Origin of the sequence: Polaromonas eurypsychrophila, from assembly GCF_014641715.1 — a bacterium.
GTDB classification, from domain to species: Bacteria; Pseudomonadota; Gammaproteobacteria; order Burkholderiales; family Burkholderiaceae_C; genus Polaromonas; species Polaromonas eurypsychrophila.
Genome location: NZ_BMIG01000003.1, coordinates 1 through 56,417, shown reverse-complemented (window position 1 = coordinate 56,417; position 56,417 = coordinate 1). Strand labels below are relative to the sequence as shown.

The 56,417-nt window shown below is 61.5% G+C and carries 55 protein-coding genes, 1 tRNA gene and 1 pseudogene (1 of these 57 running past the window's edge); 39 read left to right on the top strand and 18 right to left on the bottom strand.

Annotated elements, in window-relative coordinates; all coding sequences use genetic code 11:
• The 7 genes from IEX16_RS05165 to IEX16_RS05135 form a co-directional block, all read left to right on the top strand.
• Positions 1-830: the 3' portion of a dipeptide ABC transporter ATP-binding protein gene (locus tag IEX16_RS05165; protein ID WP_188707288.1), read on the top strand. It extends 823 nt beyond the left edge of the window; only the last 830 of its 1,653 coding nucleotides appear in the window; its start codon lies off the left edge, out of view; the stop codon is at positions 828-830.
• Positions 827-2,326 (top strand): M81 family metallopeptidase, encoded by a 1,500-nt coding sequence (locus IEX16_RS05160; protein ID WP_188707287.1) that lies wholly within the window; start codon positions 827-829, stop codon positions 2,324-2,326. The genes IEX16_RS05165 and IEX16_RS05160 overlap by 4 nt, the downstream gene beginning before the upstream one ends.
• Before the next feature lie 29 nt (positions 2,327-2,355).
• Positions 2,356-3,798, top strand: a complete 1,443-nt coding sequence (locus tag IEX16_RS05155) for an amidase (RefSeq protein ID WP_188707286.1) — start codon at positions 2,356-2,358, stop codon at positions 3,796-3,798.
• Between the two features lie 79 nt (positions 3,799-3,877).
• Positions 3,878-4,651 (top strand): type III pantothenate kinase, encoded by a 774-nt coding sequence (locus IEX16_RS05150; RefSeq protein WP_188707285.1) that lies wholly within the window; start codon positions 3,878-3,880, stop codon positions 4,649-4,651.
• 122 nt (positions 4,652-4,773) lie between these two features.
• Positions 4,774-5,076, top strand: a complete 303-nt coding sequence (locus tag IEX16_RS05145) for an ElaB/YgaM/YqjD family protein (RefSeq protein ID WP_188707284.1) — start codon at positions 4,774-4,776, stop codon at positions 5,074-5,076.
• A 27-nt stretch (positions 5,077-5,103) separates the two neighbouring features.
• On the top strand, positions 5,104-5,532 hold the full coding sequence (locus IEX16_RS05140; protein WP_188707283.1) for a phage holin family protein: 429 nt from the start codon (positions 5,104-5,106) through the stop codon (positions 5,530-5,532).
• A gap of 19 nt (positions 5,533-5,551) precedes the next feature.
• A complete protein-coding gene (locus IEX16_RS05135) occupies positions 5,552-5,920 on the top strand; it encodes a hypothetical protein (RefSeq protein ID WP_188707282.1) in 369 nt (122 codons plus the stop codon).
• Between the two features lie 67 nt (positions 5,921-5,987).
• Here the strand turns inward: IEX16_RS05135 and panC are convergent, their stop codons facing one another.
• The 12 genes from panC to IEX16_RS05075 form a co-directional block, all read right to left on the bottom strand.
• Complete coding sequence (gene panC, locus IEX16_RS05130; protein ID WP_188707281.1) at positions 5,988-6,836, bottom strand: pantoate--beta-alanine ligase; 849 nt, start codon at positions 6,834-6,836, stop codon at positions 5,988-5,990.
• 165 nt (positions 6,837-7,001) lie between these two features.
• Positions 7,002-7,874, bottom strand: coding sequence for a 3-methyl-2-oxobutanoate hydroxymethyltransferase (gene panB, locus IEX16_RS05125; protein WP_188707279.1), 873 nt, complete (start codon positions 7,872-7,874; stop codon positions 7,002-7,004).
• A 12-nt stretch (positions 7,875-7,886) separates the two neighbouring features.
• The gene (locus tag IEX16_RS05120) at positions 7,887-9,080 is read right to left on the bottom strand and encodes a thiamine phosphate synthase (RefSeq protein WP_188707277.1); all 1,194 of its coding nucleotides are present in this window, start codon (positions 9,078-9,080) and stop codon (positions 7,887-7,889) included.
• Positions 9,081-9,088: 8 nt separating this feature from the next.
• A complete protein-coding gene (locus IEX16_RS05115; protein ID WP_229676197.1) occupies positions 9,089-9,931 on the bottom strand; it encodes a thiazole synthase in 843 nt (280 codons plus the stop codon).
• A gap of 3 nt (positions 9,932-9,934) precedes the next feature.
• Positions 9,935-10,144: a sulfur carrier protein ThiS gene (thiS, locus tag IEX16_RS05110; protein ID WP_188707276.1), complete on the bottom strand. Its 210-nt coding sequence runs from the start codon at positions 10,142-10,144 to the stop codon at positions 9,935-9,937.
• On the bottom strand, positions 10,141-11,205 hold the full coding sequence (gene thiO, locus IEX16_RS05105; RefSeq protein WP_188707274.1) for a glycine oxidase ThiO: 1,065 nt from the start codon (positions 11,203-11,205) through the stop codon (positions 10,141-10,143). Before thiO ends, thiS begins: the two co-directional genes overlap by 4 nt.
• A gap of 28 nt (positions 11,206-11,233) precedes the next feature.
• Positions 11,234-13,219 (bottom strand): phosphomethylpyrimidine synthase ThiC, encoded by a 1,986-nt coding sequence (gene thiC, locus IEX16_RS05100; protein WP_188707272.1) that lies wholly within the window; start codon positions 13,217-13,219, stop codon positions 11,234-11,236.
• A gap of 261 nt (positions 13,220-13,480) precedes the next feature.
• Positions 13,481-14,026, bottom strand: a complete 546-nt coding sequence (locus tag IEX16_RS05095) for a hypothetical protein (RefSeq protein WP_188707270.1) — start codon at positions 14,024-14,026, stop codon at positions 13,481-13,483.
• 436 nt (positions 14,027-14,462) lie between these two features.
• Entirely contained in the window at positions 14,463-17,294 is a 2,832-nt protein-coding gene (locus IEX16_RS05090; protein ID WP_188707268.1) for a two-partner secretion domain-containing protein, read from the bottom strand.
• A gap of 52 nt (positions 17,295-17,346) precedes the next feature.
• On the bottom strand, positions 17,347-19,110 hold the full coding sequence (locus IEX16_RS05085; RefSeq protein ID WP_229676196.1) for a ShlB/FhaC/HecB family hemolysin secretion/activation protein: 1,764 nt from the start codon (positions 19,108-19,110) through the stop codon (positions 17,347-17,349).
• 379 nt (positions 19,111-19,489) lie between these two features.
• Positions 19,490-20,362: a segregation and condensation protein A gene (locus tag IEX16_RS05080; RefSeq protein WP_373288278.1), complete on the bottom strand. Its 873-nt coding sequence runs from the start codon at positions 20,360-20,362 to the stop codon at positions 19,490-19,492.
• 93 nt (positions 20,363-20,455) lie between these two features.
• Positions 20,456-20,674 carry a DUF3460 family protein gene (locus IEX16_RS05075; protein WP_188707267.1) on the bottom strand — a complete coding sequence of 73 codons (219 nt, stop codon included), beginning with the start codon at positions 20,672-20,674 and terminating at the stop codon, positions 20,456-20,458.
• A gap of 125 nt (positions 20,675-20,799) precedes the next feature.
• Here IEX16_RS05075 and bamE point away from each other — a divergent pair, with 125 nt between their 5' ends.
• Positions 20,800-21,324 carry an outer membrane protein assembly factor BamE domain-containing protein gene (gene bamE, locus IEX16_RS05070; RefSeq protein WP_188707265.1) on the top strand — a complete coding sequence of 175 codons (525 nt, stop codon included), beginning with the start codon at positions 20,800-20,802 and terminating at the stop codon, positions 21,322-21,324.
• Positions 21,325-21,398: 74 nt separating this feature from the next.
• Here bamE and IEX16_RS05065 read toward each other — a convergent pair whose 3' ends face one another.
• Positions 21,399-23,069, bottom strand: coding sequence for a SulP family inorganic anion transporter (locus IEX16_RS05065; protein WP_188707263.1), 1,671 nt, complete (start codon positions 23,067-23,069; stop codon positions 21,399-21,401).
• Between the two features lie 146 nt (positions 23,070-23,215).
• Between IEX16_RS05065 and IEX16_RS05060 the strand changes: the two genes are divergently transcribed.
• Positions 23,216-24,973 carry a sensor domain-containing diguanylate cyclase gene (locus IEX16_RS05060; protein ID WP_188707261.1) on the top strand — a complete coding sequence of 586 codons (1,758 nt, stop codon included), beginning with the start codon at positions 23,216-23,218 and terminating at the stop codon, positions 24,971-24,973.
• Positions 24,974-24,980: 7 nt separating this feature from the next.
• On the opposite strand, the gene metG is transcribed toward IEX16_RS05060, so the two are convergent.
• Positions 24,981-27,062, bottom strand: a complete 2,082-nt coding sequence (gene metG, locus IEX16_RS05055; RefSeq protein ID WP_188707259.1) for a methionine--tRNA ligase — start codon at positions 27,060-27,062, stop codon at positions 24,981-24,983.
• A 166-nt stretch (positions 27,063-27,228) separates the two neighbouring features.
• Here metG and apbC point away from each other — a divergent pair, with 166 nt between their 5' ends.
• From apbC to IEX16_RS04990, 13 genes are all read left to right on the top strand, one after another.
• On the top strand, positions 27,229-28,320 hold the full coding sequence (apbC, locus tag IEX16_RS05050; RefSeq protein WP_188707257.1) for an iron-sulfur cluster carrier protein ApbC: 1,092 nt from the start codon (positions 27,229-27,231) through the stop codon (positions 28,318-28,320).
• Positions 28,321-28,516: 196 nt separating this feature from the next.
• Positions 28,517-29,029: a DUF3305 domain-containing protein gene (locus tag IEX16_RS05045; protein WP_373288291.1), complete on the top strand. Its 513-nt coding sequence runs from the start codon at positions 28,517-28,519 to the stop codon at positions 29,027-29,029.
• Complete coding sequence (locus IEX16_RS05040) at positions 29,022-29,723, top strand: DUF3306 domain-containing protein (RefSeq protein ID WP_188707253.1); 702 nt, start codon at positions 29,022-29,024, stop codon at positions 29,721-29,723. The genes IEX16_RS05045 and IEX16_RS05040 overlap by 8 nt, the downstream gene beginning before the upstream one ends.
• The gene (locus IEX16_RS05035; protein WP_188707251.1) at positions 29,653-31,794 is read left to right on the top strand and encodes a 4Fe-4S binding protein; all 2,142 of its coding nucleotides are present in this window, start codon (positions 29,653-29,655) and stop codon (positions 31,792-31,794) included. Before IEX16_RS05040 ends, IEX16_RS05035 begins: the two co-directional genes overlap by 71 nt.
• 280 nt (positions 31,795-32,074) lie before the next feature.
• Complete coding sequence (locus IEX16_RS05030; protein ID WP_188707249.1) at positions 32,075-32,695, top strand: TorD/DmsD family molecular chaperone; 621 nt, start codon at positions 32,075-32,077, stop codon at positions 32,693-32,695.
• 197 nt (positions 32,696-32,892) lie between these two features.
• Positions 32,893-33,099 (top strand): formate dehydrogenase, encoded by a 207-nt coding sequence (locus IEX16_RS05025; protein ID WP_188707247.1) that lies wholly within the window; start codon positions 32,893-32,895, stop codon positions 33,097-33,099.
• A gap of 39 nt (positions 33,100-33,138) precedes the next feature.
• Positions 33,139-36,114, top strand: coding sequence for a formate dehydrogenase subunit alpha (locus tag IEX16_RS05020; RefSeq protein ID WP_188707245.1), 2,976 nt, complete (start codon positions 33,139-33,141; stop codon positions 36,112-36,114).
• A gap of 94 nt (positions 36,115-36,208) precedes the next feature.
• Positions 36,209-36,832, top strand: coding sequence for a formate dehydrogenase FDH3 subunit beta (gene fdh3B / locus IEX16_RS05015; protein ID WP_188707243.1), 624 nt, complete (start codon positions 36,209-36,211; stop codon positions 36,830-36,832).
• Complete coding sequence (locus IEX16_RS05010; RefSeq protein ID WP_188707241.1) at positions 36,829-37,059, top strand: hypothetical protein; 231 nt, start codon at positions 36,829-36,831, stop codon at positions 37,057-37,059. The genes fdh3B and IEX16_RS05010 overlap by 4 nt, the downstream gene beginning before the upstream one ends.
• A 10-nt stretch (positions 37,060-37,069) precedes the next feature.
• Positions 37,070-38,251, top strand: coding sequence for a formate dehydrogenase subunit gamma (locus IEX16_RS05005; RefSeq protein WP_188707239.1), 1,182 nt, complete (start codon positions 37,070-37,072; stop codon positions 38,249-38,251).
• A gap of 21 nt (positions 38,252-38,272) precedes the next feature.
• Positions 38,273-38,662: a hypothetical protein gene (locus tag IEX16_RS05000; RefSeq protein ID WP_373288290.1), complete on the top strand. Its 390-nt coding sequence runs from the start codon at positions 38,273-38,275 to the stop codon at positions 38,660-38,662.
• A gap of 85 nt (positions 38,663-38,747) precedes the next feature.
• A complete protein-coding gene (locus IEX16_RS04995) occupies positions 38,748-39,734 on the top strand; it encodes a formate dehydrogenase accessory sulfurtransferase FdhD (RefSeq protein ID WP_229676195.1) in 987 nt (328 codons plus the stop codon).
• Between the two features lie 33 nt (positions 39,735-39,767).
• A complete protein-coding gene (locus tag IEX16_RS04990; protein WP_188707234.1) occupies positions 39,768-41,258 on the top strand; it encodes a C13 family peptidase in 1,491 nt (496 codons plus the stop codon).
• Between the two features lie 28 nt (positions 41,259-41,286).
• Here the strand turns inward: IEX16_RS04990 and IEX16_RS20340 are convergent, their stop codons facing one another.
• Positions 41,287-41,553 (bottom strand): hypothetical protein, encoded by a 267-nt coding sequence (locus IEX16_RS20340; RefSeq protein WP_373288295.1) that lies wholly within the window; start codon positions 41,551-41,553, stop codon positions 41,287-41,289.
• Here IEX16_RS20340 and IEX16_RS19915 point away from each other — a divergent pair.
• The 4 genes from IEX16_RS19915 (at position 41,437) to IEX16_RS04975 (ending at position 45,046) form a co-directional block, all read left to right on the top strand.
• Positions 41,437-41,679, top strand: a complete 243-nt coding sequence (locus IEX16_RS19915) for an MBL fold metallo-hydrolase (protein ID WP_373288289.1) — start codon at positions 41,437-41,439, stop codon at positions 41,677-41,679. The two genes, IEX16_RS20340 and IEX16_RS19915, sit on opposite strands and share 117 nt — an antisense overlap.
• Positions 41,679-41,999, top strand: a complete 321-nt coding sequence (locus tag IEX16_RS19910) for a hypothetical protein (RefSeq protein ID WP_229676193.1) — start codon at positions 41,679-41,681, stop codon at positions 41,997-41,999. The genes IEX16_RS19915 and IEX16_RS19910 overlap by 1 nt, the downstream gene beginning before the upstream one ends.
• Positions 41,953-44,499, top strand: coding sequence for an ABC transporter permease (locus IEX16_RS04980; protein WP_188707232.1), 2,547 nt, complete (start codon positions 41,953-41,955; stop codon positions 44,497-44,499). The genes IEX16_RS19910 and IEX16_RS04980 overlap by 47 nt, the downstream gene beginning before the upstream one ends.
• A gap of 130 nt (positions 44,500-44,629) precedes the next feature.
• Positions 44,630-45,046 (top strand): group II truncated hemoglobin, encoded by a 417-nt coding sequence (locus IEX16_RS04975; RefSeq protein ID WP_188707230.1) that lies wholly within the window; start codon positions 44,630-44,632, stop codon positions 45,044-45,046.
• A gap of 206 nt (positions 45,047-45,252) precedes the next feature.
• Here the strand turns inward: IEX16_RS04975 and IEX16_RS04970 are convergent, their stop codons facing one another.
• Together IEX16_RS04970 and radC are read right to left on the bottom strand one after the other, a co-directional pair.
• Positions 45,253-45,915 carry a Smr/MutS family protein gene (locus tag IEX16_RS04970; RefSeq protein ID WP_188707228.1) on the bottom strand — a complete coding sequence of 221 codons (663 nt, stop codon included), beginning with the start codon at positions 45,913-45,915 and terminating at the stop codon, positions 45,253-45,255.
• Between the two features lie 4 nt (positions 45,916-45,919).
• Complete coding sequence (radC, locus tag IEX16_RS04965) at positions 45,920-46,594, bottom strand: RadC family protein (protein WP_188707226.1); 675 nt, start codon at positions 46,592-46,594, stop codon at positions 45,920-45,922.
• A gap of 137 nt (positions 46,595-46,731) precedes the next feature.
• Between radC and IEX16_RS04960 the strand changes: the two genes are divergently transcribed.
• The 10 genes from IEX16_RS04960 (at position 46,732) to IEX16_RS04915 (ending at position 53,380) form a co-directional block, all read left to right on the top strand.
• Positions 46,732-47,205, top strand: coding sequence for an FKBP-type peptidyl-prolyl cis-trans isomerase (locus IEX16_RS04960; RefSeq protein WP_188707224.1), 474 nt, complete (start codon positions 46,732-46,734; stop codon positions 47,203-47,205).
• A gap of 101 nt (positions 47,206-47,306) precedes the next feature.
• Positions 47,307-48,290, top strand: a complete 984-nt coding sequence (gene ispH, locus IEX16_RS04955) for a 4-hydroxy-3-methylbut-2-enyl diphosphate reductase (RefSeq protein ID WP_188707222.1) — start codon at positions 47,307-47,309, stop codon at positions 48,288-48,290.
• Positions 48,291-48,416: 126 nt separating this feature from the next.
• Positions 48,417-49,745: a serine--tRNA ligase gene (gene serS, locus IEX16_RS04950; RefSeq protein ID WP_188707220.1), complete on the top strand. Its 1,329-nt coding sequence runs from the start codon at positions 48,417-48,419 to the stop codon at positions 49,743-49,745.
• Positions 49,746-49,878: 133 nt separating this feature from the next.
• Positions 49,879-49,966, top strand: a tRNA-Ser gene (locus IEX16_RS04945).
• Between the two features lie 186 nt (positions 49,967-50,152).
• Positions 50,153-51,367, top strand: coding sequence for a tyrosine-type recombinase/integrase (locus IEX16_RS04940; protein ID WP_188707218.1), 1,215 nt, complete (start codon positions 50,153-50,155; stop codon positions 51,365-51,367).
• A gap of 93 nt (positions 51,368-51,460) precedes the next feature.
• The gene (locus IEX16_RS04935; protein ID WP_188707216.1) at positions 51,461-52,129 is read left to right on the top strand and encodes a hypothetical protein; all 669 of its coding nucleotides are present in this window, start codon (positions 51,461-51,463) and stop codon (positions 52,127-52,129) included.
• 73 nt (positions 52,130-52,202) lie between these two features.
• Positions 52,203-52,418, top strand: coding sequence for a helix-turn-helix transcriptional regulator (locus tag IEX16_RS19905; protein ID WP_229676192.1), 216 nt, complete (start codon positions 52,203-52,205; stop codon positions 52,416-52,418).
• An 11-nt stretch (positions 52,419-52,429) separates the two neighbouring features.
• Positions 52,430-52,723, top strand: a complete 294-nt coding sequence (locus tag IEX16_RS04925) for a helix-turn-helix domain-containing protein (protein ID WP_188707214.1) — start codon at positions 52,430-52,432, stop codon at positions 52,721-52,723.
• On the top strand, positions 52,720-52,980 hold the full coding sequence (locus tag IEX16_RS04920; protein ID WP_188707213.1) for a hypothetical protein: 261 nt from the start codon (positions 52,720-52,722) through the stop codon (positions 52,978-52,980). The genes IEX16_RS04925 and IEX16_RS04920 overlap by 4 nt, the downstream gene beginning before the upstream one ends.
• Positions 52,955-53,380, top strand: a complete 426-nt coding sequence (locus IEX16_RS04915; protein WP_188707211.1) for a hypothetical protein — start codon at positions 52,955-52,957, stop codon at positions 53,378-53,380. Before IEX16_RS04920 ends, IEX16_RS04915 begins: the two co-directional genes overlap by 26 nt.
• 848 nt (positions 53,381-54,228) lie before the next feature.
• On the opposite strand, the gene IEX16_RS19900 is transcribed toward IEX16_RS04915, so the two are convergent.
• Positions 54,229-54,615, bottom strand: coding sequence for an SOS response-associated peptidase family protein (locus IEX16_RS19900; RefSeq protein ID WP_229676214.1), 387 nt, complete (start codon positions 54,613-54,615; stop codon positions 54,229-54,231).
• A gap of 427 nt (positions 54,616-55,042) precedes the next feature.
• Between IEX16_RS19900 and IEX16_RS04905 the strand changes: the two genes are divergently transcribed.
• The 3 genes and pseudogenes from IEX16_RS04905 to IEX16_RS04895 form a co-directional block, all read left to right on the top strand.
• Positions 55,043-55,258, top strand: coding sequence for a hypothetical protein (locus IEX16_RS04905; protein WP_188707209.1), 216 nt, complete (start codon positions 55,043-55,045; stop codon positions 55,256-55,258).
• A 22-nt stretch (positions 55,259-55,280) separates the two neighbouring features.
• Positions 55,281-55,595 (top strand): S24 family peptidase, encoded by a 315-nt coding sequence (locus tag IEX16_RS19895; RefSeq protein WP_229676191.1) that lies wholly within the window; start codon positions 55,281-55,283, stop codon positions 55,593-55,595.
• A gap of 127 nt (positions 55,596-55,722) precedes the next feature.
• Positions 55,723-56,000 (top strand): annotated as a pseudogene (locus tag IEX16_RS04895) (Y-family DNA polymerase); the annotation flags it as partial.
• Between the last annotated feature and the right edge of the window lie 417 nt (positions 56,001-56,417).

Sequence of the window (56,417 nt, the reverse complement as noted above, 5' to 3'; positions counted from 1 at the left end):
CGGCGCGACCGGCGCCGCAGGGCCTGCCGCTGCTGCGCGGGCGGGACGTCAGCAAGACCTATGTTGCCCGCGACTGGCTGGGCCGCCAGCGTCTCACCCATGCGTTGCAAGCCGCCTCAGTCGCAGTCTCTGCCGGCGAAACTGTTGGCGTGGTCGGCGAGTCCGGGTCCGGAAAATCCACGCTGGCGCGCTGCCTGATCCGCCTGATCGATCCGACCGGCGGCCAAGTGCTGTGGAGCCAGCCAGACCAGGGCGCGGACAGCGCGTTGATTGATGTGGCCAGCTTCAAGGAAGGCCAGCTCCGGCCCTTGCGCAGCCAGGTGCAGGTGGTGTTCCAGGACCCGAACCGTTCGCTCAACCCGCGCCGCAAGGTCGGCGACTCCATCATCGAAGGCGCTATCAATTTCGGAGCTACCCGCGCAGAAGCGACAGTACTCGCCGCCCTTTTGATGGACAAAGTCCGGCTGCCTGCCGAGGGTCTGCAGCGTTACCCCAGCCAGTTTTCGGGCGGCCAGCGCCAGCGCATCGCGATTGCGCGCGCGTTGGCCTGCCGGCCCCGCGTGCTGGTCGCCGACGAAGCCGTCAGCGCGCTTGATGTCAGCGTGCAGGCGCAGATCCTGAGCCTGCTGCGCGAAATCCAGGCCGAACTCGGTCTCGGCCTGCTGTTCATCACCCATGACCTGCGTGTGGCCGCCCAGTTGTGTGACCGGGTCATCGTGATGTACCAGGGGAAAATTGTGGAAGAAGGGCCGACGGCCGAGCTGTTTGCCCACCCCCAACATGACTACACGCGCCGGCTGCTGGCCGCCGCGCCCGGAGCCGCCTTTTGAAAATCCTTGTTGCCGGCTACCAGCACGAAACCAATACCTTCGCCCCCTCCAAGGCCGACTGGGCGGCCTTCAACCGTGGCGATGATTTTCCTGCTTTTATCCATGGCCGGGCCATGCTCGACAAGCTCACCGGCGTCAATCTGCCGATGGGCGGCTTCATTGATGCCGCAAAAATCCGAGGCTGGCAGCTTGTGCCCAGTAGCTGGTGTGGCGCATCACCGTCGTCCTATGTAACGCAAGATGCGTTTGAGCGCATGAGCGCGTCCGTCATGGCAGACGTGAACAAGGGCGGCTTTGATGCGGTCTACCTGGACCTGCATGGCGCCGGCGTGGCAGAGCATCTGGACGACACCGAGGGCGAACTGATCACGCGCATCCGCCAGGTGGTGGGCAAGGACATTCCCATTGTGGCCAGCCTGGACCTGCATGCCAACGTGACACAACGCATGTTGCAGCAAGCCGATGCGCTGGTGTCTTACCGGACCTACCCTCACATCGATATGGCTGGGACCGGTGAGCTGGCGGCGCAATTGCTGGCACGACGCATTAAAGTGGGCCGCAAGGAGCCGCTGCGCTACCGGCGCCTGCCGTTTCTGATTCCGCTGAATGCACAGAGCACCTGGATGCAGCCTGCCGCAGCTCTCTACGACGCCTTGCCGGAGCTGGACAAACATTTCGGCACCTGTCTGAGTTTCTGCATGGCTTTTCCGGCGTCCGATTTTGATGAGTGCGGGCCCATGGTCTGGGCGCATGGTGAGCATGCGTTAGAGGCGGTAGACCGTCTGTTTGCCCTGGTGGCTGAGCCGACGCAGTGGAAACTCGAATTCCTGTCTGCCCACGATGCGGTGGCGCAATCGCTGGCGCGGGCCTCCCAGGCGCACAAGCCGCTGGTCATTGCCGATACGCAGGACAATCCGGGTGCGGGCGGGGACAGCAACACCACTGGCCTGCTGCATGCGCTGTTGCAGCAGGACGCGGGAAAAAAATTCCCCGACCAGATTGCCCTGGGGTTGATGTTCGATCCGCAAGCCGCACGGGCCGCTGCCGCCGCAGGGGTGGGGGCGACCATTTCGATCACGCTGGGGACGGCCGTGCCCACATTCACCGGCCAGCACAGCGATCCGCCAGTGACAGGCGAGTTCAGGGTACGTGCGCTCAGCGACGGCCAGGTGACGATTAAAGGGCCGATGATGACCGGGATGGCGGTCACGCTCGGGCCTTGTGCCTGCCTGGAACTTGACGGCGTGCAGGTGGCCGTGGTCAGCGGGCAGATGCAGATGCTTGACCGCGAACTGTTTCGCATGGTCGGCATTCATCCTGAAGCCCTGAAGATCATCGTGGTCAAAAGTTCCAACCACTTCCGCGCCGACTTCACACCGCTGGTAGCCGACGCCCAGACCGACATCATCGTGGCCAAGGCCGCAGGGCCGATGGCCGCCGATCCGGCCGACCTGCCGTGGAAAAATTTGCCTGCTTCAATGCGGCGCAAGCCCTGATTTGAAGTTCCAGGTTTTTGGAGTATCCGATGACGCTTTCCGGCCCCCGCACCGATCTTGCCGACTGCACCGCCACCGAGCTGCTGCAGCTTTACCAAACCGGTCAGGCCTCACCCTTGGATGCCGCCCGCGCCGTGCTGGCCAGGATTGACGCACAGAATCCACAGCTCAATGCGTTTTGCCTGGTGGCGCACGAATCAGCGCTTCAGGCCGCTCGGGACAGCGAAAAACGCTGGCAGCAACTTCGCCAGGGCGGCGCGCCCTGTGGCGATCTCGACGGCGTGCCAGTCTCGATCAAGGACATCATCCTGACGCGCGGCATGCCGACCCTTCGCGGCAGCCGGACGGTCGATGCCGACCAGCCCTGGGACGTGGATGCGCCGGCCACGGCCCGGCTGCGCGAAGCCGGCGCAGTGATTGTTGGCAAGACCAACACCCCGGAGTTCGGCTGCAAGGGCGAGACCAATTCACCGCGCACCGGCATCACGCGCAACCCCTGGGACCTGTCGAAAACGCCAGGTGGCTCCTCGGGTGGGGCGGCAGCCGCCGTGGCTTCCGGCATGGGCCCGCTGGCCCTCGGCACCGACGGCGCCGGCTCGGTACGCATCCCGGCAGCCTTCTGCGGCAACGTCGGTCTCAAGCCCAGTTTCGGCCGCGTGCCTGCCTATCCCTTGTCGCCTTTTGGGTCGGTGGCGCATCTGGGGCCGCACAGCCGCAGTGTGTCTGATGCGGCGCTGATGATGAATGTGCTGAAAAAGCCCGACGCGCGCGACTGGACCTCGCTGCCGTCAGACGGTAGCGACTACCTGAACGGGCTTGAGGATGGCATTCGCGGCTTGCGCATCGCCTGGTCGCCGACACTGGGGTACGCCAAAAATGTATATCCCGAGGTCGCCCGTTCGGTGGCGCAGGCCGTCGCGCAACTGTCTGAGCTGGGCGCCCATGTTGAACAGATCGACCCTGGCTTCGAGGATCCGCTGGAGATCAGCACCGGGCTGTGGTTTGCGGGTGCCTGGACGGTCTGGAACACGCTGTCGCCGGCGCAGCAGGCGCTGACCGATCCGGACTTCCGCGACCAGGCGCTGCTGGGCGAAAAACTCAGCCTGCTCGACATCCAGCGCCTGCATTTGCAGCGCGGTGCGCTCGGCTCGCTGATGCGGCAGTTCATGCAGCGTTTCGACCTGCTGGTCACACCCAGCGTCGCGGTGCCAGCCTTCAGGGCGCGGCCGGCCGGGCACACGCCCATGGACCCGGTGGCCATGCTGGGCTGGACGCCGTTTTCCTACCCATTCAACTTGACCCAGCAGCCTGCCAGCACCGTGCCCTGCGGGCTGACCTCCGATGGTTTGCCAATCGGCCTGCAATTTGTCGGGCCGATGTTCGGCGATGCGCTGGTGCTGCGCGCCTCGCGGGCCTACGAAGCGGCGCGGACGGGCACGGTGGACTTTACGCGGCCAGTGACGCCGCGCTGAGTGCCTACACCGGCCTGTTCCGGCCTTTAAGGGAATCCTCCCCGCGGCGGGTGTCAGAACCTGTTCATAATCCTGTCACATGACTTTTTTAGCACTCGACGTGGGCAACACCCGCCTGAAGTGGGCCCAGTACGAGGCCCCGGTCGCGGGCTCACGGCTGTTGGCCCATGGCGCTGTGTTTCTTGAAAACATTGACAAGCTTGCCGACGAGGAGTGGGACGAACTGCCTGCGCCCTCGCGCATTCTTGGCTGTATCGTGGCCGGCGACGCGGTCAAGCGCCGCGTGATCGAACAGATGGAACTTTGGGACGTCGCTCCGCGCTGGGTGATCCCGAGCGCCCAGGAAGCCGGCGTGACCAATGGTTATGACCATCCGGCGCGCCTGGGTGCCGACCGCTGGGTCGCGATGATAGGGGCGCGGCACCGGCTGCTGGCCCGGGGCATCCAAAAGCCCTGCGTCGTGGTGATGGTGGGCACGGCAGTCACCGTAGAGGCTATAGACGCCTCCGGAAAGTTTCTTGGCGGCATCATCTTGCCGGGCCACGGCATCATGCTGCGTGCGCTGGAGTCCGGCACCGCCGGCCTGCATGTCCCGACCGGTGACGTCAGGGATTTCCCCACCAACACCAGCGACGCGCTGACCAGCGGCGGCACCTTCGCCATTGCCGGCGCCGTTCAGCGCATGGTGGAGAACACCACGCGGCATTGCGGCGAGGCGCCTGAATGCATCATGACTGGCGGCGCGGGCTGGAAGATGGGGCCAAGCATGTCGGTGAAGTTCGAATTGGTTGAGGGCTTGATTTTTGATGGCTTGCTGGAGATTGCTTCGCGGCGGTTTCCGGTCGAGCTTTGATGTTTGTGCCTGCATGTTGCGACTTGCGCTGCGGCCTGGTTGGTGGGATAAACTGGTTTTGTAGCTGGGCGTCACGCCCGGCCTGATTGCAACCCGTTTTCAACCTGTTTTGGGAGCCCGCCATGGACAACACCAGCAAAGACAAACTGATCACCGACATGAAGCTCGTTCTTGCCGATGTGGAGGACCTGCTCAGGGCCGCCACCGCCGCCACAGGCGAGACGGCCGCCGCACTGCGTGAGAAAGCGGCAGGCAAACTCAAACTCGCGACCGAAAAACTCACCGGCTTGCAGGAAGCGGCGCTGCTCAAGGGCAAGGAAGCCGCGAAGGTCACCGACGAGTATGTCCACGCCAACCCGTGGAAGGCCGTCGGTATTGCCGCTGCGGCCGGGTTTCTGGTCGGCCTGCTGGTCAATCGCAAGTAGTCCCGGCAAGCATCGAGACCCTGCCGCATGAACCCACCCGAAATCAGCACGCCGCCGCGCCTGCTGGCTTCACTGCGCCAGCTCGCACTGACCGCTCTGGCCATGGCGCATACCCGTTTGGCGCTGGCGGGCGTCGAGCTGGAAGAAGAGTTGCAGCGGCTGCTCGGCCTTTTGCTGAGCCTGCTGGGCTTGCTCGTGTTCGGTCTGGTCGGCGTGCTGACGGCTACCTTGATGGTGGTGTGGGCTGTCGATGCGGCCCAGCGTGTGACCGTGCTGGCTTGTTTTTCGGCGGCCTACCTGGGCCTGGCGGGTGGGTTCGCATGGCGTGTCCAGCGCATGCTGGCCAAGCGGCCACCTTTCCTGCAAGCCACGCTGGCAGAAATGAAACGGGACCGCGAGGCGCTGCAGGCTGAGTCGACCGGCTACATGCCGCGCGGCAAAGATACCCATGAGTGATGTCGCCAGGCAGAGGGCCATGAGAAAGCAGTTGCTGCTGCTGCGCTCAGCCACCGAGCGTGCTGAACTGGTCCACACTCTCCATGCAGTGAGGCAGTCGGCGACCGTGTTCGGCAAAGCGGCACCGGCTTTGGCCATCGGCCGGGGCTTGCCGCTGGCCCTCGGCTTGCTCAAACGCGCCTCACTGCTCAGGCCTCTGCTATCTCTGGCCCTCGCTGGTGCGCGCAGGCCGGCGCTGCGTCACGGGGCCCTGGCTGCAGGCGCAGCCTTTGTGGCATGGAAAGGCTGGCAGTGGCTGGCCGGGCAGCGTGCGCAGGCCAATGCCAACACCGCGATGCCGACCGATGATGACAGCGCTCTGCATCCCGATCCCGGTGCTCCTGAATAGATAGCTGCTCACGTCCGTAGGGTATGGGCCAGAGGCCAATTTTATCAATATAGCAACGCGATCAAGGTCAAACTTCGAGATTGTCGATCAGTCGCGTGCTGCCTAGCCTGGCCGCGCCCAGAACGACCAGTGGCGTATCGGCATCGCCGTCGTCAGGCGGCAGCAGGTCCGCGCGGCGGCGCACGCTCAGGTAGTCGGGCTTCCAGCCGCGCGCGGCCAGGGCCTGCATCGCGGCGTCTTCCAGCGTTTCCCGTTTTGCCATGCCTTGCGTTTTTACGGCCTGACCCAGCCCCTGGAGCGCGCGTGACAAGGCCACCGCTTCGCTGCGCTCCAGCGCATTGAGGTAGCCGTTGCGCGAGGACAGCGCCAGGCCGTCGGCCGCACGCAGGGTCTCTCCGGGCACGATGGTGATGGGCAGCGCAAACTGCTGCACCATGCGCCGCACGATCATCACCTGCTGGTAGTCCTTCTTGCCGAACATCGCGATACCCGCCGGTTTGCCAGCGAACACGCAGGCAAACAGTTTCATCACCACGGTGCTGACACCCACAAAAAAGCCAGGACGGAAGTGCCCTTCCAGAATGTCGGCAAGTTCGGCCGGCGGCTGCACCTTGAAGGTCTGCGGCTCAGGGTAAAGGTCGGTCTCGCGCGGCGCAAACAGCACATCGCAGCCGGCGGCACGCAGCCGGTCGCAGTCGGCCTCCCAGGTGCGCGGGTAACTGTCGAAGTCTTCGTGCGGCGCGAACTGCAGGCGGTTCACAAAAATGCTGGCAACGGTCACGTCGCCCAGCGGCTTGGCCTGATCCACCAGCGCAATGTGGCCGTCGTGCAGGTTGCCCATGGTGGCCACAAAAGCCGGGCGCTGGAACGGTGCCAGCGCGGCGCGCAGGTCGGTGATGCTGTGGACAATTTTCATGCGGTGTGAAGCTCGTGTTCAAAAGGGGCGACTATAAAAGCCGGAAGCGTGGGAGCGAGATCTTCACCAGCTGGGGCCGCGGAACCGGCTTCGCCGGGCCGCAGGCGCAGCGCCTCCTCGGGGGGCAGCACAGTACACGAAGTGACAAGCGTGGGGGCACTATTTCTACCAGGCGTGAAGTGCGTCGACCGGAAAGCGCTGTTGCTTGACTGCCTGCACATACGCCTGCATTGCGCCCTGCACGCTGTGCGCCTCGGTCATGAAGTTATGCACGAACTTTGGCATCTTGCCCAGGTTCATGCCCAGCATGTCATGCAGCACCAGCACCTGGCCGGCGGTGCCCACGCCGGCACCTATGCCTATGGTCGGGCAGTGCGTAAGTTCTTTGGTCAGCGCTGCAGACAGCGCCGCCGGCACCATCTCCAGAACCAGCATGTCCGCTCCGGCGTCCTGCAGCGCGTGGGCTTGCGCCTTGAGTGCGGCTGCCGCCTCATCGCTCCGGCCTTGCACACGGTAACCGCCGAGTGCATGCACGGTTTGCGGCGTCAGGCCCAGATGCGCGCAGACCGGAATGCCGCGTTCCACCAGGAAGCGCACAGTCTCGGTGGTCCAGCCGCCACCTTCGAGCTTGACCATGTGGGCGCCGGCCTGCATCAGCACGGCGGCGCTGCGCAGGGCCTGTTCTTTCGACTCGTGATAGCTGCCGAAGGGCAGGTCGGCTATCAGCCAGGCGGTGGCCTGCGCGCGGCGCAGGCCACGAGCCACACACTCGGTGTGATGCCGCATGGCTTCGAGCGTCACACCGACCGTGCTGCTCAAGCCCTGGCAGACCATGCCGAGTGAGTCGCCGACCAGGATGCATTCAACACCGGCGGCATCGGCCACCGCCGCAAAGGTCGCGTCGTAGGCGGTCAGCATGGTGATTTTGTCGCCCTGAGCATGCATCTCGCGCAGGCGCGGCAGGCTCACCGGTTTGCGCGAGGCGGCCGGTGACGAAGCGGGCAGGGTGCCGTAGGGGCTGGCGGATGCGACTGTCATGGAACCTCCTGTTCAGTTGGCGGCCAGGGTGGGGCGCGGCTGCAGCGGAACGGGCATCGCAGGCCCGCTTCTGCCGCGCTGCAAGGCCTGCTGCAACTCTGCTATCGCGGCTTCCGGCGAGACGGCCGCGGTGATGGCGCTGATCACCGCCACACCAGCGGCACCGCACGCGGCGGCTTCTTCCATCCGTGCCACGTCCATACCGGCAATTCCGACAACCGGCGTGGGCAGCAACTTGCACCAGTAGGCCAGGTTGCCGTTGCCCTGCGGTATCCAGGGCATGGCCTTGGCCTGAGTGGGGTGAACAGGCCCGCAGGCGATATAGCTCGGCTGCAACGCCCAGGCGCGGCACACTTCCCAATAGGCGTGGGTGCTGATGCCCAGACGCAGGCCGGCCTGGCGGATGGCGGCCAGGTCGGCGATGTGCAGGTCTTCCTGGCCCAGATGCACGCCGTACGCGCCCTCTTCGATGGCCAGTCGCCAGTGGTCGTTGATGAAGAGTTGCGCGCCGGCGGCTGTGGTGGCGTCGATGCTCTGGCGGATTTCCTGGCGCACCATGGCGCGGTGTTGCTGCCCTTCCGCGTCCTTGATGCGCAACTGCACCGTGCGCACGCCGGCGCTCACTACGCGGGTCACCCAGTCAGCGCTGTAGACCACCGCATACACGCCCAGGTCCGCATCGCTGAGCGCTGCAAAGCCGCTGACGCTGCTTGCATGCGGCAGGCTGAAAAACGGCAGATTGGAACTGCGCTGTGCAAAGTCGGGTCGCGGCTGCAGCAGCCCCGTTCCCGCGTGCTGGCTCAGGGCGTCGTTTCTCGTCATCCAGGCCATAACAATGGTTTCCATGGCCACAAAACCGCGCGCCAGTGCTTGTGTGGCGGCGTCGGCGAAGATTGTGTCCGCCTCGGGATGGGGTTTGTGCGGCCCTGGTGTAGACGACGGGCTCAGCCAGCCGCTGGCCTGCGGTGTGTCGGCGTAGTCGACGCCGTCGCCGGTGATCACAACCGCCTCGCCAACGGCGACGCGCAATCGCGCTGCGGCCCGCATCACGGCCTCGGGGCTGTCCAGCGCGGAGACACGCAGCAGCTTGGCGGCTTCGTTGTGACTCAGGCAGAGCAGGGCCGGGCCCGGCGAAGCGCTGGTTTGATCGAGGCGCTGCTGTATCTCCTTCAGATTGACAGCAAAAGTCCAGACCGTACGATTCATGACGGCGCTCACAATACAAAAGGCCGGCCTGTCACCGGTGTGGATGCGACCGCCATGTCCTGTTGCGCCATGATGCCCGCCTCATACGCCAGGCGCCCGGATTCGATGCCAAGCTTGAAGGCGCGCGCCATCTGCACCGGGTCGCGCGCATGGGCCACGGCCGAGTTCAGCAGCACTGCGTCGTAACCGAGTTCCATGGCCTGCACCGCGTCGGCGGGGGAACCGATACCAGCGTCCACGATCAGCGGCACACCGGGCAGGCGCGCGCGCAGCGTGCGCAGCGCATAGGGGTTGACCAGGCCCTGGCCGGAGCCAATCGGCGCGCCCCAGGGCATCAGGATGCGGCAACCGGTGTCCAGCAGGCGCTGGCAGCTGACCAGGTCGTCGGTGCAATAGGGGAAAACTTCAAAGCCGTCGCGTGCGAGTTCGGTGGCCGCCGTGATCAATTCGAAAGGATCGGGTTGCAGCGTGTGCTCGTCGCCGACCACTTCAAGCTTGATCCAGTGGGTGCTGAACAGCTCTCGCGCCATTTGCGCCAGGGTGACGGCCTCGCGCGCGCTGCGGCAGCCGGCGGTGTTGGGCAGCAGGCGGGCGCCGCTGTCCCGAATCATTTTGTAAAAGTCATTCTGCGCGCTCGCGCCGCCGGACGCCATCTGACGCTTGAGCCCGACGGTGACAACTTCAGCGCCGGATGCCGCAATCGCCTCCTGCAAAACCTGCGGTGAAGGGTAGCTGGCGGTGCCGAGAAAAAAACGGCTCTTCAGCTCGGTGCCGGCGATGGAAAAAGTCATCGCAGTGCCCGCACGGCCCCCTCGGGGGGCAGCGAACGAAGAGAGCGTGGGGGTCGTCATTGATTAGCCTCCAGTGATGGCTTGAAAGGTAAAAACGGCGTCGCCCTCTGCGAGAAGGGTTTGCGCACGCGCATCGCGCGCAACAAACTCGCCATTGACAGCGCTGGCAAAAGCAGCGGGCGGCTGGCCGTTGGCCGCCAGCGCATCGGCCAGCGTGCTGGCGGCCGGCAACTCCCGGGTTTCGCCGTTGAGGGTGATGGTGATGTCGGTCATGTCAGGTCCTTGAGCGTTTGTTCCACCAGCGCCGGTGCGATCAGCCAGCCGTGACGAAACAGGCCGTTGATGCGCACCAGGCCAGGGGACTGTTCAACGCGCGGAAGATTGTCGGGCAGCGCGGGGCGCAGATTGGTTTCAGAATGAATCACGCGCGCTTCCGCAAGTTCGGGAATGATGCTGTGCGCTGCTGCCAGCAGTTCGACCGTGCTGCGCAGCGAGATTGGCGAGCGGTCTTCGCTTTCGATCTCGCTGGCGCCGACCACGATGTGCCCGCCTTCACGCGGCACCAGGTAGACGCGGTGGCGCGGGTGCAGTAGCCGCACTGGCCGCTGCAGTTGCACGCCGGGCGCATGTAGCCAGATGATTTCGCCGCGCACGCCGCGCACGTCCCGCGTAAAACCGTCGCTCGGCGAGCGCTCCGCCGGCGGGGGCCGTGCGCCGGTGCCGCGCACATCAAACACGCAGTCCAAGGTGTGCAGTCCTTGCCGCGTGTGGATTTCGCCAGCCTGCAGGCGCTGCACCGTGACACCCCAGTGAAAGTGCGCGCCCGCCGCAGCGGCCGCATCGGCCAGCGCCGCCATGGCCTGGACGCTGTGGATCTGCCCTTCATGCGGCAGCAGCCAAGTGTGGACCGCGCCGTGGATCGCGGGTTCAAGTTCGCGCAGGGTTGCCGCATCGAGTACCTGTGGCGTATGGCCGAGTGGCGCCTTGTGCTGCAGCAGGTCAACCACGCGGCGGGCCGCTCCCTCGTCGCCGCGGTGCGCCACCAGCAGACTGCCGCGACGGTGCATTTCGACCGTCTGGCCCAGCGCGGCCACGATGCCCGGCCACAGTTCCAGCGAACGCAGGCCGAGCGCAAAAACGTTTTCATCGGCCGACTCCAGCTCGGCCGTGGGACTGAGCATGCCGGCCGCCGTCCAGCCGGCGGCGTACACCCCTGAGGCCGGTGCTTGCGGGCCGGGCGCCGGATCAAAAACCTCGACCGAGTGGCCGGACGTGGCCAGCTCGAAAGCCAGCAGCCGCCCCAGCAAGCCTGCGCCTGCGATACCAATATGCATGGATGTGTCCGCCCTTGTCAGCGTGGTTTCAGAGTTTCTGGATGGGGATGTAAATTTCGCTGCCGCCGTCGCGGAACTCGGCCGATTTTGCCTGCATTCCCTGTGCCAGCGCCGCAGCCTCGTCCAGGCCCTGCCGTGCTGCAAACTCGCGTACCTCCTGGCTGATCTTCATCGAGCAGAATTTTGGCCCGCACATGGAGCAGAAATGCGCGACCTTGCTGACTTCCTTGGGCAGGGTTTCGTCATGGAACTCACGCGCCGTGTCCGGGTCCAGCGAAAGGTTGAACTGGTCGTGCCAGCGAAATTCAAAGCGCGCTTTGGACAGCGCCTCGTCGCGCGCACGCGATGTCGGATGCCCTTTGGCCACGTCCGCCGCATGCGCGGCAATCTTGTAGGCAATGATGCCCTGCTTGACGTCATTGCGGTCCGGCAGACCCAGGTGTTCCTTGGGCGTGACGTAACACAGCATGGCGGTACCGTACCAGCCGATCATGGCCGCACCGATGGCGCTGGAGATATGGTCGTAACCCGGCGCAATGTCGATGGTCAGCGGACCCAGCGTGTAAAACGGCGCTTCGTGGCAGTGTTTGAGCTGCTCCTCCATGTTGGCCTGGATCATGTGCATGGGCACATGGCCGGGGCCTTCGATCATGGTCTGCACGTCGTGCTTCCAGGCGATTTTTGTCAGTTCGCCCAGCGTGCGCAGTTCGGCAAACTGGGCTTCGTCGTTGGCGTCCGCGCCCGAGCCGGGCCGCAGGCCATCACCCAGCGAGAAGCTCACGTCGTAGGCCTTCATGATTTCGCAAATGTCTTCAAAGTGCGTGTACAAAAAGTTCTCTTTGTGGTGCGACATACACCACTTGGCCAGGATGGAGCCGCCGCGCGAGACGATGCCAGTGCGGCGCTTGGCTGTCATCGGGATGAAGGGCAGGCGCACGCCGGCGTGGATGGTGAAGTAGTCCACGCCCTGCTCGGCCTGCTCAATCAAGGTGTCGCGGTAAATTTCCCAGCTCAGGTCTTCGGCGACGCCGCCTACTTTTTCCAGCGCCTGGTAAATCGGCACCGTGCCAATCGGAACTGGCGAGTTGCGGATGATCCAGTCGCGGGTGGTGTGGATGTTTTTGCCGGTGGACAGATCCATGACGTTGTCTGCGCCCCAGCGGATGGCCCAAACCAGTTTTTCAACCTCTTCTTCAATGCTGGACGTGACCGCCGAGTTGCCGATGTTGGCGTTGATCTTGACCAGGAAGTTGCGGCCTATGACCATGGGCTCGACTTCGGGGTGGTTGATGTTGGCCGGAATGATGGCCCGGCCGCGCGCCACTTCGTCGCGCACAAACTCCGGCGTGACAAATTCGGGCAACTGCGCGCCCATGGGGTTGCCGCGCAGGCGCTGGTTGCGCTCGGCGTCGCTCAGGTACTCGGCCATCCATTCACGCTTGGAGTTTTCGCGCAGCGCGATGTATTCCATTTCGGGCGTGATGATGCCGCGCCGCGCGTAGTGCATCTGGCTGACGTTGGCGCCGGCCTTGGCGCGGCGCGGTGTGCGCTGCAGGCCAGCGGCCTGTGCGCGCAGGGCGGCGATGCGCTGGACTTCGGGGTCCGACGGGTCCGTGCGATCCTCGCGGCGGGAGTTTTCCCCCACGCTTGTCGCTTCGCGTACTTCACCGCCCCCCGGGGGGGCCGTGCTTGCTTGGGGTTGCCCGGCGCGGCGCACACCGTCATCAACGGCTTGTGCCGCGCGGCCGGTGTAAATCTCGGTGTCGCCGCGTGCATCAATCCACGGCGTTCGCATCGCCTCCAGCCCCCGCCGCACGTTGATATCGGCGGTGGGATCGGTGTAGGGGCCGGAGGTGTCGTACAGCGTGGCGGATTCGCCGTTGCTCAAGGCGACTTCACGCATGGGCACGCGAATACCGGCGTGGATCTGGCCTGGCACATAAATTTTTCGTGACGCGGGAAACGGCTCGCGTGTCAGGGACAGCAACTGGGCAAATTTATCAGGGGCGTTCATCGGTGCATCCTTTGCTTGTGTGGGTACACAAAAATGCTCCGAAGGTGTGGCCAGAACCAGCGTTGTGGGTGTGGTCAGTGACTGAAAACCAGGGGCGCTTGCAGTCAGCTCTTCTTACGTCGGTACGAACCGATTCAAGTTCACGGGTTTGGGTTTGGCCATCTCAGCGACCCGACCAACATGGTCGGGCTGCACCCCGGAGCAGCGCAATTGTAATCCACCATGCGCTGATAGCCCGGCACCGCGCCAGGAGCAGCAAGCCTATTTGATGGGGTCGCCTGCCGGCCCGGCAAGCTTGCTATCCGGACTTTTCGCGATTTGTGCCTGCTGGTTGTTGACGTCGTACGACCCAAAAACTTCCTGTGCTGTCCGGGTCTCCGGAAGAATGTAAACAACGCCATTGGTGCCGGTAAAGGCGGGGCTAACCACTTTGTCGTAAAAATTGACTGGCACGTTGATGCAGCCGTAGGAGATGCGGTTGTCCTTCGGTGATGCGCTTTGCAGACGTTGCGCGCGTTGCTCGCTGGGTTTGCCCTTGACGACCCGGTGCAGCGAGAGGGCTGTACTGTAATCAATCCAGAGGAATTCCTGGCCATGCTTATCGCGACCAAGCGACACTACGAAACGTCCCGCAGCTGTCGTGCGCTCCTCGGGGAGAATGCTGGATATTTTCCGGTCACCGATGCCGGGTGCAGAATCGTCGCCACGCGCCAGACCAAGCAACGCTGGCGCAGTGCCTTGCAGCCGACCGTTGGCATCAAACATCAGCACTTTGGCATGGACCTTATCCACAATCATAAAGGGCATGCCCTGGTTGTCTCCGGAGTCGACAATCCAGTCGGCGACGTGCGAGGCCTCCGGGGAAGCACGCTCCTGCCCAAAGTGGGCGCGCTTAAGGCGACCGCCCTGGACGCGTTGCGTTTGATGATTGGAGGTGGCTGACGTAGATGGCTCTGCAGAGATCAGGCTCGGGCTGGGAAGCCGCTCGCCATCCTTGGCGGCAAAGGCTGGCGAGAGAGAAAGACTTGCTGCCAGTAGGGCCAGCCGAAGTCCAGGGCCTGCGATGCCTGTGCGTCCAAGGCCGTGCAGGGAAAACTTTGAACGCTGCCAGCCCACCCCGAGACTGCGCCCCCTTCTTTTCGGGGCGCTTCTCATGTCCTCATCACGTCTAGGCGAAACGGGCACCCCCAGACCGGCCGGTTCCTGTGCTTGATTAGTCACTTGTGGTGAAGTCCCGTGGTGATCAGTTACGCGTCGGTTTGGACACATACGGAGGCGCGACGTAGGGTGGAGGTGGCTGTATCAATGGTATGACCGTGGGGGCAATCACCTCTTCTTGCTTGACTACGAAAAAGACGTCGCCAGCGTCGGAAGCAAAGGTCGGCATCAGGCCGGGCCGATACGACGCAAAAGTTGCCAGCACTGGTGCGGCCAGTTCAATATAAGGAAGTTCTCCACCGACATCCGCGATGACACCCGGGAAGACACCCGGGATGACACCCGGGAAGACACCCGGGATGACACCCGGGATGACACCCGGGATGACACCCGGGATGACACCCGGGATGACCCGCGGCGGCACCGCTGTCCAGGTCGCCGGGGCCAGACAAGCTTGCAGGGTGGGATAGCTCACTCCGGTCGGCGGATTCCAAATGTTGGCGAAGTCCCATCCGATGTAATTGCCTTGAATCCTCATGTTGGCGGTGGTCATTCCCACACCGCCTTGGCTGTTAGGTTGCCCGGACGTTTGGGTATCCCAGTAACTGTTACTGACCGTGCCAGGGCCAGCGATTTTCAGTCCAACCAGGCCACCGGTTGTGGCGGGGACCCCGGTTACCTGCCCCGCAGAGTAGCTGTTAGAGATGTTGCTGGTACCAGCTATCCATCCCACCAAGCCGCCGACGTTGGCGCCAGCAGTGAATACTGATCCAGTAGCGTAACTGTTGCTGGTGTCGCCGGTGCTCCAGCCCAGCAGCCCGCCAACATAGGCTCCCTGAGTCCTTACGGCTCCGGTAGCGTAGCTTCTGCTGGCGTCGCCGGTGATCCAACCCGCCAGTCCGCCAACGTAGGCGCCGGAGCTCGTCACTGGCCCCGTGGCGAAGCAGCAGGTGATGTTTCCGGTGATCCAACCTACCAGCCCGCCGACATAGTCGCCCGTGGCGTCGTTCCTGCCTGTGGTGGAGCTGTTGGTGATGTTGCCCGTGCTCCATCCTGCCAGTCCGCCGACGTAGCTGGCACCCACCACGTTTTGCTTGGAGTGGCTGTTAAAAATGTCGCCGTTGATGTGTCCAACCAAAGTGCCGACGTAGCTGCCGCCCGTCACGCTGCCGCCAGAAAAATTCACATTTTTCAACATGGCGCCGGGCGTGTTGACGACGTAACCGAATAGGCCCACGTTATCCGTCAACGGGCGCGCAATCGTGAGTCCCGTGACGGTATGGCCCAGTCCGTCGAAGTTTCCGGAGAAGGGGTTTGCAATCGTGTTGCCCACCGGATCAAAGCCGCCGCCCCAACCACTGGTCGCGGTGGCGTTGATATCGCTGCCCAGAGCATAGTTTCCCGCCCGATTGCCGTTCATACCCTGCAGGTCGGTGGTGGTAATGCTGCCTTGTCCGCCTAAATTAGTGAGGACGGTGTAATTGACCGGCACGCCATTAAAACCTAGTTGGGTGGTGAAATTCGGACCAGCGGGAAGATTGATCGGTGCCAGCACGTTGTATGTGGCCACGTTACCAGTGGCGACAGCTCCCTGGCCATAAAGCAGCGACAGGCTGGCGGTACCCGATCCATTCATGGCGGTATTGATATTGATGTTGCGCTGAGCGTTAAGGGTCAGCTTGTTGGCAGACCAATTGACGGTATCGGCGACGTTGATGTCACCATTGACGCCGGCGGCGCCAGAGCTGCTCATGATGATGACGTTGTTGTTGATAAGGTTGGCGCTGAGTTGTGCGCCAGTGATATCACCTCCCGTTGCGGCGATGGTGTAATCCGCCGGGTCGATCAGCCAGGTACCGGTCAGCCCCAGGGGTGCGGCGGTGGTGACTTTGACGTCGTTCGGAATTTTCACATTCGCAGCGGAGGTCTCAATAAAGCCGCCGTTGCCGCCGTTAGGGGCGCTGGCGTCCAGGGTGCCGCCCACACTCATGGTGCCGCTTTGCATGTCGCCCAGAAGCAGGATGGTGCCGTTGCGGTTCTCGATGGTCTGAGCCTGAATCACGCCGGTGTTGTTGACTGCGGTTTTCAGCAGGTCGCCTGCCGCTTGCGCCGTCAGCAGCACGCGGCCGCCATCGGCTTGTATCATGCCGCCGTTCTCCACCAGGGCGTTGACCGCGCCCTGGGCCACTGAAACATTGAGCAGACCGTCGCCAATTACGTCCATGGTGATGGCGTTGCCGGCTGCCAGCACCACCGAGCCCAATTTGGCTGAAATGACCCCCTGGTTGCTGACGCTTTTACCCATCAGGGCCACATAACCGCCATCGGCCGCGTTGATGCTGCCCTGGTTGACGACCGTGCCGCTTCCGGCGTCCGTGAAGGCATAGTTGCCTGCCATGAAGTTCGAGTCGGTGATACGCAAGGTGGAGGCGAGCAGCCCGCCCACGTTGACCGATGCGCCGCTACCGAACAGGATGCCGTTGGGGTTGAGCAGGAAAACTTTGCCGTTGGCAGAGAGGCTGCCCATGATGCTGGAAGGATCAGCGCCCAACACGCGGTTCAGGGCCACCGAACTGCTGTTGGGTTGTACGAACTGCACCGTTTGGCCGGCGGCGATGCCGAAGCTCTGCCAGTTAATCACCGCGTTGGCCGTCGACTGGGTGATGGTTGTGGCCGATGCGCCGCTGGCGATGGTGGCAACCCCTGCCGCAACCACACCGCCTTGGGGCAGGGCGTGAACGGACGCTCCAAAGGTGAGCATCAGGCCGGCTGACAGGGCGTTGATAACGAAGCTCACTGCGCCGGCGCGCCCTGTTGTGCGCGACGATTTTTTCTTGCCCGCGCTGCTGGCACTTTCAGATGCAGCGACAAAGGTGCCTGAGCTGTCGTTCCAGATAGATTGGTGAATGCGGTTCATGGGTGGGTCCTTAAATGCTGTGTCAAATCCGTGCCGTGTCGGCTCGTCGCGATCAGAAATATTTGATGGCCTGGATCCAGAATCGACCCGATTTGTCGGGCGCTGAAATTGCGTTCTCGTTCCCGAGCTTGCGGGCGTAGTACGCTCTGACCAGGAAATTGTCAGGTTCGCCCCAGCTAGCGCCAACACCGTAAGCGCCCAAATTTCTCTGGTTGTCCCCGGCTACCCACGGATTTTTGTGAAGGGTGACGCTGCCGCCATCGACGAAGCCGATCAGGTGCACCTGCCCTGGATAGCTCTGCGCTGTGTTGGGAAGCAGCAGGCGGGCTTCCAGGTTCACCAGGTAGCCTTGGTCGCCCAGGGCTTCACCCACAGGATAGGCCCGCACACCGTTCATGCCGCCGAGTTCCATCTTCTCCGAGGAGTCGAGGTTTTTCGAAGCGACCTGGCCGCTGATGGAGGCGTAGAGTGACACGACATTCGTGACGCGTTGCAGCCGTGTTGCGGTGAAGCTGAGCTTGTTGTAGGAGCCGTTGCTTCGGGCGCTTGCCGCATCGACGGCCAGCGCCGCCGGCGTCTGGATGTCGAGCTTGCCGGCCGACAAGGTCAGCGAATAAGCGCTGATGCCGCCGCCGCCCAGGTTGTCCCTGTGGTTGCCATAGAGGCTGGCCAGCACCACGTCTGCCCGTTTGTCGGTGACCGACGGAATTGAATCCACCCTGTCCTCGAAGGTTCGGGCTTCGTAAGCGAGCTGGACGTAAAGGTTGTCGTTGCGCGTGCGGATCAGCGGATAGATGCCGTAGATGCTCGCCACCTCCGCCGTGCCGTTGGCCTGCAGGGGTTTGAACTCCTTGCCCAGTTCATACTCAAGCCGGCTGTAAGAGACGCCGGCTGTCGCTTTACCGAATGGCACCTGGTAAGACGCACGGCCATAGTTCAGCCCCGAGCCCGTTGTAACGGCGCGCACGCTGGCCACGTCGCCCAAGCCCAGCGGATTGTTGAGGTTGACGGTCGCCCCGACGCGGTACTCGCCGGTATAGCGGTTGCCTGCGTTGTCGGCGTCTATGCTGCCGCTCACGCGTTTTCCCGGCGTGACGTCAACAATCAGGTCGGAGCTTCCCGGGACGGCGCCTGGAACCAGCGTCGATTTGACATTGACGCCGGGCGTGTCGGAGAGCAGCAGCAGGCGGTGCTCCAGCGGGTCGTTGGTGATCGGGTCGCCGCTGTTCAGGCCGCCCAGCAGGCGGTTGGCTTGAGCATCGGAAAGGTTGGTCTGGTTGCGCAGGATGATCTTGCCGTATTGACCTTCGCTGACTTCGATGGTGACGGCGTTGTCCGTTATTTGCTGCGCGGGCAGGTAGGCCCGGGCCACGAAATAGCCGTTCTTGGCATAGTGCGTCGTGATCTTGGACGCCATGCCGCGCAGGTCGGTGAGCGTGAGTTCGGTCCCTGGCGTGAAGCCCGTGATCGCAATGAGATCAGCTTCGGTATAGGCCTTTGCACCGGTGACGCGGAGGCTGCGAACCAGGATTTTCGCCTCGTCAACGCCGGGGAGAACCGGCGCCGTACCTCGTTCGATGCGAATTTCGGGCGGCGCCTTCTGCAGCACGGGGGCCGCGGGAATCTGCTGCATCTGGCTGCCGGCTGTCGGCGGTTGCTGGGCATACAGACTTTGGCTCAGGGCCAGAAGTGCCAGCGGCAGGAGTTTGATTTTTACAGGAAGCCGTCCCTCGGCGGAGAAAATATCGCTTACCCGGCGGCGACGTGGTCGCGTGAAGTGAATTTCACTGGGTAGGTTGGGGAGCATTTTTTTCATGGTGGGTACTTTTTTTAATTGCAAGTGGAGCATAAGCGTAAAGAGAGTAATAAGCTGTAGGAGGGCAGGACTTGTTGCCTCCCTGCACACGCGGCGTGATTTCGAACAAGCCCAAGTCGGTCTCAGTTTACCGATTCGTTGAGGGATGCGACTAGGGTTATTACCGGGCAGATACTGCGCGAGACTTGCCTCTTATCGGGCGTCGTCGTTCGGCCCATGTAACTTCATGCCAGCGCTGGGACTGTTGTGGCAGAACCACGAACCACGAACCACGAACCACGAATCGGCAAGGCGCAAGACTCTGCTGCCCGGTCGCCGCGGAGCAATAGTTACTGTGCAAGGTGGGCTGAACCGGCGCAGATCTTGTGCCGCAACTCATTCAGGCCGGCGTGTAAGCCAAGCGCACATAGATGGGCGCATAGGCCTCGGCCTGGGTCACGTCGGTCAGGCCTTCCTTGGACAGTTCGAGCAGGGCGATGAAGGTCACCACCAGCACCGGCATGCCGCGGGCCGGGTCGAACAAGTGCTCGAACTCGACAAACTTCCGACCCTGCAACTTGCGCAGCACGATGCTCATGTGCTCGCGCACCGAGAGTTCTTCACGGCTGATCACATGGTGCTGGACCAGCTTGGCGCGCTTGACGATGTCGCGCCAGGCCTCCTGCAGATCCACCACGGTGACATCGGGGAAACGCGGCTGCAGCGCCTGCTCGACATAGACCTGGGCACGCAGGAAGTCGCGGCCGTACTGCGGAATTTCGTTGAGCTTGTGGGCGGCCAGCTTGATTTGCTCGTACTCCAGCAGGCGGCGTACCAGTTCGGCGCGCGGGTCTTCCGCTTCCTGGCCGCCGGCCACCTTTTTCGGCGGCAGCAGCATGCGCGACTTGATCTCGATCAGCATGGCCGCCATCAAGAGGTATTCAGCGGCCAGTTCGAGGTTGGTGCTGCGGATTTCATCCACATAGACCAGGTACTGGCGCGTGACCGCCGCCATCGGGATGTCCAGAATGTTGAAGTTCTGCTTGCGGATCAGGTACAGCAGCAAATCCAGCGGGCCTTCGAAGGCTTCCAGGAAAACCTGCAGCGCGTCGGGCGGGATGTACAGGTCCTGCGGCATCGCAAACAACGGCTCGCCATACAGCTTGGCCAGCGCCACCTGGTCGACCACGCCCGGCATGCCGGGCAGCGTCAGTACGCCAGTGGGCTGGCCGGGCTCGGACGGAGAGGGTGGCAGTTCGGTGATGCTGGACATGGCGATGTGGCCGGGGCTCAGTCGCTATCAAAAAAATAGCTATCAGCGCCTGCACAGCATGGGCTGGAGGCCTTTTTGACCATGAATTGAGGCCTATTTGCTGTTCGGGTGGCCGCTGGTGCCGTAGACATAGGGCTGCTGCGCAACGGCGGCGTCCAGGTAGTCGGCCTGCTCGGTGAGATCCAGCTTCTTGTCCCACCAGATGGCGCGCCCCTGGCGCTGCTCGGCCTCCAGCGAGGGCTTGTTGGCCTTGAGTTCTTCGATGAAGCTGGTGACTTCCGAGGTGTAGTGCGGCCGGGCGAAGATGGACATGGGATTAAACTGCCTTAAGCTGAAGTTTGCTGATTTTACCGGGGACCGCCATGCACCTGCCTTTTTTTGCTTTCCCCGGGAAAGCGGCGCCGGCATCCCTGCCTTTCACAAGGTGGCTCGTTGTCATGGGATTGTTATCGGCCCTGTTGGGTCTGGTGGGTTGCGACCCTCAGCACATTGCGCTATTGGAGGAGGGCGTGGCCACCGAGGCTGACGTGCGCACGAAGTTCGGCGAGCCTGAAAAGATCTGGAGTGCCGCCGACCTCGCCGGCAACCCCTTTCCGGGCGCCGCAGCCCAGCCCGGCGCACGTACCCTGGAGTACAACCGCCAGCCCCAGGGCCAGGTCAACTACATGATCACTATCGGCCCCGATGGAAAAATGAGCGCCCTGCGCCAGGTCTTGACACCGCAGAACTTTGCGCTGGTGCTGCCCGGCATGCCCATGGAGCAGGTGCGCAAGATGCTGGGCAAGCCGATGAAAATCACGCCGATGGCCCTGAAGCGAGAGACCCATTACGAGTGGCGCTACAGCGACGGGCCGAACACGCCGCGGATTTTTCGGGTCGAGTTCGACAGCGACCTGAGGGTGCTGCGGACCGGGTCGGTGCCCGACGAAAGCCAGCCGGGCGTCAATGGCAACGTGACCTGAAGCGCCAGAACAGGGTTAAATCGGCCTCCAGCCGTTTCGTTACCTATGCAAGTAGCTATCTAATTAATAGCGTTTCAGGCTTCGTCGATTTTGGACAGAAAGCCGGATCGCTCCATCACGCGGCGCGGCTGCGCGTTCAGGCCGGACATCACCAAGCGGCCTTCGCGCAGCACGATGGCCTTGTGCAACTGCCCCAGCACATCGAGGCCCGAGGCATCCAGCGACTGCAGCGATTGCGCATCAAGCCGCACCAGCAGGCCGCGCGGCGCGCTTTCGACCGCAGACAGAATGGGATCAATCTTGGCGACCGCACCAAAAAACAGCGAGCCGTAGAGCTGGAAGCAGATCGACTCGTCGCTGCGCGCGGTTTCCACCACCTGGAACAGGCTGCTCATGCGCCGCACAAACAGCACGCAGGCCAGCAACAGCCCGACCTGCAGCGCCACCGTCAGGTCGAACACCACTGTCAGGAGGAAGGTGCCCAGCATCAGCAGGCGGTAATGGCTGCTGTACTGGCGCATCAGTACAAACTCGTGCCATTCGCCCATGTTCCAGGCCACATAGAGCAGGATGCCGGCCAGCACCGCCAGCGGCACATGCATGGCCAGCGGCGCGGCGGCCAGAACGATCAGCACCAGCATCAGCGCATGCACCAGCCCGGCGACGGGTGAGGTGGCGCCGGAGCGCACGTTGGTCACGGTGCGGGCGATGGTGCCGGTGGCAGGCATGCCGCCGAAAAAAGGCACGACAAAATTGGCCACGCCCTGGGCCATCAGTTCCTGGTTCGGGTCGTGTTTGGGCAGGCCCGAGAGCTGGTCGGCCACACGCGCGCACAGCAGCGACTCCACCGCGCCCAGCATGGCAATCGTCAGCGTGGGCGCAAACAGCAGGCGCACCGTGTCCCACGAAAAGTCCGGCAGCGCAAACGGCGGCAGCGCGCGCGGGATGCCGCCGAAACGCGAGCCTATGGTTTCGACCGGCAGGCTCAGGAAAAAAGCAAACGCCGTCAGGGTGACCAGCGCAACGATGGGCCCCGGCACGCGAGACGCCGCGCGGGTGGCCCGAACCAGTTGCACACCTTCGACCGCCTGAACCACCTTGACCAGACGCGCCGCCAAACCCTTGCCAACCGTATCACGCGGCGCAAAAAGCTTGGGCCACAGGATCAGCCCCAGAAAACACACCAGTCCCAGGCCCAGCGCGTAGGCGTTGAAGGAGTCGAGGTTACTGCTTATGGCCTTGATCTGCGAGAAAAAATCCGCAGGCATTTTGGCGATCTCCAGGCCCAGCAGCTCCTTGAGCTGCGACAGCGCAATCAGCACGGCAATGCCGTTGGTGAAGCCCACCACGATGCTCACCGGCACATAACGTACCAGCGTCCCCATCTTGAGCAGGCCCAGCAAAAACAGCAGTACGCCGGCACAGGCCGTGGAGATCAGCAGGTTGGGCAGGCCATAGCGCTCGACAATGCCGTAGACGATCACGATGAAGGCGCCGGCTGGCCCGCCGATCTGCACCGCCGAGCCACCCAGCAGGGCAATCAGGCCACCGGCAATGATGGCGGTCCAGATGCCGGCTTGGGGCGACAGGCCCGAGGCAATGGCAAAAGCCATGGCCAGCGGCAGGGCCACGATGCCCACCGTCAGGCCGGCGCCCAGGTCCTTGCCGAAGCGCTCACGCGTGTAGCCGTTAAGGGCAGAGAAGATGCGGGGGCGGAAGGGGGCAAGGTACGCAGGCAGATTCATCGGAAAATTCAGATTGTCTGAGCCCTGCATTCTGCAAATGTGGGATGGTCAGGCGGCAAGCCACTTGTTAAAGTACGAGATGGCCTGGTGACGCAGGCCGGATTTTTTACTATCGATGTCTATCTTAAGCCGCTGCCCCGTTTTTCATGTACCTTTTTCTCCATCGGCTGATACTGACTTTTCCTTGTCCTGAACTGCGCAGCAGTGTGGCCAGCCGCCGCGGCGTGGGGCTGCTGCTGGCGGCTGCGCTGCTGGTGCTGGCCGCGCCGATTCAGGCGTCGCACGCCAGCTCGCAGGGGACCTGGCAATGGATTGGCCCGCACGGCAATGGCCTGGTCCTCATTGATGCCTCCGGGCAGCAGACGACCCACGAAATATGGCAGCGCTTTGAGCGTGGCGAGGGCTCGGCGGCCCAGCCTGACCGCATCATGCCGACGGGCGGGCCGGCTTCGATGTGGTACCAGCTCAGTCTGCCGGCAGTGATTGTTCCCACCTCCCGGGTGCTGGCCGTGCCGCACCCCGGCATGAACCGGGTCGAGTTGTACCGCCCCAGCGAGGAAAGCAACTGGCATGCCGAATATTCGGGCGACTCGATCGCGGTAGCCCGCTGGCCATTGCATTATTTGCACCCGGCTTTCGAGTTTGTGCAGCAGCCGGGCGAGATCCGCCCGACTTACCTGCGCGTCCAGCACAGCCACCCCATCAATGTGCGCTGGACGCTCTGGAGCATGCGCGACTTCCAGGAGTCCAGCAAACGCTGGCATTTGCTGCTGGGGGCCTACCTCGGGCTGGTGGGGCTGGTTATCTTGCTTTGCGTCGTCAACGCCTACACCTGGCGCGACTCGATTCATTCTTATTACGCCGCTTATGTTGCTGTCATCGCCGTCGGGCAGATGTCCTTGACCGGTCTGGCCGGCGAATACTTTTGGCCGCGCAACCCGTGGTGGAACGATGCTGCATCGAATGTGCTGCCGATGGCCGGTGCTGCGCTGGGCCACCTGTTCATGCGTGAACTGGTGGTCGAACGTGGTGCCCCCTGGGCCAGCAGACTGATGCTGGCCATGGCAGCGGTGGGCAGCGTGCTGGGTTTGTGTTTTGTATTTATTGGGCGTGATCCGGTTTTTGCTTTCTCCGGCCCTTACTACATCGCCAGTTTTATCGTGTACCTGGGGGTCGCGCACTGGTACGCCTGGCGCATTCCGCGTGTGGGCCTGTGGATACTGGCCGGCATTGTGGCGGTGCTGGCCGGCTCGGTATTCCCTATTTTGCGCAACATGCAACTGGTGCCTTTGTCGTTCTGGACCCAGTATGGTGCGCAAATTGGCGCCGCTGTCGAGATCCCGCTGCTGCTGATTGCGTTGTACCTGCGCAGCCGCGAGCGGCGCGACAACCAGGTGCGGGTGGGCGCGCTGTCGCGGGTTGACCCACTGACCGGCGCGGCCAACCATCGGGTGATGCTGGCACGGCTGGAGCACCTGCTACACCACCAGCAGCGCGACCCGGAGGCCGGCGTCGTGCTGCGTGTGCGGATCGGCAACATTCAGGAAATACGCGCCGAGTATGGCCTGCAGGTCGCGCAAACCGCGCTGGTCCATGCAGGCGCCTGCGTCACTCACGTGGTGCGCGAGGGCGACACGGTGGCGCGCCACCGTGACGGTGATTTTGTGGTGATTCTTGAAGGCCATTTCACGCGTGATCAGGTCGCCGAGATCGGCCAGCGGCTGATTGCACGCGGACTGGCGCCCAGTGACATCCTGCCGCCGGGCACGGTGCTTCAACTCAAGGTGGCGGTGGCGGCCACGCCTTTCCAGGCCCAGGGCGTGGCGTTGTTGCTGCAGACTTTGGAAGCGGCAGTCAGCGAACTCGCGGCCCGGCCGGGCAAGGCCCTGCGCTTCGTGGTCTGAACTGCTCTTATCTGACCCGCATGCCGGGCTGGGCGCCGGCTACCGGCTCCAGCACATAAATGCCGGGCTGCGCCTTGTCATCGGCATGGCTGGCGGCCAGCACCATGCCCTCGCTGACGCCGAACTTCATCTTGCGCGGCGCCAGGTTGGCCACCATTACCGTGTGTTTGCCGATCAGATCGGCGGGCTGGTAGGCAGAGGCGATGCCACTGAAGACGTTGCGCATTTTTCCTTCGCCCACGTCCAGCGTCAGGCGCAACAACTTGGTGGAACCTTCGACGGCTTCGCAGTTGACGATGAGCGCGATGCGCAGGTCGATCTTGCTGAAGTCGTCGATGGTGATGGTGGGGGCCAGTTCTTCGCCGCCCGGCGCTATGGATTCGATAGCTGCTTGCGCTTTTTCCGTATGGGCTGGAGGCTCAAACAGTGCATCGAGTTGTTTGATGTCAACGCGTTGCATCAGGTGTTTGTAATCGCCGATCACATGGCCCCTGCCCAGACTGGCTTCGGCGTCTGCAAAACCCAGGGGCCCGGTTTTCAGGAAGTTTTCTACTTCCGAACCCAGGGCCGGCAGGACCGGCTTGAGGTAAACCGTTAGCAAACGGAAAGCCTCGATGCAAACCGTGCAGACATCCTGCAGGCGGGCATCCATACCGTCCTTCCTGGCGAGTTCCCAGGGCTTGTTCTGGTCCACATAGGCGTTGACCCGGTCGGCCAGCAACATGACTTCGCGCAGCGCCTTGGCAAATTCCCGGTTGTCATACAGCGCCGCAATGGGGTCCTTCTGGTCGGTCAGTACGGACAGCAGGGCGTCGCCATCGGCGGAAATCTCGCCAAGCTTGCCGTCAAATCGCTTGGCGATAAACCCTGCCGCGCGGCTTGCAATGTTGATGTATTTGCCTACCAAATCACTGTTGACCCGCGCCATGAAGTCATCGGCATTGAAGTCAATGTCTTCATTCTTCGCATTGAGCTTGGCCGCCAGGTAATAACGCAGCCATTCGGGGTTCATGCCCAGGCTCAGGTACTTGAGCGGGTCCAGGCCGGTGCCGCGGCTCTTGCTCATCTTTTCACCGTTGTTCACTGTGAGGAAGCCGTGCACAAAGATGTTGTCCGGCGTCTTGCGGCCACTGAAATGCAACATCGCCGGCCAGAACAGGGTGTGGAAGGTGACGATGTCCTTGCCGATGAAGTGATACTGCTCCAGACCCGGCGCCGCCATGTAGTCGTCGTAGCTTTCGCCGCGTTTGTCGAGCAGGTTTTTCAGTGAAGCCAGGTAACCCACCGGCGCGTCCAGCCAGACATAAAAATACTTGCCAGGTGCGTCAGGAATTTCGATGCCAAAGTAGGGCGCGTCCCTGGAAATATCCCAATCGCCAAGGCCTTCGCTTTGGCTGCCGTCGGGATTGGTGCGAACGCTGAACCACTCCCTGACCTTGTTGGCCACCTCGGGCTGCAACTTGCCGTCCTGGGTCCATCTCTCAAGAAATTCCACGCAGCGCTGGTCAGACAGCTTGAAGAAAAAATGCTCTGAATTTTTGAGAACAGGCGTTGCGCCCGACAAAGCTGAATAGGGGTTGATCAAGTCCGTAGGTGCGTACACCGCGCCGCAGTTTTCACAGTTGTCGCCGTACTGGTCCTTGGTGCCGCACTTGGGGCAGGTGCCCTTGATGTAGCGGTCAGGAAGAAACATGTTTTTCTCGGCATCAAAAAACTGCTCTATGGTTTTCGTCGCTATCAGACCGGTCTTCTTCAGGTCGAGGTAAATTTGCCGCGCCAGTTCGTGATTTTCTGGCGCGTCGGTGGAGTGCCAGTTGTCAAAGCTGATGTGAAAGCCATCGAGGTAGGGCTTGCGGCCGGCGGCGATGTCGGCCACAAACTGCTGCGGCGTCTTGCCGGCTTTTTCGGCGGCAATCATGATCGGCGCGCCATGCGCGTCGTCGGCACCGACAAAATTGACCGCGTGACCCTGCATACGCTGGAAGCGCACCCAGATGTCGGCCTGGATGTACTCCATGATGTGGCCGATGTGGAAGTTGCCGTTGGCGTAGGGCAGGGCGGTGGTGACAAAAAGGCGGCGCTGGGACATAAGGGGGGCTTCGTGGCTTTTGAGGCTAACCGGCGATTTTAAGTCGGCGGGCTCAACCGGCGGCGGCAAGTCCCCATGGCCCCCCTGTTTGGCCTGCGGCGTTAGACTTGGCTGCAATCCTGTCGGCCCCGGCCACCTTGTCAGAATCAATCGGAGACTTTTCCCCATGGCAGTAGAACAACAGGCCATCCTGAACGCCCTGCAAGGCGTGCTGGATCCCAATACGGGCAAGGATTTTGTCAGCACCAAGGCGCTGAAAAACCTGCAGATAACCGGCGACGATGTGGCCTTTGACGTGGAGCTCGGCTACCCGGCCAAGAGCCAGCTTGCCGGCATCCGCAAGCTGCTGATCGCGGCAGCCAGGGGCGTGGCCGGCGTGGGCAATGTGTCGGTCAACGTCAGTTTCAAGATTGCCAGCCACAGCGTGCAGCGCGGCGTGCAGTTATTGCCCAACGTCAAAAACATCGTGGCGGTGGCATCCGGCAAGGGTGGCGTGGGCAAAAGCACCACCGCCGTCAACCTTGCGCTGGCCCTGGCCGCAGAGGGTGCCAGTGTGGGCCTGCTCGACGCCGATATTTACGGCCCGAGCCAGCCAATGATGATGGGCATCGAAGGCCGTCCCGAAAGCGTCGACGGCAAAAACATGGAGCCGATGGAGAACTACGGCATCCAGGTGATGTCGATTGGGTTTTTGGTGGCGCAGGACGAAGCCATGATCTGGCGCGGCCCCATGGCCACCCAGGCGCTGGAGCAGTTGCTGCGGCAGACCAACTGGCGCGACCTGGACTACCTGATTGTTGACATGCCGCCGGGCACCGGCGACATCCAGCTGACGCTGAGCCAGCGGGTGCCCATGACGGGCGCGGTGATTGTCACCACGCCGCAAGACATTGCGTTGCTGGATGCCAAAAAAGGCATCAAGATGTTCGAAAAAGTGGGCGTGCCGATTCTGGGCATTGTTGAAAACATGGCGGTTCACATCTGCAGCAACTGTGGTCACACCGAACATATTTTTGGTCAGGACGGTGGCAAGAAGATGGCGGCCGATTACGGCATGAGTTACCTGGGTGCGTTGCCACTGGACATGCAGATTCGTCTGCAGGCCGACAATGGTCGCCCCACCGTGGTGGCCGACCCCGACGGCGAAGTCGCCGGCATCTACAAGGCTGTGGCGCGCCAGGTGGCGATCACCATTGCCGCCAAGGCGAAAGATTTTTCCGCCAAATTTCCGACCATCAAGATTTCCAAAGACACTTAAAACTTGTCCGCTTCGCTGGCAGGCGGCGGAGATGAACCCCGCGCTTCCAATGCCCTTTCATCGGGTGTGCGTCAAAGGTGTTGCGCCCAAATGCACATGAAGACCGCCGTACACTGCGGGCATGTCTGAATTTGCCTTGCAGTCTCCCGGTGTCAATGAGACCGTTCGTCGCCCCTGTGTGGCGGTGGCGGTCATCATGCGCCGCGAGCGCATCGACAACCGGTGGCAACCCTGGCGCTGGTCGCTTGCCGACATCGTGCCCCAGGAAGACGGCTTTGGTGCGCAACCGCGCCTGTTGCTCAAGGACGAGCACGAGGAGCGCTGGTTGCACCCCGGCTTCAAGGTCGAGCTTTTCACCGACGACGCGGAGGGTTATTACCTCAACGTGTCCACGTCCCAGCCCTGTTTTTGGGTGGTGTGGCGCATGGAAGAAGAGCCCGCCTTGGCCGAAGAGCCGGTTGCCGTGCCGCAGATCGTGACGCTCAGCTATCACGATGCCGGGCGCTGGCTCGACGCGCAGGAAACAGTGGAGCAGGTGGCTGCGCCGCGCGAGGTGGTGGAGTGGGTGCAGGCTTTTGTGGGTGCCCATTACGTGCTGGAGGCCAAACGCCGTCAACGCCCGCAAAGCTTCAAGCCACTGCAGGACAGGTTTGGCAATCCGGCGCGCGTGAGCACCGACAAGAAGTTTGGAGGCGGTGGCCATGGCTGAAGAGTCTCCCGGATTTCTGGGCCGTTGGGCGCGCCGCAAGACGGACGTCGCGCAGGGCAAGCCGCTGGCCGACCCCGTGCCGCCTTTGCCGACAGTGCCCACGCCGATCGCGGTTCCAGCGGCAGTTTTGCCACAGGGCGCGGTGACGTCAGCACGGGCGCCCGTGACCGAAGCCGCCAGCGGGCCTGAAAAAATCCTGTCGCTTGAAGATGTAAAGCTGTTGAACAAGGACTCGGACTTCAAACCCTTCATGGCGGGCAACGTTGGCCCTGAAGTGCGCAATGCGGCGATGAAGAAACTCTTTGCCGACCCGCATTTCAACATCATGGATGGTCTCGATATCTACATCGACGACTATTCGAAGTCCGATCCCATTCCCGAATCCATGCTGCGGCAGATGACCAGTTCGAAGTTTCTCAAGCTGTTCGACGCTGAAGAAGAAGATGCGGACGCTCAGAAAACCCCTGAGGCTGCCTTACCGCGGGAAAATGCGAATTTTCCTGCGGATCAAACCGTGGCACAGTCCTATGAAAGTCCAGACATAAGCCCTCCGGACCTGCTCCACCCCGACCATTCGAGCCAACTCGAGCCAGTGCCTGGCTCCGGCGCCAGCCAAGAAGACCATGCCCACACTGATTTGCGACTGCAACCAGACCATGCCGCTCCAGCCCCAGACGCTGGGCGCAGCACTTAATGAAACCCTGACCCTCCATTCGGCGCTGTGCAGGCGCGAGGCGGGTGCCTTTCAGAAAGCGGTTCAGTCGGGCGATGACGTCATCGTCGCCTGTACCCAGGAAAAACGTCTGTTCGCTGAAGTTGGGCAGCAAACGGCTGGCGCCAGCTCGGTGGTTAAATTCGTCAACATCCGCGAAACCGGTGGCTGGAGCAGGGACGCTGCGCGCGCCATGCCCAAGATTGCCGCCTTGCTTGCGGCGGCATATCTTCCGGACGCGGAGCCTGTGGCCACGGTGACCTACAAAAGCACGGGCCGGCTGCTCATCGTTGGCGTGCTGGACCAGGCCGAACAGGTGGCGGCGCTGGTCGCCGACACGCTGGACGTGACCATTTTTGCGTGCGGTGTTTCCCCTCAGCCGCAGCCCGGCTTTCCCGTCCAGGAACGCAAGTACCCGGTCATCAGTGGCGACAAACTCAGTCTCACCGGCTGGCTCGGTGCCTTTGAAGTCAGGTGGGACAAAAGCAACCCGATTGATCTGGATTTGTGCACTCGTTGCAATGCCTGCGTTGCCGTGTGCCCCGAAGGGGCGATAGACCTCAGCTACCAGATCGACAGCAACAAGTGCACTTCGCACCGCGATTGCGTAGCTGTCTGCAAGGTGGCCGGCGCCATTGACTTTGGCCGCGAGCCCCAGCCGCTCAGCGAGGCTTTCGACCTGGTGCTCGACATGGGGGCAACACCGCTGGTGGCGCTGCATGCGCCGCCGCAAGGCTACTTTGCCCTGGAGGCGTCGCAAGGCCTGGCTTCTCCTGGCCTGCTGGCGACGGTGGTCAAGCTGCGTGACCTGGTGGGTGAGTTCGAAAAGCCCAAATTTTTCGCTTACAAACAAACACTGTGTGCCCACAGCCGCAACGAAACCATCGGCTGCAATGCCTGCGTGGATATTTGTTCCGCAGGCGCCGTCAGCAGCCAGAAAGAGCGCCAGCAGATTATTGTCAACCCCAACCTGTGCATAGGTTGCGGCGCCTGCACCACGGTTTGCCCCACCGGTGCGTTGACCTATGCCTACCCGCGCGCCAGCGAGCAGGGCGTGCGCATCAAGACCTTGCTGGCCACCTATGCCAAGGCCGGTGGCCGCCAGGCTGTGGTGTTATTTCACAGCCAGGGCAGCGGTCAGCAGGCTGTCGAAGCGCTGGGCCGCGCTGCGCAGTTGCACAAAAATCTGCAGGGCATGCCCGCCAACATCATTCCCCAGGCCTTGTGGCACACCGCGAGTGTGGGACTGGACCTCTGGCTCAGCGCCATTGCATTTGGGGCATCCCAGGTGGCTGTGCTGGTGACCGACGAAGAGGCGCCCGCCTACTTGGCGGGACTGGCGGAGCAAATGGCGGTGGCCCAGGCTGTGCTCCATGGCATGGGCTACACCGGCCTGCACTTTCACTTGCTGCAAGGGTCTGGTGCGCCAGACGTCGCGGCGCTGGCCGCGCTTGATGCCAGCCTCAAAAAGCTGGCTGGTCACCAGCCGGTGGTCCCGGCGGCAGCGGCCCGGTTTGCGGTAGCCCAGGAAAAACGCAGCACGTTGGACATGGCGCTGGACCACCTGATGACGCAGGCGCCAATGTCTTTGCCTGAGCAGATAGAACTTCCGGTGAAGGGCTCGCCGTTTGGCAGCCTGCTCGTCGACAAGCAGGCCTGCACGCTGTGCCTGAGTTGTGTCAGTGCCTGTCCGGCCAGTGCGTTGCAGGACAACCCGGAGCGGCCCCAGCTCAAGTTCATCGAGAAAAATTGCGTGCAGTGTGGCCTGTGCGCCACGACTTGTCCGGAAGATGCCATCACGCTGGCGCCGCGCTTGCTGCTTACACCGCAACGAAAGGAAGCGCGGGTGCTCAACGAGAGCCAGCCCTACCAGTGCATACGCTGCAGCAAACCTTTCGGTACCCTTAAAGCGATTGAATCCATGCTGGGCAAACTTGCGGGCCACGCCATGTTCCAGGGCGCGGCGGCAGAGCGGTTGAAGATGTGCAGTGACTGCCGCGTCATTGACATCTACTCGGCCGACAACGAAGTCAAGATCACCGATATCCGCTAGGGCCTGTTCCCACTATTGATACAAGATGCGTTGCGAGTCAAAAAGGTCATGCGTGAGGCGCAAAATGCAGCCGGGCTGGAGCCCGGCAAGGCTTTGCAACACTGCGCACCGCCTTTTTGGCCGCAACTCGAAGGGAACGCGGTGAAAACAACGCCACTCGTTGTTGCACTCCTAACCCAGACACCCAGTCTGGGTGTCGTCGCGCGCCTTGATTGGCGCTGTTTTCACCGCGTTCGCACTTGTATAAACAGTGTGAAAAGGCCCTAACCCCCGTATTGCCATGACCCTGCCAGCCCAACTCCTGTCGTCAAGCCTTGACGAAGAAACCGCCCGCGCCGAAGTTTATGGACTGCTGGCAGCGCTGTATTACGCGCCGCCTTCCGCAGAGCTGCTGGACAATCTCCGGGTGGCTGTGACCGAAGCGCCCGCTGCGGGGGCTCTGCTTGAAGCGCCGTGGGGTGAGCTTGTAAAAGCCGCGCGAAATTTGTCGCACGAGGCCATCGCCAGAGAATACGATGTGTTATTCGGCGGGGTTGGCAAGCCTGAGGTTTACCTGTTTGGTTCTCACTACCTCAGCGGGTTTCTCAATGAGAAACCACTGGCCGCCCTGCGCACCGATCTCGACGCGCTGGGTCTGGCGCGCGACGATGCCATGTCCGAGACCGAAGACCATCTGGCTTACCTGTGCGAGGTCATGCGTTACCTGATTGCGGGCGAGGATGTGGAAGTTGCCAACCTGACGCGCCAGCGCGAGTTTTTTGCACGCCATCTTCAGCCGTGGCTCAGCATGTTGTGCGACGCAGTTGTCGCCCATCCGAAGTCAGATTTTTACCGCAGTGCGGCAGGATTTACGCAGGTTTTTTTCAGCGTTGAAGCGCAAGCTTTTGACATGCTGGTCTGAAAATAGCGGTCTGTTTTCTCAAAATGAAACAGTTTTGTCCGATAGGTGTTATTGAGGTCAAAGCTAAGTTTACTTATCTTCCCCTATCGTTTTCCCTTAAGAGTACGCTTGATAGAGATACCGTCTTGCCGTGTAAGTAGGAGTGACGTAAAGTAGGCATGCCAATCATTTCATAGCAAGCTTCCTTGGAGACAAACATGCAGGACAGCCAGCCAAAACCCTCGCGCCGGGGTTTCTTTTTCGCCGCCGCCGCCACGGGCGCGGCCGCAGCAGCGGTGGTCGCGCTCCCCCGCATGCAGGTTTCGGAAGCTTCAGTTCCAGAGTCCAGGCCAGCCCCTGAAAAAGGCGGCGGTTACAGCCTGTCGGAACACGTCAAGCACTATTACCGCACCACTCGCATCTAGTCTCAAGCCCATCCCGGTTTCATTCTTACGGAGAGCTTCATGCTGCTCACGAAAAAATCCCACGGTATTCACGGTGATCAGGCGCAGCGCGCAGGGTCTGCACGTTTTGTTCAAAGCCTCGCGCGTGGCCTGTCCAATGCGCTGCCCACCATGGACCGCCGCGCCTTCCTGCGCCGTTCCGGCATGGGGGTCGGCGTCGGTCTGGCCGCCACGCAGTTGACGCTCGTCAAGAAAGCCAACGCTGCGACGCCCGGTGCCGGTGACGGCACCGGGAAAATCGAGATCAAACGCACGGTGTGTACACACTGCTCAGTCGGTTGCGCAGTCGATGCGGTGGTTGAAAACGGCATCTGGGTCAGGCAGGAGCCGGTGTTCGACTCACCGATCAATCTCGGCGCGCATTGTGCCAAGGGCGCGGCCCTGCGCGAGCACGGCCATGGCGAATACCGCTTGCGTTATCCGATGAAACTGGTCAATGGCAAGTACCAACGCATCAGCTGGGACACGGCACTCAATGAGATCACCGCCCGCATGCAGGAACTGCGCAAAACCAGCGGCCCGGACTCGGTCTATTGGGTAGGCTCGTCCAAGCACAACAACGAGCAGGCGTATCTGATGCGCAAGTTCGTCAGCTTCTGGGGCAGTAACAATTGCGACCACCAGGCGCGCATTTGTCACTCCACCACGGTGGCCGGTGTTGCCAACACCTGGGGCTACGGCGCCATGACGAATTCGTACAACGACATGCAGAACAGCAAGTGCGCCCTGTACATCGGTTCCAACGCCGCCGAGGCGCACCCGGTCAGCATGTTGCATATGCTGCATTCGAAAGAGACCGGCTGCAAGATGGTGGTGGTGGACCCGCGCTTCACACGCACCGCCGCCAAAGCCGATGAATTCATCCGCATCCGTTCCGGCTCCGACATTCCTTTCTTGTTCGGCATGCTGTATCACATCTTCAAGAACGGCTGGGAAGACACCAAGTACATTAACGACCGTGTCTATGGCATGGACAAGGTCAAGGAAGACGTGCTGGCCAAGTGGACACCGGACAAGGTGGAAGAAGCCTGCGGTGTGCCGGAAGCCAAGGTCTATATGGCCGCAGAAATGATGGCCAAAAACAGGCCATCGACAATTGTCTGGTGCATGGGCCAGACCCAGCACACGATTGGCAATGCCATGGTCCGCGCCTCTTGCATCCTGCAGTTGGCCTTGGGCAATGTGGGCGTGTCGGGCGGCGGCACCAATATCTTCCGTGGCCACGACAACGTGCAGGGCGCCACCGACGTCGGTCCCAACCCCGATTCCTTGCCCGGCTACTACGGTCTGTCCGAAGGTTCCTGGAAGCACTTTGCCAAAACCTGGGGCGTTGATTTCGACTGGATCAAGGGCCGCTATGCATCGCCCGCCATGATGGGCAAACCCGGCATCACGGTGTCGCGCTGGATCGACGGCGTGATGGAGAAAAACGAGTTCATTGATCAGGAGTCGAACCTTCGTGGCGTGGTGTTCTGGGGCCACGCGCCCAACTCGCAGACCCGCGGTCTGGAGATGAAACGCGCCATGGACAAGCTGGACCTGCTGGTCGTGATTGATCCTTACCCGTCCGCGACTGCAGCCATGGCCGCGATGCCTGGCAAGGCCGAGGACCTCAATGCCAACCGTGCGGTGTATCTGCTGCCGGCGGCCACGCAGTTTGAGACCAGTGGCTCGGTGACGGCTTCCAACCGCTCCATCCAATGGCGCGAAAAAGTGATTGAGCCGCTGTGGGAAAGCCGCAGCGACCACATGATCATGCATCAGCTGGCGGAAAAATTCGGTTTTGCCAAAGAGCTGTCCAAGAACTACAAGATGCAAAAGGTCAAGGGTATGGACGAGCCCGTGCCCGAGGACATCCTGCGCGAGATCAACAAGACCTGCTGGACCATTGGCTACACCGGCCAGAGCCCCGAGCGGCTGAAGGCGCATATGCGCAACATGCACCTTTTTGACGTCAAGACCTTGAAGTCCAAAGGCGGCAAGGACAAGGAAACTGGCTACGACACTACGGGCGATTACTTCGGTTTGCCATGGCCGTGTTACGGCACACCGGACATGAAACACCCCGGTTCGCCCAACCTCTACGACACTTCCAAACATGTAATGGACGGCGGCGGCAACTTCCGCGCCAACTTTGGCGTTGAGCGGGAAGGCAAAACCCTGCTGGCGGAAGACGGTTCACACTCCAAGGGCGCAGACATCCAGACCGGTTATCCCGAGCTTGACCACCTGCTGCTCAAAAAACTCGGTTGGTGGGATGAGTTGACCGAGCCGGAAAAAGCGGCTGCGGAAGGCAAGAATTGGAAGACCGACTCGTCGGGAGGCATGATCCGCGTGTTCATGAAGGGCCATGGCTGCCATCCTTTTGGCAATGCCAAAGCACGGGCTGTGGTCTGGAATTTCCCCGACGCGATCCCCCAGCACCGCGAGCCCTTGTATGGCAACCGGCCTGACCTGATGGTCAAATACCCGACACACGACGACAAGAAAGCCTTCTGGCGCTTGCCGACGCTGTACAAAACCATCCAGCAGAAGAACATCGCCGACAAGGTGCATGAAAAGTTCCCGCTGATCATGACTTCCGGTCGGCTGGTCGAGTACGAAGGTGGCGGCGAGGAAACCCGCTCCAATCCCTGGCTGGCCGAGTTGCAGCAGGAGATGTTCATCGAGATCAATCCCAAGGTGGCTGCCGATAAGGGCATACGCAACGGCGAACGCGCCTGGGTCAGCACCCCCACCGGCGCGCGCCTCAATGTTCAGGCCATGGTGACAGAGCGTGTCGGTCCGGACACGGTTTTCATGCCTTTCCACTTCTCTGGACGCTGGCAGGGAGCGGACATGCTGGCGTATTACCCCAACGGCGCGGCGCCCATCGTGCGCGGTGAGGCCATCAACACCGCAACGACCTATGGTTATGACAGCGTGACGATGATGCAAGAGACCAAGACAACGGTATGTAATGTGGAGAGGGCTTGAATATGACCCCCACGCTTTTCACTACGTGTAATTCGCTGCCCTCCGAGGGGGCTGTACTTGCTTGGGGCGGCCCTGCGCTGCGTACGGAGAAAACATGGCACGCATGAAATTTGTTTGTGATGCAGAGCGTTGCATTGAATGCAACGGTTGCGTCACCGCCTGCAAAAATGAAAACGAAGTCCCCTGGGGTGTAAATCGCCGCCGCGTGGTTACCCTTAACGACGGTGTGCCGGGTGAAAAGTCGATCTCAGTGGCCTGCATGCATTGCAGCGACGCACCCTGCATGGCAGTGTGCCCGGTCAACTGCTTTTACCGCACCGAGGAAGGTGTTGTGCTGCATGACAAGGATGTCTGCATCGGTTGCGGTTACTGCTCCTATGCCTGCCCGTTTGGTGCACCGCAGTTCCCGTCGCAGGGCACTTTTGGTGTGCGCGGAAAAATGGACAAGTGCACTTTCTGCGCCGGCGGCCCCGAGGTCAATGGCAGCCAGGCAGAGTTTGAAAAGTATGGCCGCAACCGGCTTGCTGAAGGCAAACTGCCGGCCTGTGCTGAGCAGTGTTCAACCAAGGCCCTGATTGCAGGCGATGGCGATGTCGTCGCAGACATTTTCCGCAATCGGGTGGTACAGCGTGGCAAAGGCGCCGAGGTCTGGGGCTGGGGAACAGCCTACGGTGCCAAGCAGGCGGGCCAACCACCTGCCAATGGAGCCAAATCATGATGCGCCTTGTACTGATCGCCGCTGCTGCGCTGGGGCTGGCCGCCTGTGGCGACAAACCCCAGACCTCTGCTGGCGTTAAAAGCGATGTCCCGGCGTTTCAAAGCGTCACCGGCCCCGGCAATGCCTACAATGAGCCGGGCTGGAAAGCGGGCGACAAGACCGCCTGGGAGCAGCAGCTCAAGACTCGCCTGCAAAGCGGGCAAAACGAATACAACCGCGTGAAGTAAGGGAGTTCTCATGCAACGCCCATCGCGAGTCCTGGCCGCTCTGGTTTTTATCGCCCTCGGGTGGTCGGCTGCCGTTTCGGCGCAGACGACGGCAGCTCCGGCGGCCGCGGCTGTGGCGCCCGCGCCTGCCGCTGCTACGGCCGGCATCCAGAGCCAGAATATTTTTCAGGTCAAGCCGGACGCCAGCGCCGACCCGAATTACGCCAGCCAGACCAATGGCGAACGCGCCAAGGTCCAGCCGGGCAACAACGCGCCCATGTGGCGCCAGGTGGGTGCCGGTGTCACCGGGGTCAGCAGCCTGCCCAAAAGTGAGGCCCCTGAAGCCGGCAACCTGATCCAGCCTTTTGTGCAGTACCCCGGTTCGCGCCTGACCAATGCGGGCGAGGCCTGGCGCCAGGTTCGCAACAACTGGATCATTCCCTACGGTGGTTCCTTGTTCCTGATTGTGGTGCTGGCCATCGCGATTTTTTACTTCACCAAGGGCAGCATCAAAAACCATGGTGCCGACACAGGCCGCAAGATAGAGCGGTTTACGCCGTTTGAACGCGCGGCGCACTGGTCCAATGCCATCGCTTTCTCCATCCTGGCGATTTCCGGCCTGGTCATGGCTTTCGGCAAGTTTTTCCTGTTGCCTGTGATGGGCAGCACACTGTTCGGCTGGCTGACCTATGTGCTTAAAACAGCGCACAATTTTGCCGGTCCGCTGTTTGCGGTCTCGCTGGTGGTTGTGTTTTTTACTTTCCTGCGCGACAACTGGCCGCAAAAAGGCGATCTTCAGTGGCTGGCCAAGGGCGGCGGTCTGATCTCCGGGGATGAGCCCGCGTCCAACCGCTTCAATGCGGGCGAAAAACTGATTTTCTGGGGGGGTGTCTTTTTCCTCGGCATTATTGTCGTGGCCTCGGGCCTGGTGCTCGACAAGCTGCTTCCGGGCCTGATTTACGAGCGCGGGACCATGCAGGTTGCGCACATGGTGCATGCGGTCGCCACTGTGCTGATGATGTGCATGTTCCTCGGCCATATCTATTTGGGCACCATCGGAATGCAGGGCGCCTACAAGGCTATGCGCACCGGTTATGTGGACGAAACCTGGGCCAAGGATCATCATGAATATTGGTATGACGACGTGAAGGCCGGCAAGATCCCCGCGCAGCGCAGCGAACCCATCCCGCCCGGTCAGACCGTCCAGGTTTAAGGAGACAATTCCATGAAGCGCATGAAAAAATTTCTGATCACTGTTTGCCTCGCAGGCCTGCCTCTGCTGTCCCTGGCCAAATTACCTGCCCTGAGCGACGAAGCCAAGGCCAAAGCCGCCGAGGCTGCGGCCAAGGCAGCGTGGGCTGGCAAGGTGGACGGCTACTTGCTGTGCAAATCGCTGGACAAGGTCGCTGCCAGTTATTACAAGACCGCCAAAGCCGCCGGCAAAGAAACCAAGCCGCCGACAGCAACCCCCCCGTGTGCCGACCCGGGTGCATTTGCGTACACGGCGCCTGAAGCAGTCAAACCGATTGAAGCCGCAGGCGCGCATTCCCCGGCTGCTACTGCCGTAAGCCCTCCCAGCACCAAGCAACCTGATGCGGTGGTAAATCCTGCCAAAAAATCCTGAAAATTTCCAGGCGCTGACCAGGGCCGACCCGCAAGGTGTCGGCCTTTTCTTTTTGTTGTAGTCTTCTGTGATGTCCCTGTCTTCAATGCCTCACCTCACGCGCGCGCAGGCGCCGCTGACCTGCGAGATCGATGCCGTCAATGAATACGGTGAGTCGCACAAAATCGCCATCCCTGCTGAGCGCGCCCTGACGGTTTACGTCGACAAGCGAGAGCTGGTGACGCTGATGACCCTGGGCGCTCACCCCGAGCTGCTGGTGCTTGGTTACCTGCGCAACCAGCGCCTCATCAGGCAGGTGGGCGACATCGAGTCCATCACGGTGGACTGGGATGTGGGCGCTGCTGCGGTCAGGACGCGACACGGCATCGCCGACATTGAGGAAAAAACCGCCAAACGGGTGGTCACAACGGGTTGCGGGCAGGGCAGCGTGTTTGGCGGCCTGATGGATGAGGTCGACCAGATTGTTCTGCCTGCCGATGCGCAGATCACACAAGGACAGCTCTACGGGCTGGTCAACACCATCCGGCTCAAGGAGACCACCTACAAGTCGGCCGGCTCGGTGCATGCCTGCGCGCTGTTTGCGGTGACGGCCGATGAGCCGGAGATGCTGCTCTTTGTCGAGGACGTTGGCCGCCACAACGCCATTGACACCATTGCCGGCTGGATGTGGATCAATATGGCCCCCACGCTCAGTATGGCCCCCACGTTCCCCACTGCGTGTGATTCGCTGCCCCTTGCACGGGAAGAAGGGGCGCTGCGCCTGCGGCCCGGCGAAGCCAGTTCCGCGGCCCCGGCTGGTGAAGAGGGGGGGGCTCTGGCAGGCCTGGTGTTTTATACGACCGGCCGCCTGACCAGTGAGATGGTCATCAAGTCGGCGCAGATGGGTGTGCCGATTGTGGTCTCGCGCAGCGGCATCACGCAGATGGGCCACCAGGTCGCGCAGGCGGTCGGGCTGTGCGCGATTGGCCGCGCCACCAACAAGCGTTTTGTCTGTTATTCCAGCGCGCAGCGGCTTCATCTGCAGCCCGAACTCGCCGGGCCGAAAATACGCGCGTCTGCTGGGCCGGCTTGAAGAAGCGCCAAAGTGCCATGGCATGATGCCGCCATGCACGATTCCGACCTCCAGGCCACGCTGCCCGGCATTCCTGAACCTCTGACCGACACTGCCCGCTCTGACCGGCACACATGGGCCGGTCTGTCCACAGCGCGCTGGCTGGCGGAGGGCCTGCGAAGCGCATTTTTCCAGGCGCCCCGGGTCGGCGGCCATGCCCCGACGCCCGCGCAGGTGCTGATGGTGGCCGCGTTGGTGTCGGTGCTCGAGATCACGCTGTTGCGTCTGGACATCGCCGGACCCGCGCGATTTGATGTGCAGGCCTGGCTGTCCAGCTGGTGGTCCACGGGCCTGGGTGTGGCGCTGGCCTGGTGGGCATTCCCGAAAATGTCTGGTGTCGCGGACCCGGCAGGCAGCAGGTCCGGGCGACCCCGCGGTATTGCGGCATTTTTTGTCCTCTGGTTGGCCGCTTCCCTGCCCAACCTGGTACTGGGCCAAGCCGTGATCGGTGCGATAACTCAGGGTTGGGTCAGTGCTGCGGTGTTTGAGCAGGCCTGGTTTTACTGGGCGCTTTATGGCGTATTCACCGCATGGTCGCTGGCAGTGACGTGGGTACTGATTGCCCGCTTTGCCGGGCTGGGTTGGCGTGCCTTTGTGCTCATGCTGGCCATGATGGCCGCAACCGGCCTGAATCTCTGGCAATTCGAGGCGCGCGCCTGGGTCAGCGACCCTGATCTCGCCGCCCGGGCCGAGGACACGCGTCCGCGGCTGCGCCTGTCGCAGGAAACCCTGGAAGCGCAGCAGGCGCTGTGGCAGCGCATGGTCGCCGCCATCGCACCGGAGCGTCCCGGAGTGACCGATGTTTATGGCCTGGTGTTCGCGCCCTATGCGGCAGAGGACGTGTTCCTGCGTGAGAGCACCCTCGTCAGCGCTGTGCTGGCCGAGCGTTTTGACGCCCAGGGCCGGGTGATTCATTTGTTGAACCATGCCGGCACCGCGACAACGCATCCGTGGGCGACGACGCTGAACCTGCAGCGCGCCATAGAGGCCCTGGCCCAGCGCATGGACCGCGACAAGGACCTGCTGGTGGTCTACATGACCTCACACGGCGCGCGAGACTTCAAGCTCGCCGCTTCGCACTGGCCGCTGGAAGTGCCGCCACTGAGCCCGACCGAATTGCGCGCCGCGCTGGACCAGGCCGGCATTCGGAACCGCGTGATCGCTGTGTCTGCCTGTTATTCCGGTGGCTGGGTCAATGTGCTGGCCGACGACCACTCGTTGGTCATGACCGCGGCCGACGCCACCCACACCTCTTACGGCTGCGGCCAGTTGTCGGAGCTGACTTTTTTCGGCCGCGCCGTGTTTGACGAGCAATTGCGCAAAACCCGCTCCTTTGAGAAGGCTTTTGCTGCCGCCGTTCCCGTGATCCAGCAGCGCGAAATCGAGGCCGGCAAAACCGACGGATTTTCCAACCCGCAGATCAGAGTGGGCGAGAAGATCAAGCCTGTGCTGCAGGCACTGGAGCAAAGGCTGACCGGGCGTTGAGCCTAATACTGGCGTAATTGAGCGGCGGTTACCGCTGCTTCATGAACACCTTGCCGCGCCGCCCTTCGCTTTTCACCTGCGCCTTGGCTTTGGCCGGCTGCAGCACGCCAGCCGCTTTCGAAAAGTAAACCGCTATTTCGTGCCGACCGGGGTGGGCGCACGGCTGCTTGGCATGAAGGTGCCGGCCCGGCGCATCCAGGAGTTCGGCTGGTGCCAGTCCGGGAGCCATGCAGGCGTACAGCTCGCGGCCACGCCATCGCAGTATTTTTCCGGGCGCAGCCTGAACGACCGACACAACACGCTTTGGGCGTCGTGGGTGATCCAGAGCGGCGACCAGCAGATTTTCGACAGCGGCGATTCCTGTTATTTTCCGGCTTCCGTCAAATTGGCGAGCGTTTCCCGAACATCGCCCTCGCATTGATGGAAAACGGCGCTTACGACAAAGACGGGCCCAGCGTGCACATGACGCCGGAGGAAAGCATCCGCGCTTTCCAGGATTTGCGGGCCAAAACCCTATACAACGTGCACAAACACACTTTTGATCTGGCCTTCCATCCCTGGCGTGAGCCCATGGACAGGCTGGCCGAACTGGCGGCCAGGCAGGGGATTGACCTTCCAATAGACCCGGCACCGGCACCCACGCGACAAACCCGTCCTCGCCGAAAGGGCGCGAGCTTTGCGTTAAGGTTCGTTCATGAGCCCACTTTTCCTCAAACTCGGCTGGCGCACCCTGCTGCGTGATTTGCGTGCCGGCGAGCTGCGCCTGCTGATCGTGGCCGTCACCCTGGCTGTTGCTGCGCTGACAGCCGTGGGGTTTTTTGCCGACCGGCTCAAGGGTGGCCTGCAGCGCGATGCGCGCCAGCTGCTCGGTGGTGATGCGGTGTTGCGCAGCGACGGCGTGACGCCCGAGGTTTTCGTCGCCAAGGCGCGCAGCCTCGGCTTGCAGGCGATTTCGACCGTGACATTCCCGACCATGGGCCGTGCGTTGGAGGCAGACGGCGGTGCGAGCAAGCTAGTGGCCTTCAAGGCCGTGCCCGAGGGCTACCCCTTGCGCGGCAATGTCGTCGTGGCTGAAAGCATCGAGGGCGCCGGTGCGGTCACGCGCGAGATACCGGCGTCAGGCACCGCCTGGGTCGATGCGTCGCTGCTCGATGCGTTGAGCTTGCGCCTCGGCCAGACCCTGCTGATGGGTGACGCCAGCTTCAAGCTCACGCGCGTGATCGTGCAGGAGCCGGATCGGGGCGCGGGCTTCATCAACTTCTCGCCACGTGTCATGGTCAACAGCGCCGACCTCGCTGCCACCAAACTGATTCAGCCGGCCAGCCGCACCAATTACCGCTTCGCCGTGGCCGGCAGCGAGGCGGCGGTGAAGAGTTATGTGCAGTGGGCCACGCAGGAGATCAAAATGGCCGACGTGAGGGGAGTACGCCTTGAGTCGCTCGAAAGTGGTAGTCCCGAGATGCGTCAGACGCTGGACCGCGCGGAAAAATTTCTCAATCTGGTGGCTTTGCTGGCTGCACTGCTCAGCGCCGTGGCGGTGGCCATTGTGGCGCGCGGGTTCGCTGCAAAACACCTCGACGACTGCGCCATGCTGCGTGTGCTGGGCCAGCCGCAGCGCACCATCGCGCTGGCCTACACCTTCGAATTTGTGCTGGCCGGCATGATGGCGAGCGCGCTTGGCGTGCTGATCGGCTACGGTGTGCATTACGGCTTTGTGCTGTTGCTGGCCGGCCTGGTTGAAACCGTGCTGCCGGCCGCCACCTTCTGGCCGGTGGCTTTTGGCATGGGTATGGGTTTGACCCTGCTGCTGGCCTTCGGGCTGCCGCCAGTGTTGCAACTGGCACAGGTGCCGCCGCTGCGCGTGATCCGACGCGACGTCGGCAACCTGCGGCCGGCCTCGCTGGCGGTCCTGCTGGTCGGCATATTGGGTTTTGCGGCCCTGCTGGTGGCGGCCAGCAGCGACCTCAAACTCGGCTTGATCGCAGTCGGCGGGTTTGCTGGCGCGGTGCTGGTGTTTGCAGCCAGCAGCTATCTGGCCGTGCGCTTGCTGCGCGCCAGCGTCAATGAGGCCACCGCGCCGCGCTGGCTGGTGCTGGCCACTCGCCAGCTCTCGGCGCGCCCCGCCTATGCGGTGGTGCAGGTCAGCGCGTTGGCGGTTGGCTTGCTGGCATTGATGCTGCTGGTGTTGCTGCGTACCGACCTGATCAGCAGTTGGCGCAATGCCACGCCGCCCGATGCTCCCAATCGTTTTGTCATCAATGTGCAGCCGGAGCAAGGCGAGGCGTTCCAGAAAGCGCTGCGTGACGGCGGAGTGAGCAAGTTCGACTGGTACCCGATGATTCGCGGCCGCCTGGTAGCGGTCAACGGCAAGGCCATCACGCCTGACGACTTTGCAGATGACCGCGCTAAACGCCTGGTGGACCGCGAGTTCAACCTGTCCAACAGCAGCGACATGCCTTCGCACAACAAGGTGGTGGCTGGGCGCTGGACCGCCGATGAAAACGACGCCATCAGTGTGGAAGACGGGATTGCCAAGACGCTGGGTCTCAAGCTCGACGATGCCTTGAGCTTTGACATTGGCGGGCAAATCAAGGTCACAAAGATCAGCAGCCTGCGCGCAGTGGACTGGGGCTCGATGCGCGTCAACTTTTTTGCGATGTACCCGGTGGCGCAACTCGCCGACGTGCCGGTGTCTTACATCAGCGCCTTTCGCGCGCCCGAACGGGTGGCGGCAGTTGCTGGCCAGCCCACTCCGCGCAGCTTCGACAACGAGCTGGTCAAGGCTTTCCCCAACATCACCAACGTCGACATGAGCAGCACCATCGCCCAGGTGCAGCGCGTGCTTGACCAGGTGATTCGCGCGGTCGAATTTTTGTTCGGCTTCACACTGGCTGCCGGTCTCGTCGTGCTGTTTGCGGCGATCACCGCGACGCGAGAGGAGCGCGCGCGAGAGTTTGCCATCATGCGTGCCGTCGGTGCGCGGGCCTCGCTGCTGCGCCAGGTGCAGCGCGCCGAGCTCGCCGGTGTCGGCCTGTTGGCCGGTTTTCTCGCGTCCATCGTGGCGCTCGCGGTAGGCTGGGGCCTGGCGCGTTTTGTCTTCAATTTCAACTGGACCGGCTCCTGGACGGTGCCGGTGTTGGGCAGCCTGGCAGGCGCGGCGCTGGCGCTGGCGGCGGGGTGGTGGGGCTTGCGCTCGGTGCTCAACACGCCGGTGGTTGAGACCTTGCGCAAGGCACAATAAGTTTTCCCTGCCTGTCATCTCGGACTCGATCCGGGATCCACGCCGCATGAACCACCAGCCCAGCTCGCGGCGCATGGATTGCGGATCAAGTCCGCAATGACAAGTCCTTTTGAACTTCCCTCTCAGTAACATGCAAATCGAAGAAAAACCACCGGGCACACCGCCGTTCGAGACTCCCTTCGCCTGGATAGGCGGTGAAGAAAAAGTCAAAGCGCTGGTAGAACGTTTTTACGACCTCATGGACCTGGAGCCCGCCTACAGCGCACTGCGCGCCGCGCACGGGAGCGAACTGGTCAATGCCAGGCAGCGCCTGTTCTGGTTTTTGTGCGGCTGGTTGGGTGGGCCGCAGCATTACACCGAGAAATTCGGCCACCCCAAACTGCGCCTGCGCCACATGCCTTTTGCCATCGGCATCCTGGAGCGCGACCAGTGGCTGGCCTGCATGGACCAGGCTATGGGCGAGACCGGGGTAGATGAAGAATTGCGCACCCGGCTGCGCGCCTCGTTTTTCCAGACCGCAGACTGGATGCGCAATTCCCCGGCTTGACTTTCCAATCATGACGACGCCTGTCGCTATTAATTCAGGAGCTATCCATTCATACCTGGTATGGGCTGGAGGCACTTTTCACTTATAAAAATGACAAGAAATTGAGCGCTAGTTTGGATGGAGGCAGATTTTATGAGCCCAATAAGCCTTCAGCCCATAGCCAGCGTGCATGACCAGCTATTCAATCAATAGCGGTTTGACGGCACTTAACTCTGCGCCAACAGCACCACCAGCGCCCCCGCACCGCCTTCGGCCGGCCGTGCCTGCACAAAGGCAATGACCTCGGCTTTCTGGATCAGCCAGCTTTGCACCCGGCCTTTAAGCACCGGCGTTTTGCCGGGCGAACCCAGGCCCTTGCCGTGCACCACGCGCACGCAGCGCAGGCCGGCCTTGTGCGCTTCGCGGATGAAGGCCGACAGCGCATCGCGCGCGTCCTCGCGGCGCAGGCCGTGCAGGTCGAGCTGGCGCTGGATGCTCCAGCCGCCACGCCGCAGCTTGCGCACCACGTCCGGTCCCATGCCGGGCCGGCGAAAGCTCAGTGCCTCGTCGGTGTCGAGCAGGCTTTCTACGTCGAAGCCGTCGGAGATGGCTTCGCGCATCACCGCCAACTCGTCGCGCTGCTGCTGAACCGGAATCGGCGCTGCCTGCACCTGCGGAAGTTTTGCACGCTGGCCCGGAAGGTGTTTGGCGGGCAATGCCTTGACGGGACCGATGGCGCGCGAGAACAGTTCCTTCTCAGCTTTCGCTTTGGCAGCCGCGGCCGCGCGTGCCGCTTTGAGTTCGGCTTCTTGGCGCGCACGCGTCTCGATTTCGAGCTTGACGGCTTTTAGCCCCTTCAGATCCTTGATGACGGGTGTTTTGGCGGGCATGGTTTCAGAGCAATCCGAGTTCGGCCATGGACACGGCCTGCGTGCTGGTCACGACAAAATGGTCGAGCACGCGCACGTCGACCAGCGCAAGCGCGGCCTTGAGCGTTTGCGTCAGCGCCTCGTCGGCTCGCGAAGGACGCGGCTCGCCGCTCGGGTGGTTATGTGCCAGCACCACGCTGCCAGCGTGCAATGCCAGCGCGCGCACCACCACTTCACGAGGGTAAACCGAGGTTTGCGTCAGCGTACCGCGAAACAGCTCTTCCAGCGCAATCAGCCGGTGCTGGCTGTCGAGAAACAGCACCGCAAAAATTTCATGCGGCCGGCTGCCTAGCTGCAACTGCAGGTAGTCGCGCACTGCCTGCGGTGTGCTGAACAGGGGCTTGTCCTGCAGTTGCCGGACCAGTGCACGGCGGGCCAGCTCCAGCACTGCGACGATTTCGGAGCGTTTGGCCGGCCCCAGGCCCTTGATGCGTTTCAGATCTTCCGCGCTGGTGTGCAGCAGTCCGGCCACACCACCAAAGGTGTCCACCAGCTCCTGGCCCATCTGCAGCGCATTTTTCCCGGGCAGCCCGGTGCGCAGCAGCAGCGCCAGCAACTCGGCGTCGCTGAGCGCGCCCGGGCCGCGGGCCAGCAGCTTTTCACGGGGGCGGGCGTCTTCAGGCAGGTCTTTGAGCAGCATGGCAGGTTTGGCCTATCCGGTGGGTAAAACACGGTGACAGCAGCAGTATCAGGGCTAAGCGGGACCGGTTTTCCGTGTCCGGACAGCACTTTCTACAATGGGGGCAGTTTACAAAATAGTTGTTGCCCGAAAGTTTTATGCCCACCGTGGAAACATCCGCCCCCGCCCTGGTCCAGCCCGGCTCGTTTTTGACCCTGCATTACCGCATGGCCGGGGCGGACGGCGCCGACATCATCAACACCTTTGGCGGCAAACCCGCCACCTTGAGCCTGGGCACGGGCGAGTTGTCGCCGGCCATCGAACAGCGCCTGCTGGGCTTGCCAGAAGGCACGCGCACCAGCTTCGCGTTGCCGGCCGGCGAGGCTTTTGGCGAGCGCAACCCGGATCTGCTGCAATGGGTGGCGCGCAAGCTGCTCAATGAGTTGGGCGACCCCAACGAGAAATACAGCGTCGGCGACGTGGTGCAATTCCCGACGCCCGACGGGAGGGGCCAATACGCCGGCGCGGTGCAGCAGGTCAAGGCCGAGGGCGATTCGGTGAAGTTTGACTTCAATCACCCGCTGGCGGGGCAGCCGGTGGTGTTCGAGGTTCAGGTGATTGGGGTTTTATGACTGATCCTAAAAACCGCAGCGCGGAAGGACAATTTTCCGACGGGCCGCCCCTAGGAAAATTAGCCCCCCTGGAGGGCAGCGTAGTACGCGAAGCGACAAGCGTGGGGGCCAACACATCCCCGCAAGAGATCATTTTGGCCGAGCCGCGCGGCTTTTGCGCCGGCGTGGACCGTGCGATCGAAATTGTCGAACGGGCGATCGGTAAATTCGGTGCGCCCATCTACGTGCGCCATGAGATCGTGCACAACACCTATGTCGTCAACGAGCTGAAAGGCAAGGGCGCGATTTTCATCGAAGACTTGGGCGACGTGCCGCCCGGAGCGACGCTGGTGTTCAGTGCCCACGGTGTCAGCAAGGCCACCGAGCGCGAGGCCGAGCGGCGCGGCTTCCGGATTTTTGACGCCACCTGCCCGCTGGTGACCAAGGTGCATGTGGAAGTGGCCAAGCTCAACAAGGAAGGCTACGAATTCATCATGATTGGCCACAAGGGCCATCCCGAGGTCGAAGGCACCATGGGGCAGCTGGACAGCGGCATCCATCTGGTGGAAGACGTCGCCGACGTGGCGCGCATCCAGCCAGCCCAAACCGACAAACTGGCGGTGGTCACGCAGACCACGCTGAGTGTGGACGACGCCGCAGAGATCAGCGCCGCCGTCAAAGCGCGTTTCCCGAATGTGCGTGAACCCAAGCAGCAGGACATCTGTTACGCCACGCAGAACCGGCAAGACGCCGTCAAGGTGATGAGCCCGCAGGTCGATATCCTGATCGTGGTCGGCAGCCCGACCAGCTCCAACAGCAACCGCCTGCGCGAGTTGGCCGTCAAGCTGGGCACCGAGTCTTACATGGTGGACGATGCCAGCGAGCTGAAACCTGAATGGTTTGAGGGCAAAAGCCGGGTCGGCCTGACGGCTGGCGCGTCGGCCCCGGAAATCCTGGTCAAGCAGGTGATCGACCGTATCAAGGCCCTGGGTGCCGTGTCGGTGCGCAAAATGGCAGGCATCGAGGAGACCATCAAGTTCCCTTTGCCCAAGGGTTTGCGCATGGACGGCCCGGCGCTGGACAGCGACCTGCACGCCGACGCCTGATGGCTTTGCTCCTGAACTGATAGCTGCTTGCGCCCGTTCTTTATGGGCTAGAGGCCTTATTCGCTCATAAAATTGCGCATGTGGCCGCAGCGCCTGGGCGCGCCGCCGCACAAATACAATCAAGCCATGTTAGACATCAACCTGCTCCGAAAAGACCTGCCCTCGGTCGTCACGCGTCTGCAAGCCCGCAAGAGCCCGCAAGCCTTTCTGAATGTGGAGGCATTCCAGGCACTGGAAGCTGAGCGCAAGACGCAGCAGATCCGCACCGAAGAATTGCAGAACCTGCGCAACACGCTGTCCAAACAGATCGGCCAGCTTAAGGCCAAGGGTGAAGACGCCGCGTCGGTGATGGCGCAGGTGACGGCCTTCAAGGCAGAACTCGACAGCTGCGCCGTGCGCCTCGAGGTGATCCAGAACGAAATGCAATCCCTGCTGCTGGCGGTGCCGAATCTGCCGCATGAGAGTGTGCCGCCTGGCACGGGTGAAGACGGCAATGTCGAGGTGCGCAAATGGAGCCCGGTCGAAGGACCAGGCGGTGAGCCGTCAGCCTTTGCGTTCAAGGTGAAAGACCATGTCGATGTCGGCCAACCGCTGGGACTGGACTTTGAACTCGGCACCAAACTGACAGGCTCGCGTTTTACCGTGATGCAGGGTCCGCTGGCCCGCCTGCATCGCGCATTGGCGGCCTTCATGCTCGATGTGCAAACGGCCGAACACGGCTACACCGAGTGTTATGTGCCTTACATTGTCAACGCCGATTCGCTGCGCGGCACCGGCCAGTTGCCCAAGTTCGAGGAAGACCTGTTCGCCGCGAACAAGGGCGGCCAGGAAGGCGAGGCGGAAAATGCTGCGCTGTACCTGATCCCCACGTCTGAAGTACCGCTGACCAACTTCATGCGCGACGAGATCGTGCCCGAGGCCAAGCTGCCGCTCAAATTCACTGCGCACACACCCTGCTTCAGGTCGGAGGCCGGCAGCTACGGACGCGACACGCGCGGCATGATTCGCCAGCATCAGTTCGACAAGGTTGAGATGGTGCAGATCGTGCACCCCGATCAGAGCTACGACGCGCTCGAAGCCATGACCGGCCACGCCGAGGCGATTTTGCAGAAGTTGGGCTTGCCGTATCGCGTGATGCTGCTGTGCACCGGCGACATGGGTTTTGGCGCGACCAAGACCTACGACCTCGAAGTCTGGCTGCCTGCGCAAAACACCTACCGCGAGATCAGTTCCGTCTCCAACTGCGAAGCTTTCCAGGCACGCCGCATGCAGGCACGTTTCAAAAGCGCCCAGGGCAAAAACGAATTCGTCCACACCCTGAACGGCTCGGGCCTGGCGGTGGGACGCACGCTGGTGGCGGTACTGGAAAATTACCAGCGCGAAGACGGCAGCGTTGCGGTGCCGGCTGTCTTGCAGCTCTATATGGGAGGCATGACGGTGTTGACGCCCGCATGAAAGAACGCTGGTTCCTGATTTTCAGCCGGGGCCGCGGAACTGGCTTGACAGTCCGCAGGCGCAGCGCCCCCGGGGGCAGGGGAGCCACACGAAATGAGCGACCGTGGGGCTGTTAGAATAACGGCTCCACACTGGAGAGGTGGCAGAGTGGCCGAATGTACCTGATTCGAAATCAGGCGTACCGCAAGGTACCGTGGGTTCGAATCCCACCCTCTCCGCCAAGAACTGGTTTTATGTAGTCCAACATAGACCCCCAAAAGCCCCGCAAGCCCAGTGTTTACGGGGCTTTTTTGTTTTCTGCCGTCCGGTATGGGGTATTGCAAGCCGGGTAAGTTTGGGGGTATCTTCGGGGGTATCGGCTCAAAAAGTTGGGGGTATTCTCCAAAAAAGGCCGTTTGGAGCCTTCCATGCCCCTGACAGACACCGCCATCAAGAAGGCCAAACCCGGCCCCAGCCCGGCCAAACTGAGCGACGGCAAGGGCATGTACCTGTTGGTGACTGAAAGCGGCTCAAAGCTGTGGCGCTGGAAGTACCGGGCGGACGGCAAGGAAAAGGTCATGGCCCTGGGTTCTTACCCGGATGTGTCGCTGGCACAGGCGCGGGAGGCGATGGGCGCGGCGCGCAAGCTGCTGGCGACGGGTAGCGACCCGATGGCGCAGCGCAAGGCTGAAAAGCTGGCCAAACAATTCGCAGCCGAAAACTCGTTTCAGACCGTGGCCCTGCTGTGGTGGGATCAATGGCGCAGCGCCAAAAGCCCCCGCCATGCCGATGACGTGCATAAGCGTTTGAAGGCCGACGTGTTCCCGGCCATCGGCAAAAGACCCATATCCGACATTCAAGCCCCCGAGCTGGTAGCCATGGTCAAGGCCATCGCCGCGCGGGGCGCTCTGGACATTGCCAAACGGGCTTTACAGACGTCCGGGCAGGTGTTCCGCTATGCCATCGCGCATGGGCTGGCGCAGCGCAACCCGGCGACCGACATCAAGCCTGCAGACATCCTGGCATCGCGCAAAGCGGGTAACTACGCACGGCTTGACGCAAAAGAGCTGCCCGAGTTGCTACGCCACATGGAAGCCTATCAAGGCGCGCCAGTCACGCGGCTGGCGATGAAGTTGATGGCGCTGACGTTTGTGCGTACCTCTGAGCTGATAGGCGCGCGCTGGGCTGAATTTGACCTGGAGGCCGGGCGCTGGGATATTCCGCCTGAGCGTATGAAGATGAAAACCCCGCATATCGTGCCTTTGTCATCGCAGGCGGTAGCGGTTTTGCAAACGCTGCAATTGGTTTCAGGGCATGGGGCTTTGCTGTTCCCCGGTGAGCGCGACCATGAAAAGCCCATGAGCAACAACACCATCCTAAAGGCGCTGGAGCGCATGGGCTACAAGGGCAGGATGACTGGGCATGGCTATAGAGGCATCGCTTCAACCGTTTTGCATGAAATGGGCTTTAACCATGCCCATATCGAACTGCAATTGGCGCATCAAGAGCGTGACCAAGTGAGCGCGGCCTACAACCATGCGACCTATCTCAAGGAGCGCGCAAAGATGATGCAGCATTGGGGCGACTATCTGGAGAACTGCACCACAGGCAAGGTGCTGACATTCAAACGCAAGGCAGCTTGAATTAACGGTTTTGCCAGTCCTAGGCTGATCCCCGAAAACCCGTTTCCCTGACGGGCTGGACTGGCTCCTTATCAGGGGCGTGGGGGACGCAGGATGATTGATATTCTTGACAAGTACCAGTTGTGCACTCTGAGTGGTAGGCCGTATTTAGTTGAAGGTGACCTCGGTAGCATCGAGTCCCGTGAGTTTTTACAGTTTCTTGGCGAGGTATACGCGACAGCGTTGGTCGAGGCCGTCGGGTATGCAACATCGGGCATGGACAGCGCGGGCGCGCAGCGATTGTTTAATGAAGCGCTCGATGCGGTGCGCGAAGTTGACTTCGGTGGCGATGTTCCCTACGAGGAAGGACTGATGCCGCTGGCATTTGCAGCTTGGGGCTTGGTGAAACTCGACCAGCTAGTTTCCACTCTGGAAAGCGAAGGAGTTTCATACAAAGCTATGCAACTTTTTGCCAGCGTCAATGATGCACACGCTGAAGCATGGGGAGGCTTGGCATGGAAGTCTGAGCGGAGTAGCTTCGCGGCTTTAGGTGGTAGAAAGAAAAATGAGCGCTATGTGGCGGCCCGAGACTTCGTTGCATCTGAATGGGGGCAACATCGCCATGCGTATTGTCACAACAAGTCAGCTTTCTCTCGCGACTATGTGAAGCGTGTGAAGAACGAGCTGGATGTAAACATCACCGAAAAGCAGATGCGCGAGGTGTGGCTGTCGGACACCCTGACTACTAGCAACCCGGACGGGCTTCCAGTAGACGGGGAATGACTTTCTCAGCTTGCACAAACATGATTCGATCCATGCCAGCCACTACGGCGCTGGTCAACAAAGGACGAATCCAATGGCATCAAAATGCACGGTTCCGGGCACCGACCAAAAGCCCCACTACGCACGCGCCAAGGCGGCATGCGCGCATTTCCAGATAGCCCGGTCAACCCTGTGGCAGTGGACAAAATCCCGCCATGGTTTCCCGCAGCCCTTGAAGGCTGGGGAAAAAGTGACCCTGTTCGACATCAACGCCATCGACGCTTTTCTCAAAGCGCAGGCAGTGAAGTAAGGGGGCAAGCCATGGAAAAAAATAAGGCCACCTCCCCCGAAAAGAAAGCGGCCCTGGAAGCTATCAGGGCAGAGTTTAAAGGCACGGCCACCGACACGCAATGCGCGCGGCTTCTGGAGGCGCTGGCACGGTTTCCCGTGACCACGTTTGAGGCCATGCGCTTCCTGGACGTGTACCACTGCCCCGCGCGAATATTGCAGCTACGCAAGGCCGGGCACCGCATCGTGACGCACTGGCAGACCGTCGTGACCGAGGGCGGGGAAAAGCACCGTGTTGGTTTGTACACGCGGGAGGGCATGCAATGAACACGCCTGACGCGGTACACAACGACCTGGACTTGCCCACCGGGCAGCGTGAGCGCAAAGCCTATACAACGCTGGCGGCGCAATTCGCCTTGATCGGCATAGAGCTGATAAATGGCGACCCGGAGGTAATCGGCCAGACGCCTTACTACGCAACCCGCTATGGGCTTTGGAAGCCACTGGAAAGCCTGGACGCAGCGCGCGACTACCTGGCCAAGCGCATTAAGGCAGGCCGTGAGCAAGAGCTACAAGCACAGTAAGGACAAGCGGGACGGGGATCGCTACGTGGCCTTACCGCATGTGGTGATTGACAGCCCTAGCTATCGCGCCTTGGGGTACGCTGCGCGCGCCTTGTTGCTTGATATTGCACGCCAGTACACGGGCAGCAATAACGGGCGGCTGGTGGCCTGCGCAAAGTACCTCAAGCCGATGGGCTGGCGAAGTCACGACACGGTTTCGCGCGCGCTGACGGAAGTCAAGGACGCGGGGCTGTTGATTGAAACCCGCATGGGTATGCGGCCTAACCGCGCGGCCTGGTTTGCACTGGGTTGGTATGCCCTGGACGTGACGGACGGCATAGACCTTGATCCAAAAACCTATCGGACGGGCCAGTACCGGCTCGCGGCGCTTAACCCGAAGGTCGGGGTAGGCAGGGTATGAACAGCCCCGATTTCTGGCGATGGGGCAATGGGCTTTGCCCCGCCCATCGGGGCTATCCGGCCACTTTCAGGCAATGCACTAACCCGATAGGCGGGGAGTATCTAGAAATACCATCTATTGCAGGCATTCATAACCACAGATACAGGCATGGGCAAAAGGCGGGGAGGTCGGATTGACGGCCTTTGACTTGATTGAAAAAAAGCGAGTTGGACTATTGATTTCGTTTTCTGTGGAGGCGGCGAATGAGTAGAGGCGGCATGAGGTACGGCGCTGGCAGGCCCAGCTACAAGGTCAAGGCAGAACATCTGCAGCGGGTAGATATTGGCCGATGGCATCGCGGCGGCTTTCTACACACCGGGCGCTCATTCACCTGGAGCTGGCACCGTGGCGATGAACCTACGGGCAACATTGGGGTATTGGTGCATGGGGTTGATTCCCTGAGACTGCAATACATGGTGGGCAGTGACGATCAGCGGCGCGACGGGAGCCAAACTATCCAGCTTGCGCACACGGCCTGCAATTACGGGAAGTCCCGGCCCTGGTTTGTTTGCCCCGTCTGCCAGCGGCGCGCGGGTGTGCTGTACATGCGCGCCGGGCGCTTTGCCTGCAGGCGCTGCCAAAAGGTAGCCTATGCAAGTCAGTCTTGCGATTTGTTGGACCGGCTATGGCGCAAGCAGTCGAAGATTGAATCGCGCCTTGTTCAGCATTGGCAGCGACCAAAAGGGATGAGGCGGGGAACTTATGCTCGATTGATAGAGGTATTACTGGACTGCGAAGAGCGCAGAGAGAATGAGTTTGCCCAGTTTGCAGCGAGGCTCTTGATGTAGGTGCTGCCGCCGAAAGTATTCCTAGTCACCGCCTGGCAAGAGTTGTTTTTGTGCGTTCACTTGTGGCTTCTTTGGTGGCATCGGTGTGGCCACCAGGTTGTCGGCCGGGAAGTGCCGAATGAAATCCTGGGTCTGTTCAGGCGGGGCGTCTAGCCAGTCCGCATAACGGCTTTCCGGCAGGATCACGATGATGCGTTTTTCGTCTTCCGCCCGGTGGTAACTTTTCAGCAGCGCATGGTCGGCGGCGTTCCTCGTCAGCATGGTGAAGCTCAGCAGCGGCGGCTTGCCTGGTTCTGTCCACACGTCCCACAGGCCTGCAATGCCTGAAGGCTGGCCATCCGCCCTGGTAAAGCGTGTTGCCACCGCTTTACCTGTACGCCAGTCAGGTTCATAGAACGCTTCTGCCAGGACGATACAGCGCTGGCCGTGTTGCCAAGCAGGGCCGAAGGTGAAGTTTTTTTCTCGATACGCGCGTTGAAAGTTGAGCAGGCCATCGCTACCTTGATTTTTTCAGTCGTGGGTTGCAGCCGCCATGACACCAGTCCCCAACGGCAAATCAAGGCCTCACGCTCGGACACCGCTTCGTCGTTGGGGTTTGTTGGAGGCGGCGTGCGTATGAAGTTGCCTTGGTAGCGCGGCCACATATCTGGTTTTTCCAACGTTTCAGGAGGGGTAGTTTTGTAGTACTTTTAGTAGCTTTCACGCTGTGTGAAAGCTTCAAAATAGCTGCACATCTGTTTACCTTTTTTATCGAAATATTTACGATCAGTATGGATAAAATTCATTAAGAAAGTTGTGAAGCAAAAGGGACAGACTCAACTGCCAAGGGTTTAAGATGCCATCAATTGCCTGCTTAAAACGCCTGCGCTCAGCCATTTTTAAAGAACAGGTTGGACTTGTTGCGATGGACACTGTCTATTGCGACTTTATCGTCAAGCTGCTTCATTACCAGACTGGCAAAGGCCCCGTGCCATCTCAAGACGAGTTCGTTGACTGGAAAAACAGTGTTGAATCGCGCCTTGAGTTTTCACGCCTTCATGAGCTGATTTAAAGCCGGGGAGCACACTGTGTGAATGCACAGTGTTAAACCGCCAGACGCAACCGATTACGCCCTAGGCCCCTGCCTGTCACTGCCGTGGGTGCAAGGCACCGCACCTGCTGATTTTCCTTCGCCCGCTGCTGATTTTGCCGTTAAGCGTCACGACCTAAATGAGCTGTTAATTACCCACCCCGCCGCTACCTTTATGTGGCAACCGCGGGGGCTATCGATGATTGACTTGGGTGTGGCCGATGGGGATGTACTGGTGGCTAATCGCGCACTCACGCCCAAGCATGGCGACATTGTGGTGGCCGAAGTTAATAGCGACTTCACCGTGAAGCAGCTATAGAAGCGCGGCGGCATCATCAAGCTGGTTTCAGGCAACCCTACCTTCCCGCCCATGCTATTCAGAGACGGGAAGACGATGACGATCTGCGGCGTGGTGACGGCCACCATCAAACGATTCAGGTAATAACGTGTTGGCTTTGGTCGATGGCAATAATTTTTATGTGAGCTGCGAGCGAGCCTTTCGGCCTTCGCTTAAACGCGGCCCGTGGTAGTGCTGTCCAACAATGATGGCTGCGCCATTGCCCGCAGCAACGAGGCCAAGGCCTTGGGCATACGCATGAGTGCGCCTTGGTTTGAAAGCCGGCAGCTGGCTGAAGAACACGGCGTGGTGGCCCTTTCAGCTAACTTTGTTTTGTATGGCGACATGAGCGACCGCATGATGTCTGTTGCGGCCGGGCTGGGCCCGGCACTTTACGTGTAGAGGCAAGACGAGGCTCCCGCAAATTTCTCCGGGGGTATTTATGGGGGTACTTCGGCGTTCGAACCTGGCAAAACCTAACATCCATGAGGGTTTAGCGGGATGATAGGAATGACACCCTCGCCAAAAAATGCATCCGGACAGTTTCGATTGATCTGAAGAGTGCCTTGAAAGCCCCGTACATCGGGGCTTTTTCGTCTTAACAGAGCCCAGATTGGTCTTTTGACATCCGTCCATTTTTGAGAGGTAAAGTTGGGGGGAGCCGTGATGGGCACCAGCCTTACCTCTGAACGGCCTGAGCTAACTAGGGTTCAAGCGGGCCAAGTCAGCACGTGTTCTGGTCAAGTTATTTCGCACAAGCCGATAGGTAGTTTGAATGCCGATTGTTGCTCGAAAGTATTGGGT

Bases quoted from the DNA above. Each gene is read 5' to 3' on its own strand.
- IEX16_RS04990 (WP_188707234.1), top strand. From the start codon at position 39,768: ATGCACGATTCCGACCTCCAGGCCACGCTGCCCGGCATTCCTGAACCT.
- serS (WP_188707220.1), top strand. From the start codon at position 48,417: ATGTTAGACATCAACCTGCTCCGAAAAGACCTGCCCTCGGTCGTCACG.
- IEX16_RS05000 (WP_373288290.1), top strand. From the start codon at position 38,273: ATGAAAAAATTTCTGATCACTGTTTGCCTCGCAGGCCTGCCTCTGCTG.
- IEX16_RS05030 (WP_188707249.1), top strand. From the start codon at position 32,075: ATGACCCTGCCAGCCCAACTCCTGTCGTCAAGCCTTGACGAAGAAACC.
- IEX16_RS05150 (WP_188707285.1), top strand. From the start codon at position 3,878: ATGACTTTTTTAGCACTCGACGTGGGCAACACCCGCCTGAAGTGGGCC.
- IEX16_RS19895 (WP_229676191.1), top strand. From the start codon at position 55,281: ATGCACAGTGTTAAACCGCCAGACGCAACCGATTACGCCCTAGGCCCC.
- apbC (WP_188707257.1), top strand. From the start codon at position 27,229: ATGGCAGTAGAACAACAGGCCATCCTGAACGCCCTGCAAGGCGTGCTG.
- IEX16_RS04940 (WP_188707218.1), top strand. From the start codon at position 50,153: ATGCCCCTGACAGACACCGCCATCAAGAAGGCCAAACCCGGCCCCAGC.
- IEX16_RS05010 (WP_188707241.1), top strand. From the start codon at position 36,829: ATGATGCGCCTTGTACTGATCGCCGCTGCTGCGCTGGGGCTGGCCGCC.
- IEX16_RS04980 (WP_188707232.1), top strand. From the start codon at position 41,953: ATGAGCCCACTTTTCCTCAAACTCGGCTGGCGCACCCTGCTGCGTGAT.
- IEX16_RS05020 (WP_188707245.1), top strand. From the start codon at position 33,139: ATGCTGCTCACGAAAAAATCCCACGGTATTCACGGTGATCAGGCGCAG.
- IEX16_RS05140 (WP_188707283.1), top strand. From the start codon at position 5,104: ATGAACCCACCCGAAATCAGCACGCCGCCGCGCCTGCTGGCTTCACTG.
- IEX16_RS05135 (WP_188707282.1), top strand. From the start codon at position 5,552: ATGAGAAAGCAGTTGCTGCTGCTGCGCTCAGCCACCGAGCGTGCTGAA.
- IEX16_RS05005 (WP_188707239.1), top strand. From the start codon at position 37,070: ATGCAACGCCCATCGCGAGTCCTGGCCGCTCTGGTTTTTATCGCCCTC.
- IEX16_RS05065 (WP_188707263.1), bottom strand. From the start codon at position 23,069: ATGAATCTGCCTGCGTACCTTGCCCCCTTCCGCCCCCGCATCTTCTCT.
- IEX16_RS04995 (WP_229676195.1), top strand. From the start codon at position 38,748: ATGCCTCACCTCACGCGCGCGCAGGCGCCGCTGACCTGCGAGATCGAT.
- thiS (WP_188707276.1), bottom strand. From the start codon at position 10,144: ATGACCGACATCACCATCACCCTCAACGGCGAAACCCGGGAGTTGCCG.
- thiC (WP_188707272.1), bottom strand. From the start codon at position 13,219: ATGAACGCCCCTGATAAATTTGCCCAGTTGCTGTCCCTGACACGCGAG.
- IEX16_RS05155 (WP_188707286.1), top strand. From the start codon at position 2,356: ATGACGCTTTCCGGCCCCCGCACCGATCTTGCCGACTGCACCGCCACC.
- IEX16_RS05120 (WP_188707277.1), bottom strand. From the start codon at position 9,080: ATGAATCGTACGGTCTGGACTTTTGCTGTCAATCTGAAGGAGATACAG.
- IEX16_RS05040 (WP_188707253.1), top strand. From the start codon at position 29,022: ATGGCTGAAGAGTCTCCCGGATTTCTGGGCCGTTGGGCGCGCCGCAAG.
- IEX16_RS05025 (WP_188707247.1), top strand. From the start codon at position 32,893: ATGCAGGACAGCCAGCCAAAACCCTCGCGCCGGGGTTTCTTTTTCGCC.
- panB (WP_188707279.1), bottom strand. From the start codon at position 7,874: ATGACAGTCGCATCCGCCAGCCCCTACGGCACCCTGCCCGCTTCGTCA.
- IEX16_RS19905 (WP_229676192.1), top strand. From the start codon at position 52,203: ATGGCATCAAAATGCACGGTTCCGGGCACCGACCAAAAGCCCCACTAC.
- IEX16_RS05035 (WP_188707251.1), top strand. From the start codon at position 29,653: ATGCCCACACTGATTTGCGACTGCAACCAGACCATGCCGCTCCAGCCC.
- IEX16_RS05085 (WP_229676196.1), bottom strand. From the start codon at position 19,110: ATGAAAAAAATGCTCCCCAACCTACCCAGTGAAATTCACTTCACGCGA.
- IEX16_RS04925 (WP_188707214.1), top strand. From the start codon at position 52,430: ATGGAAAAAAATAAGGCCACCTCCCCCGAAAAGAAAGCGGCCCTGGAA.
- IEX16_RS04905 (WP_188707209.1), top strand. From the start codon at position 55,043: ATGCCATCAATTGCCTGCTTAAAACGCCTGCGCTCAGCCATTTTTAAA.
- IEX16_RS04975 (WP_188707230.1), top strand. From the start codon at position 44,630: ATGCAAATCGAAGAAAAACCACCGGGCACACCGCCGTTCGAGACTCCC.
- thiO (WP_188707274.1), bottom strand. From the start codon at position 11,205: ATGCATATTGGTATCGCAGGCGCAGGCTTGCTGGGGCGGCTGCTGGCT.
- metG (WP_188707259.1), bottom strand. From the start codon at position 27,062: ATGTCCCAGCGCCGCCTTTTTGTCACCACCGCCCTGCCCTACGCCAAC.
- radC (WP_188707226.1), bottom strand. From the start codon at position 46,594: ATGCTGCTCAAAGACCTGCCTGAAGACGCCCGCCCCCGTGAAAAGCTG.
- IEX16_RS05080 (WP_373288278.1), bottom strand. From the start codon at position 20,362: ATGTCCAGCATCACCGAACTGCCACCCTCTCCGTCCGAGCCCGGCCAG.
- fdh3B (WP_188707243.1), top strand. From the start codon at position 36,209: ATGGCACGCATGAAATTTGTTTGTGATGCAGAGCGTTGCATTGAATGC.
- IEX16_RS05095 (WP_188707270.1), bottom strand. From the start codon at position 14,026: ATGCCCTTTATGATTGTGGATAAGGTCCATGCCAAAGTGCTGATGTTT.
- panC (WP_188707281.1), bottom strand. From the start codon at position 6,836: ATGAAAATTGTCCACAGCATCACCGACCTGCGCGCCGCGCTGGCACCG.
- IEX16_RS05145 (WP_188707284.1), top strand. From the start codon at position 4,774: ATGGACAACACCAGCAAAGACAAACTGATCACCGACATGAAGCTCGTT.
- IEX16_RS05090 (WP_188707268.1), bottom strand. From the start codon at position 17,294: ATGAACCGCATTCACCAATCTATCTGGAACGACAGCTCAGGCACCTTT.
- IEX16_RS05045 (WP_373288291.1), top strand. From the start codon at position 28,517: ATGCGCCGCGAGCGCATCGACAACCGGTGGCAACCCTGGCGCTGGTCG.
- IEX16_RS05115 (WP_229676197.1), bottom strand. From the start codon at position 9,931: ATGACGACCCCCACGCTCTCTTCGTTCGCTGCCCCCCGAGGGGGCCGT.
- IEX16_RS04960 (WP_188707224.1), top strand. From the start codon at position 46,732: ATGCCCACCGTGGAAACATCCGCCCCCGCCCTGGTCCAGCCCGGCTCG.
- IEX16_RS04920 (WP_188707213.1), top strand. From the start codon at position 52,720: ATGAACACGCCTGACGCGGTACACAACGACCTGGACTTGCCCACCGGG.
- IEX16_RS04935 (WP_188707216.1), top strand. From the start codon at position 51,461: ATGATTGATATTCTTGACAAGTACCAGTTGTGCACTCTGAGTGGTAGG.
- IEX16_RS19910 (WP_229676193.1), top strand. From the start codon at position 41,679: ATGGAAAACGGCGCTTACGACAAAGACGGGCCCAGCGTGCACATGACG.
- IEX16_RS05060 (WP_188707261.1), top strand. From the start codon at position 23,216: ATGTACCTTTTTCTCCATCGGCTGATACTGACTTTTCCTTGTCCTGAA.
- bamE (WP_188707265.1), top strand. From the start codon at position 20,800: ATGGGATTGTTATCGGCCCTGTTGGGTCTGGTGGGTTGCGACCCTCAG.
- IEX16_RS04970 (WP_188707228.1), bottom strand. From the start codon at position 45,915: ATGCCCGCCAAAACACCCGTCATCAAGGATCTGAAGGGGCTAAAAGCC.
- IEX16_RS05075 (WP_188707267.1), bottom strand. From the start codon at position 20,674: ATGTCCATCTTCGCCCGGCCGCACTACACCTCGGAAGTCACCAGCTTC.